Source organism: uncultured Bacteroides sp., from assembly GCF_937912035.1.
In the GTDB taxonomy this organism is placed as follows: Bacteria; Bacteroidota; Bacteroidia; order Bacteroidales; family Bacteroidaceae; genus Phocaeicola.
On the sequence record NZ_CALDPF010000031.1, the window covers coordinates 346,029 to 403,699 of the forward strand.

The window sequence follows — 57,671 nt, forward strand, 5'->3', positions numbered from 1 at the left end:
GATACGGCTTAGGTGAGGAATGGAAGAAGGCGGTGAAGAAGGGAGTGAAGAACAGTTCGCTGTTTAAGGTGGACGTGGTGATATACCCTGAGCTCTCGCTGAAGAACCTTATAATAAACCAGATTTATCAGGTGCTGTTCAACCTCTCTCCTACTGTGGAGATTTCGCTGTGGAAGGGAATGAAGCTGGCGGCACAGCTGGTGATTCCGGTGTATAACGACGGGTATGGAGACAGAGCCGGGAAGGTGCATCCGGGATTTATTACCGCAAGACAGAGCGTGAGGTTACCTTATAATATATGGGGGAACCTGACGGTAGGAACATTCAACAACAGCCGTTATGGAGCGGATCTGGAGCTGAAACATGTGTGTCTGTGGGATGAGAGATTCAGCATTGAAGGAAGAATTGGAATGACAGCGACATACAGGTGGGACGGATTTGAGTGCTCATACGGTACAAAGAGCCGATTCACGTGGAGCATAGGTGGCAGTTTCTACTGGCCGAAATATAATGTGCAGCTGACGGCAAAGGCTGAACAGTATCTGCTGGGGGAAAAGGGGGTGAGAATTGATGCTATAAGGCATTTCAGAAATGCAAGCATCGGTTTCTATGCGATGAAGGCCCAGTGGGCAAAGTCAAATGCCGGATTTAGGGTTCAGGTGCTGCTGCCGCCATACAAGTATAAACGGAGGGGATATATTCCGAGGGTGAACATTTCGAAGAATATGGGTATAGCGTATAACGCGGGAAACGAAAGGTTCTACTATCAGACGTATAAAACCATGCCGGGAGACAATATGATGCAGGCTAATATGTTTAATCCATATTATATAAAATCGCAATTGAGATAATTTATTTGTTTTTTTAATTTTTAATTTCATCATGAAAAAGAATTTTATTTCGAGTAAAGTTGTCATCAGAAGTATGGCATTTACTCTTCTTTTGACAAGCATGACCGGATGTTACAAGGACTCAAGACTGGACGTGAATGGTCCTGACTCCGGTACAGTGACTATCCCGGCTGCTGCATACTCAATTTCGGGAACTGTGACAGACGCAGAAACCGGAGCTGCGATAGAGAATGTTACAGTAACTTCTGACAGGGGTACATTGGAAGGTGGTAACGGAGCCTATAACGTTAAGCTTACAAAAGACGAAGTGGGAGAAGGTACTATCGTAACCCTTAAATTTGAGGCTGAGAACTATACCAGCACAACAAGATCTGTATACGTACAGAAAATCAATGACGGTTCTACTATCGTTTATCCTGTGTCTGTATCTCTTAAGAAAGAGTATGTTACAATCTCCGGTTACGTGACAGACGTAAATAACAAGATGGTTGCAGCAAGAAGAATCAGAGTGAATGATGACACTGTGGAACCTCTGTATAATTCCAGCACTTTCTCTTTCAAACTGGGAAAGAAAAGCGGAGTAAGTGAATATACAGTGGAAGCTATGGTTTTGGACGAAACAGGTAAAAAAGAAATCACTATTTCTGAAACAGTAAAAGCTGATGCTCAGATTATGTCAGTCAATCTTAAGTTCGGCTTCGCAATCAGTGACGACGGACAGGTAGATCCGGGTGACGGTACAACAGGTGTGCTTTCTCCTGAACTGAACGAAAATGGCGTGACTGTAAGTGAAGTAAACACTTCAATGACTGATGGTACTACAGTGACTATACCTCAAGGTACAAAAATTGAGAACCTTAACGGTCAAACAATCGTTGTCTTTAGCCATGCTGACAACAGCGCAAGTGAAGGTACTGACGAAGGTGAAAACAATGTAATATTGAAGACTTATACTGGTCTTCCTGACGGCGTGGTCTTCACTCCTTATCTAGAGGTGAAATTCAACGACAAATATGAAGGACAGCTTGGTAACGACTTCGTACTACAGTATCTGAACGCTACTGACAATACTTGGGCTACTGAAAGCAAAGGTGGTGTAGAATTGAAGGACGGTGCATATTCAATGTTTGTACCTCACTTCTCTACTTTCCGTGCTGCCTTGAACATGAAGTCTGAAGTAAAAATAGATACTGTAAGCGTAACAAAAACGGTTGACGTAAACTATGAAAATGCTGAAGAAAATCCTGTAAACAACTATAAGCTTACATATAAAGAAGGTAAGTCTGGTTCTCAGTATGCAGACAGTGAAGGATTGAAAAATGAAATATCAGCAAACTTCTCTAACGCTAATGCACAGGCTCTTGTACAAAGCAGCATAGATGCAATTTATCCTGCAGCCAGCAAGGGATATCAGGACGCAGAATATACAGGTTATGTAAATATTCCGGCATGGACTAAGTTGATTAATTATGATGTTACTACTGCTACTGAAAGAAGATCTTATACAGTTGAAGTAAACGGCAAGAAGATTTCGTTCGTAGTGGAAACTATCATTTCTGTTACAATCACTGTAGACGATGACAATATGACTAGCATCGGTCATGGTCATGGACATGGTGATGGTAATAATAATGAAGGTGGTGGTATAGTAACCGGTGAATAATTATAGCAGACATAGAGCAATAAAAAAATGGGCTGTAACGGCATTAATGGTATTATCGCCATTAATGCTTAAGGCCCAGCTTACATACGGTGTCACGGGGCTATTGCATGCTCCCTCGGGGGAAATGCAGGAAGACAAGACTGTGATGCTTGGAGCATTTTTCCTGAACAAGGAACTTACTCCGCCTCATTGGTACTATAATACGTACAGTTACTTTATGAATGTGACCATAATGCCGTGGATGGAGGTAACATATATGTGTACGCTGCACACTGCGGAATCTATGGGACTTGACAAATATGGCTACTCTGGATTTACAAACCAGGACAGAAACTTTGCGGCCAGATTCAGAATAGCAAAGGAAGGACAATGGTGGAAACACATGCCGGCTGTGGCTGTGGGTATTCAGGATCCATTCGCTTTCTCAAGCCGTAAAGTAAACGCTGAATCGGGTAACGGATATCTGAGCAGAATGTTTATAGCGGCTACAAAGCATGTGAAAATAGGAAGGGAAGAAATAGGTATTCATCTCTCCTATCTGTATAACACACGCAGGGACTATGATATGAACGGGATTGCAGGTGGCATTACTTACAGTCCGTCGTTTCATCCGCAACTGACACTGATAGCGGACTATGACACAAGGGATGTGGCCGTAGGAGCTTCTTACCTGCTGTTCAACCATATACACGCTATGTTCGAACTGCAAAGGATGAAGTATTTCTCGGGAGGCATAACGTTCAAATTTGTATTGTAACGAATGTATAAAATTTAAATCAACTGATAAAATGAAAAATAAAAGTGTAATTCTGACTGCAATACTGGCTGGTGCCTTATTGCAGGCTAACGCACAGGAAAAGGAACACAAGAATGTCTTCGTAAGTGTGGGAGCAGGTATACAGGGTAACTTCAACCCGGACTCTGACTTCGGAAAGACTATCACTCCGCTGATAAACGTTTCAGTAGGTAAGCTGTTCACTCCTGTGTGGGGAGTTAGAGGTCAGGTGTACGGCTGGAGCTCGAGAATGAAGACCAGCTATCCGTTCCCCGTAACCGCTGAAGAGGTAGTGAGAAAAGAAAACTACTTCGGACTGAACTTCGACGGTATGCTGAACCTGACTAACCTGTTCGGAGGTTATAAGGCTGACCGCAAATGGGAAGTGAACTTCTTTGCCGGTCCGTCTATCAACTTAGGAAAGAACTATGGAGGATGGAACGTAGCATACAAGACTACTGAGACTTCAGACGCTCAGGGAACTACTGTGGTAACAGAAATTGATACTGAAAAGACTGTTCCTGCCGACAGACGCATGAGATGCAATATCGGCGCTAGCCTTGGTCTTGGCGCAAAATATAACATCAACAAGGAATGGGCTATCGACATGGAAGTGCGCGGACAGGTTACTCCTTCTATCCTGGGTGCATACAGCAGCGCAAACAATGACGGATATATGTATCTGAACCTTGGCGCTACTTATACTTTCGGAGGCAAGGGATTCAAGACTGCGAAACTGACTCAGCAGGAAATGGACGAGATAAATGCCAAGATAAACGAATACAAACAGAAACTTGACACTGCTGAACAGCAGATCAGCCAGCTGAAAGCTAACGAGCAGGCTCTGAAATCGGAAGTGAAGACTGAAGTGAAAGAAGTGGAAGTGGCAGGACCTCGCTCTATATTCTTCCTGATTGGAAGCAGCAAGGTGGATGACTATGGCAACGTAAACATCAAACAGGCTGCGGAAATTATCAAGAAGAACCCTAACAAGACTTACAGAGTGGTTGGTTATGCGGACAAGGCTACAGGTTCGAAGAGAATTAATGCCAAACTGGCCAAGAAGAGAGCTGAAGAGGTTCGCGACATCCTGGTTAAAGAGGGTGTAAATGCTGACCAGCTGCAGATAGTTTCTATTCCTGACGGTGAAAACATGTTCGGAAGCAACAAGCTGAACCGTGTGGTTATTATCGAGTAAAAAAAGGTTTGTATAGACAACATACATTTATATGTAATTTCCAGAATTAAAGGCGGAGCAAATAACTGCTCCGCCTTTTTTGTTGGCTGTTTTCAAAATTATAGTTAATTTTGTGCGATATAAGTAATATTGACATTAACATCTAAAACTGTTTATTTATGAAAAAGAATATCGCTGTGGCTGGAACGGGCTATGTGGGCCTGTCGATAGCAACATTGCTGGCACAGCATCACAGGGTGATGGCTGTGGACGTGATTCCGGAAAAGGTGGAAAAGATAAACAAACGCATTTCTCCTATCCAGGACGACTATATAGAGATGTATCTGGCGGAAAAGGAACTGGACCTGACGGCGACACTGGACGGCAGGACGGCATACAGCGAAGCGGACTTCGTGGTGATAGCGGCTCCCACAAACTATGACCCGGTGAAGAACTATTTCGACACGAGCCATGTGGAGGAGGTGATTGACCTGGTAAGGGAGGTGAACCCGGAGGCGGTGATGGTGATAAAGAGTACAATCCCTGTGGGATACTGCGAGGGACTGTACCGCAAATATGGAAAGGGGCTGAAGCTGCTGTTCTCGCCTGAGTTCCTGAGGGAGAGCAAGGCGCTGTATGACAACCTCTACCCTAGCCGAATAATCGTGGGATGTCCGAAGGATACGGTGTGTGACCATGCGGAGGAACTGAGAAAAGACGCTGAGACTTTTGCGGGACTGCTGCATGAGGGAGCGCTGAAAGAAGATATAGATACCCTGTATATGGGACTGACGGAGGCAGAGGCGGTGAAGCTGTTTGCAAACACGTATCTGGCACTGAGGGTGAGCTACTTCAACGAGCTGGACACTTACGCTGAGATGAAGGGACTGAACACTGTGGACATAATAAACGGCATAAGCCTGGATCCGAGAATTGGAAACCACTATAACAATCCGTCGTTCGGATACGGGGGATACTGTCTGCCGAAGGATACCAAGCAGCTGCTGGCAAACTATGCGGATGTGCCGGAGAACCTGATTAACGCGATAGTGGAATCGAACCGCACAAGAAAGGACTTCATAGCGGACCAGGTATTGAAGAAAGCGGGGTATTACGACTATTATAACCGTGGAGACTACAGCCCGGAGAACGAGAAGGAATGCGTAATTGGTGTGTACAGGCTTACAATGAAATCGAACAGCGACAACTTCAGACAGAGCTCAATACAGGGGGTGATGAAGCGTATAAAGGCGAAGGGCGCAACGGTGATTATTTACGAACCTACACTGGAGGACGGAACAACTTTCTTCGGATCGAAGGTGGTGAACTGTCTGGAAGACTTCAAAAAACAGGCAAACGCCATTATCGCGAACAGATACGACAGCTGTCTGGACGATGTGAAGGATAAGGTATACACCAGGGACGTGTTCAGAAGAGACTGATTATATGGGCATAACGGATGCTTTCTTTGCGCTGCTGAGATCCGGTCTGGAAGGCACGGACGCGGAAAAGGACCTGCTGCGGGGACTTACAGCCGAACAGTGGTACGGCATATACAGAATGGCGGAGAGCCAGGCGCTGCTGGGTATTGTGTTCGACGGAATATCCTCGACCGACAGGGAGATGCGTCCGCCAAGGGAACTGATTCTGAGGTGGATGGAAAAGGTTGTGGGGATAGAGAAGATGAATGGAAGACTGAACAGCATGGTGGAGCGTCTGAACAGTGTGTATGCATCGGCCGGTATGAAACCTGTACTGCTTAAGGGACAGGGTGTGGCTGAGCTGTACAGGATTCCGGCGCACAGACAGTGTGGGGATATAGACATCTACCTCGGTAAGGCAGGACAGAAAACGGGCAACAGGATTCTGGAAGGAATCGGGGCTGAGAAAAAGGAGGAAGAATCGGAGAAACACGCTTCTTTCCTACTGGACGGGGTGATGATAGAGAATCACCGCATTATGTGCACCATGGATAATCCGCTACATAACAGAAGGTTACAGAAAATGGTGGAAACATGGTATCCGGATGGAGCTGTGAACAACGGGAGAATGGCTGTACCGCCGCCTACGTTCAATGCGATGTATGTCTTTATTCATGCTTTCACTCATTTCATGAATGGAGGTATAGGTTTGAGACAGCTGTGCGACTGGTACTGCATACTGAAAAACTGCAACAGGGATATAGACGGCGAGAAACTTACGGCTGACCTGAAAAGACTGGGACTGATGAAGGCGGCAAGGGCATTCGGGTATGTAATAGTAAACAAACTGGGACTTCCCGCGGAATTTATGCCTTTCGACACGAGAGGAAGCGAAAAGGATGGGGAGATGGTGCTGAAAGAGGTTCTGGCTTCTGGAAACTTCGGCAGATATGACACACGAATACCCGGGCGTCCGAAGGGGTACTGGAAAGGTAAATGGTTTTCTTATAGTAAAGGTATGGAACGTACTAAACGTTTCTTCAGGCTTGCTCCGACTGAGGTGATGTGGTACCCATATCATCTTATCAGTAATTTTATAAGAAGTATAGTAGGATTAAAAAGAATATAAGGATAAATATCTGACAAATATATATTAAAGAGAAGATTTATGAATGAGAAAAGAAATGTAGCATTGATTACAGGTATTACCGGACAGGACGGTTCGTACCTGGCGGAATTTCTGTTGGAAAAAGGATATGATGTTCACGGCACGATAAGACGCTCGTCGGTGGACTTCAGAGAAAGAATAGCACACCTGGAAGGAAAACCTAACTTCCACCTGCACTATGCGGACATGAGTGACTCGATGTCGCTGGTGAAACTGGTGGGAAAGGTACAGCCTACTGAGATATATAACCTGGCTGCACAAAGCCATGTGCAGGTGTCGTTCGACGCGCCTGAGTTTACTGCCGACGTGGATGCCGTGGGTGTGCTGAGAATACTTGAAGCTGTGCGTACAAATCATCTGGAGAATACATGCCGTATATATCAGGCTTCGACTTCGGAACTGTACGGTAAGGTGGAGGAAGTGCCTCAGAACGAGAATACACCGTTCCACCCCTACTCGCCTTATGCTGTGGCAAAACTGTACGGATTCTGGATAGTGAAGGAATATCGTGAGGCTTACAATATGTTCTGCTGCTCGGGTATTCTGTTCAATCACGAATCGGAACGAAGAGGTGAGACTTTCGTGACAAGAAAGATTACTCTGGCCGCGGCACGTATAGCTCAGGGCAAACAGGAGAAACTGTATCTGGGTAATCTGGACTCGCTGCGCGACTGGGGGTATGCGAAGGACTATGTGGAATGTATGTGGCTGATACTGCAGAACGACAAACCGGAAGACTTCGTTATCGCTACGGGTGTACAGCACAGTGTGCGCGAATTCTGCTATTATGCGTTCAAACGTGCGGGTATAGAACTGGAATTCAAGGGTGAAGGTATCAATGAAAAGGGATACGACAAGGCTACAGGCAAGTGTCTGGTGGAAGTGAGCGAGGATTTCTATCGCCCGACAGACGTAGTGAACCTATGGGGTGACCCAACAAAGGCTAAGGCGAAGCTGGGATGGAATCCGACGAAGACAAGCTTCGAGGAACTGGTGAACATTATGGTGGACGCCGACATGGCGAAAGTGGCTGTGGAAAGACATAGCGAGGTGGTGAGAACCAATCTGGCCGAGTATCTGGAAAAAGGAATAGTGAAGTAACATGGAAAAGAATGCAAAAATATATGTAGCAGGACATCGCGGACTGGTGGGGTCGGCTATCTGGAACAATCTGTTACAGAGGGGATATACGAACCTGGTGGGCAGGACTCACAAGGAACTGGACCTGCTGGACGGTGTGGCTGTAAAGAAATTCTTCGATGAGGAAAAACCGGATGCGGTGATTCTGGCTGCAGCCCATGTGGGTGGTATAATGGCCAACTCTATATACAGGGCTGACTTTATTTACAACAATCTGCAGATACAGCAGAACGTGATAGGCGAAAGTTTCCGTCACGGAGTGAAGAAGCTGCTGTTTCTGGGAAGTACATGTATCTACCCGAGGGATGCGGAACAGCCTATGAAGGAGGAGGTGCTCCTCACCTCGCCTCTTGAGTATACAAACGAACCGTATGCCATAGCCAAGATTGCGGGGCTGAAAATGTGTGAAAGCTTCAACCTGCAGTATGGCACTAACTATATAGCGGTGATGCCGACTAACCTGTACGGACCGAACGACAACTTTGATCTGGAAAGAAGTCATGTGCTGCCGGCCATGATAAGAAAGATTCATCTGGCCAAGTGTCTGATGAACGGCGACATGGAGGCTGTAAGGGCCGATCTGGACAAACGCCCGGTGGAAGGTGTGGACGGAAAGGCTGAGGAAGCGGATATCAGGGCTATTCTGGCTAAATACGGCATTCATGATGACCATGTTATGCTGTGGGGCACGGGAAAACCTATGAGAGAGTTCCTGTGGAGCGAGGAAATGGCTGACGCAAGTGTTCATGTGCTGCTGAACGTGGACTTCAAGGATACGTACAAGGAAGGTGACAAGGACATCAGAAACTGCCATATCAACGTGGGTACGGGAAAGGAACTGAGCATTCACGATGTGGCTATGCTGATAAAAAAGGAAATCGGTTTCGAAGGTGAAATAAGATGGGACGCAACGAAGCCGGACGGTACCATGCGCAAGCTGACGGATGTGACAAAGCTGCATAACCTGGGCTGGCACCACAAGGTGGAAATTGACGAAGGGGTGCACAGAATGTACCAATGGTATACAGGAAAATAAATATACTGTACAGAAATACGGGAAAGGGCGGACACTGCAATGGATGTGGTGGCCGCCCTTAATGTTTTAGAAACTGATTATACATATATTTACAATAAGATGTGATTTAACAGTGAAAAAGAATAGGTTTATTGATGTTTTTTATATATTTGTGCGGTTATAGGAATGAATAATAATATTTTTTGTGTATTCATAGTTTATTTATGTAAACAGAAAGATATGATAACGAAACCTTGAAATGAAAATAACATTAAATTCACATGTAAAAACATGATTGACATATTTGGGGAGTAGAGTGGCGTGGCATAATTAATTTAATTGCACAATTTTACGATTATACAAGTATTAGTATCAATATTATACTACCTTCGTACAGTTTAATAATATTCAATAAATTATGTATTCTAGAATGAAAAAAATTAAACGTTTAGGATTTACAGCGTTATTTGCATTGCCAATACTATGGGTGGCTTGTGAGGATATCGTTCCCGGGGACGACCTGAATGCTCCGGTTATTCTGGAGGGAAGCAGCAGCAATGCTACAAGAACTACGGTTACACTGACCGGGAATTTTCAAGGGATAAACAGTAAGGTTAAGGAAATGGGTGTGGTGTATTCAACATCAAGCGGTTTCCCTGAAGACAAGTCTAAAACGAAGACGGTGGAAAAGGGAACGGGTAATAGTGTTTCCGTTACACTGGAAAATCTGACTCCTAACGAACAGTATTATTACTACTGGTACGTTTCGTCGGGAAAAACCGAAGTGAGAGGTGTTACGGAAATGTTTAAAACAGCATCGACTTCGGCACCTGTATTCAGAGAATCTGTGGTGGACTCGCTGGATGAAAACGTGATAAGGGTGAAAACCTCTATTCAGGAAGTGGGTAACAACTGCCTGCTGGAATGCGGTCTGGAATACAGAAAGAAAATAGAGGGTGCGAAATTCATTCCTGTGGAATGTGAAGCATTGCCTACAAACGATACTCTGGGATACTCGGTAATGATTACAGAGCTGGAAGCCGACACCGAGTATGAAATAAGACCGTATGCAAAAAGCGCGGACTCGGAGGAAGCCGCAAACGGTACTATGGAAGGATACGGGGAAATAATCACTTCGAGGACACTGGACAAGGTATCGCCGGTGGTACAGACAAAAGAAGTGCTCAATGTGGGTATCTCGGCCGCTACACTGGTGGGAGTAATTGAAAGTATACCGGTGGAAGGCAGTGAAGTGACAGAAAAAGGATTCTGTATGAGCAGGGAAAGCAATAACCCTACGGTATATGACTCTACTCTGGTAGTAACAGACGCTACGGAGCTGAAGAAAGACTATCTGTATCAGCTGACAAATCTGGAATATAACACTACATATTACGTAAGAGCATACGCAAAGAATACGGTAAACGGATCGGAACGTGTGGGATACGGAAGCACAATGCAGTTCACTACTTCACAGATGGTGGCACCGGAAGTGGAATTCGGATACTGGGATGAGACTAACCAGATGAGACATACGGTAGAGATGACTTCATCATCCGCAAAATGTTATGCTACACTTAACAATCTGGAAACCAGTGTTCTGAAAGAAAGAGGATTCATCTGGAGTGAGGATAACCGTAACATCGAGCTGGAAGAGGCAAGGGAAAAAAAGCAGGTAGTGACTGCGGAGGGTACGAATTCCATATATTCTGCAACCATTGAGGGTCTGACTCCGAACAAGTATTATTATATAAGGGCATACGCGATTTATCAATCGGGAGATATCACTAATATAGGATACTCAAGTTATGAGTATGTAAACACTTCTTATAAAAAGGATTTTGAATTCAAGGATGTGACTATTGATACAGAAGCCGCTACAGCGATATCAATACCTGTCAAGACTGGTATAAATAAGATGGGTGACGGAGAAATTACGGAATACGGATTTATATGGCACTCAAACTATGACGGTACGCTGGAGAACTGTATAGGATACCAGGCTATAGAAAGTGAGGATGTAAGCGAATTCAGTTATGTGATAGAAAATCTGTCGCCAAATACAAGTTATTATGTGAAAGGATACGCGAAAGTGAAGTTCCAGGATAATGAATATGTATATTATTCGGGTTCGAAGAATCACTATACCAGGTCAATAGCAACTCCACGATTCTATGATATTGTGGTAGACCATGACAGCGTCACTACATCGGTTATACCGGTATCGGTGGTAGTGGAAGATTTCGGCGATGGAGAAGTTAAAGAAGCAGGATTCATATGGGGCGAAAACAGCGAGGTGAAACTGGAAGACTGCAAGGGAAAACAGATAAATGAAGGTACAGACTACAAGAACCTGAAGGCCAAATTCACAAATCTGGAATTTGACAAGAACCACTACATAAAGGCGTATATGACTATGGAATACAACGGAGAGACAAATACCTATTATTCCGGTTCGAGAAATGTATGGACAAAAAATATTCCGTCAATAGGATTCTATCATGTGGAGACTCAATCATCGTACGGATGGATTGCGGTGAAAACGGGTGTGGATATACCTGAAGGTATGACGGTGAAGGAAAAAGGGTTCTTATGGACGAACAGTGACACTGACTATCCTACAATAGACAAACATGACGGGAAGAGTGTGGTGACTGACGGAACGTTGACTCAATTTACAGACACAATCAGGAATCTGAAACCTAACAGCTCATACTCGATTACATCATATCTGAAAGTAGAGTATGACGGAAGGGAAGTAATAAAGACAGGAAACATCAGCACAACCAGCACATGGAACATAAATTCTCCTTCGTTCGAACAGTTTACGCAAGTAAGCTCTACAATGAATTCGGTGACTGTGAAGGGTAAAATAACAGCATCGGATATGGGTACGATTAAGGAAAAAGGATTTATATGGAAGATAGACGACAGCAATGTAAATCTGGAGAACTGCGACGGAAGAGTGAAGATGGATGCAGGACTGGAAGAAATACAGACCACTATAGAAAACCTGACGCCGAGAATTAATTATTATGTGAAAATGTACACTATATCGGACTATGAAGGAGAGGAATTCGTTCACTACGGCGGATACATGTATTGCAGAACTTCGGATCTGATGTTTGAGGTGAAAGAATCGGACGTGAGAAATACAACTGCTGATATAAAGGTATACGTGACACCTGATGTCTTGCCTAAGGAATATGAAGAAATAGGATATTTCTATACAGATAACAGAGACCAAAGTTTCGAGGAGGTAACCAACAAGGTTAAGGTTACACTGACGGATACCAATGAATTCACTATGTCGCTGAGCAACCTTAAAGAACTTACCACTTACTACTGGGGTATGTACATAAAACAGAACGGCGTGTACTATGACTACAGGAAATATGAATTCAAGACCAAGAGAAAACCTGATATGGGTGATATAGAATCGCCGGGTATTACTAATTAAACGTGAGATATGAAAAAGATTTGTTATTTACATATAGCGGCTCTGGCAGCTGTAATGGGCTGTCTGAGTAGCGGATGCCAGGACGAGTTTACGGCAGAATACGATATGGCGGAAACAGACGGGAAAGGAGAAAATGACGGATCGCGTACGCAACTGACAGAGAAAATCCTGACAGGCATAACTGCCGGAAACCTCTCTACCCTACTGACAGACGATGAGAAAGCAACTGTACAGAGACTGGTGCTGGACGGGGAACTGTGCGGAGCTGACATTCTGTTTATCAAAACCGGAATGCCGGCACTGGTGGAACTGGATATGGCCAAAGTGACTTTCAAGGTAATGGGTACGGACAGTGACTATTATGCAACAGACACAAACGGAAATTTCACTCATAAACTGGAAACGGAAAATGTGATAGGAAACAGGATGTTCTATGAAAATATAAACCTTAAGAAGATAGTGATACCGGATTGTGTGACAGAGATTATGAATGAAGCCTTCTACAGATGTGAAAATCTTAATGAGGTGGTGCTGCCGTATAAGTTAAAGAAAATCGGTACCTATGCTTTCTGCCGGTGTACTAACCTGAAAAATGTGGAATTTAATCCTTACCTGAAGGAAATAGACAGATATGCCTTCGACACAAGCGGACTGAAATCGGTGCATATACCGAAAAACGTCCAGTTTGTATGGTACTATGCTTTCAGCACTATTGACAGTCTGGAGTCGGTGGTGATTGACAACGGAAACGCAATGACCGGAGAGTATATCTTCTACAACTGCAAAAATCTGAAAAGAGTACAGCTGGATGACGAAATGGAAACCATTCCTAAATACTTCATGCAGAGCTGTAAGAGCCTGGAGGAGATAACTTTGCCAGCCAAACTAAAAACAATTGAAAGCGAAGCCTTCACGAATACATCGCTGAGAAAGATTACGATTCCGAAAGAGGTAATAAATGTGAGACAGAATGCTTTCAGCTCGAATGACAGCCTGAGGGAGGTGATATTCATGTCGGAAAAAACTGATCTGGAGAGTGGTGTCTTTTCTCAATGCAGAACATTGGAAAAAATCAATCTGCCTAATATTGATGAGATTCCAAACTATATGTTCAGGTGGTGTTATAAACTGAAGAATATTACTATACCCGAAACTGTGAAAAGAATCGGTCTATATGCATTTGAGAATACCGCTTTAACGGAATTCACAATTAATCCGGCTGTAACTACTCTAGAGGAAGGCTGTCTGGCAAATACCGACCTGAGAACTCTGACAGTGCCGGAGACTGTGACTTCTGTAGGAAGAAACATACTTGACAGGTGTAGCGATCTGGAGAATGTATACTGGAACTCGGGATGTGACGTAACAACATCATTAGGATATAACAATGCTTTCCTGTTTCTGAACTCAAAAAACGGATCGACAGTAAAGTGGGAAAGATATATAAAAAACGTGGTGATAGACGGAATGGCCGAAAAGGTGGAATGCAGTAACGATGCTTCCTTCAGATCTTTCGGATGTCCGCAAGACATAACAGTAAAGAAAGTTGAATTTACGAAATATTTCTCTGGCAGGACTTCTGTGAACAGTAGGGGTAACTGGTATACAATCAGTCTGCCTTTCAAACCTACAAAGATTATGACTGAAGACGGAAGAATACTGGCTCCATTCGGAAGCAGTATGGAAACGGAGGATACAAAACCTTTCTGGCTGAGAACCGCATCGGAAGAGGGATTTGTGAACGCAACGGATATAGAAGCCTATACACCGTATATTATATGTATGCCAAATGACCCTGATTATTATCTGCCGGAGTACAATATAAGCGGAGATGTGACATTCATAGGTGAAAACATTACAATGAAAGCTACTCCGGAGGTGATACAGGGTATTGAAGGTCCGGGATATAAATTTTATCCGGCTTTGGAATATATTGCTCCAACCGAAAACATTTTCACTGTCGGAACTTGGGGAAGTGATAACTTTATAAATAATTATGAAGTGAGACCTTTTGGCGCATATATGGTGGTGGAAAATCAAGGCAATGGAGAAACAGAGGCTGTTGACATGACCAGTGCAGGAAAAGCAAGCAGAACCGCTATGATGTATGAGAAAAAGCCGGGGGTTCCGCATATCAGCGATATGAAATAATTGTTTGTGACACTAATACAGAATGTTTATTATGAAGTATAATACAAAATATCCGGTTTGGGGCATAATGATGCTTGCCTGTTGTATGGCAGCATGTACTGAAAGCCAGGAACTGGCTTATGGGGAACAGGAACAGAACAACCAGAACGGCTCGAGAACGGAACTGGTGGAGAAGACTGTGACACTGACAGACACTGAAGGACTGGAAAGTCAGATAGGCTCTGAAAGAATTGAACTCCAGAAACTGACAGTGAATGGAGAGATGGATGCTTTCGACATTGAATTCCTGAAGAATGAACTGCCGCTACTGACTATATTGGATCTGAAAGGGGCGACACTGGAAAACAATACCATTCCGGAGTCATTTTTCAGTGACAACAATATGCTGGAAGAGGTGACTGTGCCTGACAATCTGGTGACTATTGACGCTAATGCTTTCAAGAATTGTAAGGCACTGAGAAAGGTGGTAATGAATGAAGGACTTACTACCATTAACAGCTATGCTTTCATGGACTGCATAAATCTTAAAGAGGTGAATCTGCCTGAGAGCCTGGTGACACTGGGAAGCGAATGTTTCTCTAGGGCTGGACTTGACAGCATAACACTGGGAAATTCAATAAAGACAATAGGCAGTTATGTTTTTTCTGAATCAGAACTGGTTTATGTGGATTTCAAATGCAATAATGTACAATCGTTTGGATACAAAATTTTCAGAGACTGTGAAAAACTGGACAGCATAACACTACATGAAGGAATGAGAACCATTCCGACCGAGTTTCTTTACAACTGTACGAAACTAAAAGGAATAAAGATCCCAAGTACAGTCACAGAGATAGGGAACAGAGCTTTTTACAATACCGGCATAAAAGAAGTAACTATCAACACCGGGATAACCATAATAAGACCGAGCGTTTTCGGTGAATGCAAAAACCTGAAAAAAGCGGTTATCAACTCAGTGCCGGAAACGTGGGAGAATTATATATTCAGCGGTTGCACCGCACTGGAGGATGTGACACTGAACAATGGTATTACGGTAATTCCTTATAGTACTTTCTATGGATGCAAAAATCTGAAATCAATTGACTTGCCGGACAATATCAAAAAGATTGGAGTAAATGCTTTTAATGGTTCAGGACTGAAAAGTATCGACCTGAAAAATGTACAGGAACTGGGAGAAGATTCTTTCTGTGATACTGACTTAAAAAATGTAACCGTACCAGAAAGCCTTACGCTGATAGGAAGCAACGTGTTTTCAGCTTGCGACAGTCTGGAATATGTGGTTTGGAAATCGGGAGCAAATATTCCAAGACTGTATTACAGCAACAGTAGATCTACCCTACTCTTTGTTGATACACAAAACGGAGTGACACCCGCTATTGACGATGAGATGAAAGGCAGGGCCATTATAGACAATCATATCGACTCGCTGTATATCGATATATCAAATAACAGCTCAGGAAATGTATTTAACTGTCCCAGACAGATTACATACAAGAAAATAGTGTTCAGAAAGGACTTCAGCAGGGCTTACAACGAAATTACAGAACCCGGGAAGGCGACCTGCTGGAAAACTATAACTCTGCCAGTAGTGCCGACAAAAATAGTAACTGTGGAAACAGAAGCAAAAGTGCTGGCTCCTTTCAATACTGATATGGCGACCGACTATTGCCCGTTCTGGCTGAGAAGACTTACGGCAAACGGATTTGAAAATACTGTGAACTTTGAGGCTTACAAGCCGTTTATAATCAGTATGCCATATAACCCGAATATGTATCTGCCGGAATATAACGTAGACTCGTATGTGGACTTCATTGCGGAAAACGGAACTTTGGAACCTACTCCTGTAACTACTGTACCGGACGAGGGAGCGGGACTCAGATTCCATGCCAACTATACAAAACTAAATCCGGACGGACTGAAATATGTGCTTAACGCCGAAGATCAGTTTGAAGGATATTATGGAAGTAGTTTCATAAGATCTTTATACGATGTCTATCCGTTCGAAGCTTATATCACAACAAGTGGTAATGCAGGAACAAACGAACTGAGAATGGACGATATATTCGGTAAAGGCTCTAAACCGGCTTCCAGAACCGCTAAAACAAGAAACAATACCGGTAAACCGCAAATAGATGATTTATAATAACTTTTATTCCAATAAGATTATGAAATACAGATTTTTACTGATAATGATAATGGCTGTGTGCGCGCTGGGAATGGTTAGGGCACAAGAGGTGAAAATTGTGAACTTCCAGAGACTGGACAGAGACCTGCTGGCAAGAACACAACAGAGAAATGACTTGAACGGAACTCCTTGTGCTGTACTGAGAGTGTCGGTGCCAAACGCCAGAGAATATTCTTTCCAGGGAAATATCATAGGCGACGTGATATACAAAATGGGAGAAGCAATAGTATATATGACCGAGGGGTCGAGAAACATTACTATCAGCAGTGACAAATTCGGATCGATGAAGTATGAATTCGATTCGCAGCTGGAAAAACAGGTGGTGTATAAACTGACTATGAAACTTATACAGAATGATGCCAACAAGACGAGAACGCTGTTGATGCCGGTGGCAGGTATCGGAGCGCCAATGTCGTATGGTGCAATGATAGGTGTAGTGAAGAAATGGGGTGTTTATGCCAAAGTGAAAACTAACCTGGGCAGTAATGATTACGAACTGGATTCTTCGTCGGCAGGTCTGGATGAGGAAGGCAACAGTGTATGGTTCGGTTCGGGTACGGAAAGCTACAGAATGTCGTTCACCGGTGGTCTGATGTTCAGAATGATTCTTCCACTCTATCTGTATGTGGGTGGCGGATACGGATACAAGACACTGAAATGGAGAACTGCAGATGACAAATGGGCAAGAATAACAGACAAATCGTTTGCCGGAGCTGAAGCTGAACTGGGACTTATATGGAGAATAAAGAATGTGGCTCTCAGTGCAGGCGCACAAAGCGTGAACTTCAAGCATTTTGAAGGTACTGTGGGTCTTGGTATCATGTTCTGATTAAATAAACTACTGATATGAACAGAAAGTTCTATAGATATCTGCTGACAACATGTGTGGTTGCAATTACACTTTGCAACCATGTATGGGGTCAGGAGACTATGAGGTTCAACAATAAAAGGCTGGAAGCAATTGTAACTGCACTGGACGACGCGAATGCCAGAAGGGATGTGGACAGACTGAAAAAGAAGGTCTACGTGAGCAGAGACAACAACGGTATGGTGAATGCCGCAGGAATACAGCTGTTTGACAAGAAGGTGCTGAACGGAATGGACGCACAGAACAGAATAATGTGTGAGTTCGTGGAAAGGTATCTGCTGGAACTGCTGGTGACAAGAATGCCGGGAACTTGCATGAAACTGCAGGAAGACAGAGTGAAGATTTTCCCCGGTGCCGACAATGATGAGAGACAGAGGAACCTGATTGTGGAAGCATTGAACAAATGTGACGACAATACGGGAATGAACATTGAGACCGTAAAGAATAATGGAAAGGTGACCATAAACAACAGTCAAGGTAAGGAATTGCTGGGACTGGAATTCACTATGGGATATGAACTGATGACGGGAATGACGAAGATTGAGGCGGAAAACGCGCTTTATGACAATCTGATGTATTTCTGCGCCAACAACAATAATGGAAACAGCACGAAGGTGGATGATAAGGCTCTGGAGAAATATAAGGGCAACATCATGAAAACCGCTGACAACAGGCTGGAAGATAAGGATTTGTTCGGGATGAAATACTACAGACGAAACGGAAAGACGCTGAAGCCTCTGTATGACAATATGTATCCGGTAGAATCGGCCTTTACGCTGATGAACGGTGCGTATAACGAAAATGACGTGATAGCCGAGGTTACTGTAAATATGTATGGTAACAGGAAAAAAGAATTCGAAATTCCTGTGAGGTTTCTGACAGACTTCTTCAAATACAACGGATGCGAACTTTATACGGGTATAAAGAAAGTGGACGAAGGAATGATAGAAGGGGCAATGGTGGCCAGCAACAGGATTATGAACTATAATCATATTGTTGAGTTTGAAATGAGCAGAAGTATCTTCCACAACAGGAAGAACAGACTGAAAGTGACTCTTTACGGATATGTTCCTATGCACAACGTTAAACTGTTATAATGGATATAGATATGAAAAGAAAAGATTTATTGTTTTGGATGATTGTGGGAGGATGCTTCTTCCCTACTCTGGCTTCGGCTCAAGATTCGGACGATGAGGAAGCCAGGAAAAAAGCGGAAATCAATGAAATAAAACTGAGCGAAAATACTATCTATGCTGATGTTGTAGAAATGGTGACTGACGATAATGAAGCTGTATCGCTGGCACAACAGAAGTCTATGAACATGCTGCAGATGCATGTGATAGAAATGTTCGCCAAAAGAATGAAAATGCCACCGGAAGATGTGCAGGAGATCTGGGATGTGATAGACGACAAATGCCAGAACATCGTGGTGAAGAAAGGTGACCTGTTCAGGGTGTTCACATATATAGTAAAGGATGCCGTAGGTCTGGGTAGAAAAAAACCTAAGAAGGGGGAAGTGGAGAAATATCTTACTCCAACGGAAGAAAAGGACCTGGCAGACGCACAGAAGACTCTTGCTGACATGGAGAAGGAAGTGAAACAGGAAGAAGATTCGATGAAAATGGTGGCAGAGGTTATTCCGCCTGCTGTGGTAGAACCTGTAGCAGCGATTCCGCCTGCTGAGGTGCCTGCTGAAACACCGGTTAAAGAAACTCCGATTAAAGAAGCTCCGGTTAAAGAAGCGGTAACAGCTGAGGTACCTGTAGAGAAGGTAGAGGCTGAAAAAGTGGAAGAGGCTCCTAAAACAGTGACTGTACCGGTTATTTCCGAGACTCCGAAACCGGTAGTGGCTGAAACTCCAAAGCCGGTAGTAACCGAGACACCTAAACCGGTGGTAGCAGAGACTCCAAAACCGGCAGTAACCGAAACTCCGAAACCGGTAGAAGCGCCTGCAGTGGCTGAAACCCAGAGCGTGCCTGAACTGGCAAGGATGCTTATGACACAAGGGGACATGAAATCACTCCTGCAATATCTTAAGGCTGAAAAAGATAAGCATACGCTGATGTACGGCAATATCAAGAATATGATATATAAGGACAAGTGTTATGTCGTGATTGTGAACAAATATACACAAAAGATTGAAACTGTACTGGGTAAGGGATTAGACGAGAGAATGAACTACAAGACTATGAAGACTGACGACCTGGACAATTATACAGGAAGTGGATTTTCTGCCGTTCTTGTGCAAGAGTATTAATATGATTTTTTAGAAAAACATTTTATTTATTATATGAAAAGTATGAGGAATTTTATGAAATTTTTTTGGGTGGTAATGATTGTATTGGGAATGGCTGCTGATTTTGTGAATGCCCAATATGTTACCAGATTTCACATCACAGACATGGATAATGAAACACTGAAAACAAAGGTGAACCAGAATATTACTAACCTGCTTACTACTTTCAACAGCCTGCAAGGCAGTGGAGCAGAACTTAACTTTCATGGTGTAGACATAACTCCGGAAGCTCTTAACAACGTGATAACATTATGGAAGGACTGTGCTTTCAGATGTGCGGAAACTGATGTGATAGAAAGATGTCTGAGTACATCGGACAATAACTATCAGGTGAGAAATATTCCTATCATCATGGTGCCTAAAGACTCGACTGACGTAATAGAAGACAAACTGAGAGAGGGAGTTGTGACTTTCGACAACAATGGTGTAATAACTGATTTCCACTTCGCTATTGACGTGAACATGTACTCGAATATACTGAAGAACGCCAAGGGTGTGGAAGACTTCGTACAGAGACAGCTTATACTGGAATATGTGGAAAGATTCAGAAACTCGTATAACCTGAAAGACATTAACTTCCTGCAACAGATATTCAGCGACGACGCTCTTATCATCACTGGTAAGGTGATTACAACAAAGAAATCGGATGTGAATATGGGAGGACTGGACAACAAAAAGATTATCTATTCAAAACAGTCGAAAAAAGAATATCTGACTAAACTGGAAAGAATATTCAAGCTGAACAAAAGAATTAATGTCACTTTTGACGAAATAAAGGTGGTGAGACATCCTGCAAAAGCTGATTTCTACGGTGTGACACTGAAACAGGGATACTCGTCGGATTATTATCACGACGAAGGTTATCTGTTCCTGCTTTGGGACTTCACAAACAAAGAAGCACCTCAGATTCATGTGAGAACATGGCAGCCGGACAAGATTGACGAAAATACTAAATTGCCGGAAGATGAGATTTTCGAAATCAATGACTTTGATATCTGATCTTGTCGACATGGATTAACTTATTACTGACAATTAATATATAGGCGGACATCGGAAAAATGCGGTGTACGCCTATTGTTTTATAATATTGTAACTTCATAACCGCAAAACAACAAAATATTAAATATTAATTCACAGTTCAAAGGATTTTAGTTGTAAATATGTCGGAATAATTGGGATATTTATATATCTTTGCATTAAAAGATTAATATTCTGATGTTAATATTTGTATATATGTAAAAACGCAATATTGATAGACTAATTTATCTGTTTATAATATTTAAATGAGAAGTATGAAAAAAAATCTAAAGTATCATGCAGTCGTAGGGGCATGTGCACTAGGACTGGTTGGGTTGAATTCTTGTCTGAGGGTTGATGACACTTACGATCTGGACAAGGATATAGACATGACTATTACTGTGGGGGGAGATCTGACTATTCCGGGAAGTAATACTGAGAAAATAAAACTGGCAGATCTGCTGGATATTGAAGAAGAAGGAGTTATACAACCTGACGAAAATGGAGACTATCATCTGTTGCAAAACGGCGAACAGACTGAAACTGACGTAATGGTTCCGAAAGTATTAGTGGATCTGAGTGGAGAATCATCGTTCTCGAAAGTTGAACAGACTATAACCATTCCGGCTAACCCTAGTGGTAGTGAAATGCCGGAACAAACAGTTGTTTTCGACAAGAATATCAATATCAACGTGAATCAGGGAGATATTACGTCGGATATCAAAAGTATAAATGACGCCGTGACAACTTGTTATAAAACCTATATGGTATTCTCGATGAACAGTAATATAGCCAATGCAACAATTGAACACGGTTATAAGATTGAATTCCCAGAATATATCACAGTAGAGTCAATGGACTATAACTGGAAGGTTAGCGAGGACGGACATGCGCTGGTGCTGGACAATGAAGCTGGAATGGAATTTACAGACGAGACGAAAGTGCAGTTCCAGATTGTAAGCATCAAATTTAATAATACTGACGCGGTCTTTACATATAATGACAACCAGAAAGACAAGAACTCAATATATCTGGGGGGAAACATAAAACTGAACGGTTCAATCACTGCCACCGCAAACAGTATTAGTGGAGGTAAGGTGACTATATCTGCCTTTGTGGAATCAAGGAGTATGAATATTGAATCGGTTACAGCGATAGTAAATCCTACTGTAAATATTACAGTGGACCCTATCACACTGAATGACATGCCCGAATTCCTGACTGACAATGAAGTGGTGATAGACCTGACCGACCCTAGAATATATATTACTCTGACCAACCCTAGTCCGGTTTCGGTTGACATGAGTGCTGATTTAATTTCATATAAAGGAAATAAAGTTGAGGAGGTTACTATTCCTAAGTTCAATATTCCGGCAAACAAACCTAAGGGATATACAATTTGTATAAACCAGATAGATGGAGTAACTGAAAATGGTGTGGACCAGTTTGTCACTGTACCGGGTTTAAGCGATATAATCAAATATATTCCGGAAAGAATAGAGATGAAGAACATTAATACTGAAGTAGTGGAAGAAAATGTAAAAGTAAATCTAGGAGAAAATTATATTATCACTACTAATTATAAGGTGGATACACCGCTGATGTTCGGCAATGAAACTAAAATCATATACGATGAGGTAATGGACGGTTGGAACTCTGACCTGGAAGACGTGGAGTTCAAGAGAGTGAAAGCTGCAATGGAAGTGACTAACGCAATCCCACTGGGAATAGAACTTACTGCCGTGGCTATTGACAAGTACGGAAATAAGCTTGAAAACGTAGATGTAGACCTGGATGTGAAAATCTTACCGGGCACAATTGACACTCCGTCAAAGAAAAATGTAGAATTCACTATGACAACCAAAGACGGCAGCATTAAAGGATTGGACGGTATAGACATAGCAGTGAAAGCCAACTCAAGTGAAAACGCAAGCAACGAAACGCTGAACGAAAAGCAGTACATGCAGTTTGATAAGATAAAACTGAGCCTTGAGGGTGGTATAACAATGGATTTGAACTAATAAACGGACAAACAAAATGAAGAATATAGCTAAATATATGATGGGGGCTGCAATGATATGTGCAGCTACAGGAGCTTCGGCACAGGCTCTTAACTCGGGATATTTTCTGGATGGATATCTGTTCAAACATCAGTTGAACCCGGCTCTGGAAAGTGACAAGTCGTATTTCAGTATCCCGGCACTGGGTAATATAAATATCGGAGCTATGGGTAACGTGGGAATGGCAAATTTCCTCTACCCTATGGGTAACGACAAACTGACTACTTTCATGAACAGCAGTGTGAGTGCCAATGAGTTTCTGGACGGACTGAAGAATGTTAACAAAATGTCGATGAACGTGAACATGTCTATTCTGTCCATGGGATTCAGGGGTTGGGGAGGCTTCAACACTTTGGATATTGGACTGAGATCAAGTACCTCAATATATTTACCTAAGGATCTCTTAGAGTTTATGAAAGTGGGACAGACAGGTCCTAACACCGTGTACGATCTGGGAAGTATGGGCGCGACATCGAGAAACTACCTGGAACTTGCATTTGGACACTCAAGACAAATTGACGACAAACTGAGAGTGGGCGCAAAATTCAAATTACTTTTTGGAGGTATGTATGCCAATTTTAACTTCAGCGATACTAAAATCACACTTAGTGAAGATAAGTGGGAAGTATTGGCGAACGGAGAGATGAACGTTGCAATGGCTGGTCTGAACGTTCCGACTAAAGAGGAAAGTGGCGCTGAATATGACAAGGGAGAAGGTACACTGGTGGATTTTGACAATATGGAAATAGATAATCCGGGACTTTGCGGATTCGGTATGGCTTTAGACCTGGGAGCTACTTATAAAGTAATGGATAATCTGACTGTTTCAGCAGCAATCAAAGATCTGGGATTTATGAGCTGGAACAATAATACGTATGCTTCTACTAACAATGAGCCTTGGAAATTTGAAGGTTTCAAAGATATTTCGATGGATGAGGATAGCGAAAACTCGTTGGATAACCAGCTGGATGATTTGGGTGACGATTTTGAAAACTTTGCAAACCTGCATAGAAAAAGTACCGGAGGAAGACTGGCAAGGGCGTTGGCCGCAACACTTAACATCGGAGCCGAATATCAGTTGCCTATGTACGACAAGCTGTCGTTCGGATTCCTTTCTTCTACAAGAATAAACGGCAAGTATTCGTGGAGTGAAGGACGTTTCTCTGCTAATGTGTCTCCACTGAGCTGGTTTGAAGCCGGCATCAACTATGGTATAACTTCGTACGGAAGTACCATGGGATGGATAGTGAACTTCCACCCGAGAGTGTTGAGCCTGTTTGTAGGTATGGATTACCTTGTGGGAAAAGTGAGCAAACAGTATATTCCGCTCAATAACATGAACATGAGCTTGAGTTTGGGTCTGAACGTGACTTTTTAATTAAAAAAACAATAAAAAAATTGCTCCTCAAATTTGGGGAGCAATTTTTTTGCATATACATATTCACTAAAAGCGTATTTGTTTTGTTGTTCTCTGTTTTTGGATTATTTTTGTGACATTAAAGAATTTCTGATATTCTGAAGATTTTTGTATTACCATGAATAAGAAGGAAAAAGACATTGCCCTATTCATAGCGTTCTGTATTGAAGAATATGCAGCAGACAAAGGAATGAGCGGTGAGGAGGTTCTCGATATGTTCACGAAGTATGGAGTGACTGATTATCTCAATAAATGCTTTGAACCGCTTCACACTCAAGGTCGCCAATGGCTGATAGATGAGATAGACGAGTTTATAGCAATTAGAAAGAACAAGGAAGGATGAAGATATATCACGGCAGTTTAGAGATAGTAGAGTATCCTATTATACTCCAGCCTAACCGTAAACTAGATTATGGTGAGGGCTTTTATACCACCACTTCGGAAAAACAATCCAAAGAATGGGTGGAAAGACGTATGATTGAAAAGCACTCTGAATGTGGCTATGTGAATATATATGAGTTTGATGAAACGAAATTGTCGGAACTAAAAAGCCTTATTTTCACCGAACCAAGTAAGGAGTGGGCTGAGTTCGTCATGGCAAACAGGACAAGGAAAGGTTTTACTCACGATTATGACATCGTGTATGGACCGGTAGCCAATGACAAGGTTTATCTTCAGTTTGGTCTATATGAAGCAGGAGCTATAAGCGTTGAAACGCTAATCCGTGAACTTAAGACATACAAGCTTGTAGACCAGTATCTTTTCCATACGGAGAAAGCACTGAGAACCTTGAATTTTATTGAAGCAATTAGAATAAGTTAACGATATGTTCCAGATTGATCAAAGTAATCTTCACTTGCTGCTGCCAGGAAAAATAAGCTGGCTGGTGGAATACCTGCATGATGACTATGGCTTCACGCTGCAGGAATGCCTGAACCGTATTTATCGTTCGAATCTCTATAAGAAACTGTCGACGGAAACTACTAAATATTGGCATTTGGGCCCTGTAGATTTATATGAAGAGCTGAAAAGTGAGCTGCGGATTTAACGTGACTTTCTAAAAGGAATGACAACTGAATATAAAAAAAACTCCCCAAACCGGGGAGTTTTTTTATTCTACATATAGTACCAGTCCCTTGAGGTATTCGCCTTCGGGATGATAGATATTGACAGGATGATCGGCAGGCTGAGTGAGCTGGTGCATGATGCGTACACTGCGACCACTCTGTGCTGCAGCGGTGAAGACTGCATTACGGAAATCCTGCTTGCTAACTACCTGTGAGCAGGAGAACGTAAAGAGGATACCGCCCGGACGGATTTTCTCGAATGCCTTGGCATTGAGCTTGGTATATCCGCGAAGGGCATTGCGAAGGGCTCCACGATGCTTGGCAAATGCAGGCGGGTCGAGAATGATAAGGTCGTACTCCCCTCCCATTCTGTCGAGATACTTGAAGGCGTCTTCGGCAAAGGCTTCATGACGCTTGTCGCCCGGAAAATTAAGCTCTACATTGGCACGGGTGAGGTCGATAGCTTTGGCCGAGCTGTCTACAGAATGGACAAGACGGGCTCCTCCACGCATGGCATAGAATGAGAATCCACCGGTGTAGCAGAACATATTAAGGACGTTGCGGCCTAGGGAGTAATGTTCGAGGAGAGCACGGTTGTCGCGCTGGTCGACAAAGAACCCTGTCTTCTGACCTTTGAGCCAGTCGACATGGAAGAGAAGTCCGTTCTCCATGGCAACATTTTCTGTGCTGCCGCCAAGAAGGAATCCGTTTTCGGTGGACTCGAGGTCGGCTTTGAAAGGAAGAGTTGTCTCACTCTTATAATAAATGTTCTGTACAGTATCGCCCATGACTTCCTTTAATGCTGACGCTATCTCATGACGATAGACATGCATTCCGGCAGAATGGGCCTGCATGACGGCTGTATGGTCGTAGAGGTCGATGATGAGACCTGGAAGATTATCGCCTTCGCCATGTACGAGACGGCAGGCGTTGTTCTTCTCGGTGTTGATAAGACGGAGTGCCTGGCGGAGATTGCGGGCTACGGTGAGACGGCGTACCCAGAACTCATGATTGATCTCTTCTTTTTTGAATGTAAGCACGCGTACGGCTATACTGCCTATCTGATAGTGTCCGGCTGCAATGTACTGTTTGTCGGATGTGTAAACTTCCACTACTTCTCCTTCTTCAGGATTACCTTCTACACGGGCTATTGCTCCGGAGAATACCCATGGATGGAAACGTAGAAGTGATTCTTCTTTTTTAGGTTTGAGATATACTTTGTTCATGTTATTCAATTAAGAAGTAAGAATTAAAAGTTAAAAACTAAAAACAGATGACATCATTCACCTATTATTAATTATTGATTGTTCATTCAGCTTCTGGTAGATTCTGAGTGTGGCCCAGGCATCGGTGGCAGCATATAGTTGCTGTGCCTCGGTGAGCACATCAGCTTCCCAGTTGGAGAGGCGCTGACTTTTGGATATCTTTTTACCGAAAAGGATAGCGTATATCTTCTGCAGGCTCTTCTCGGCTATTCCAAAGTGTGAGACAAAATCCTGAAGTTCAATCCAGTTGCCAACACGAGGGTCCTTGTTATTGGCACGACGGAGCATATTGAAATCGTCGCGCAGGGAAAGACCTATCTTGAGGACATCGTTCTGAAGAAACTCTTCAAGGAAATCGGGTATGCCGATACGGTTGAGCCTGAACAGGAAACAGGTGTCGGGAGTAGATATCTGAAGCAATGCCACGCTGTTGACCTTACCCTTGCGGAATGAAGGACGTGTCTCCGTGTCCACACCTACCACGCTGCATGTATTGAGATAGGACACTGCCTTGCGCGCTTCGTCTACTGTAAATATAATAATGATACGCCCGGGAAAGTGGTCCTTCTCCATTTCGGAAATTACTTTCTTATCGATTGTTGATTGATATTCTGTCATGTTTTTGTGTTGTGGTTACTGTTCGGACTCTTCGCCATGATACTTGACATTGTGGAGGGCACGCATGACATTGACAAGGGTACGTCCCCAATAGGAAGCAAACTGCTCACGACAACGCCATAGCGCATCGTTCATTGTCCTGTCAAGTCCGAGACTGTAGACACATACAAAGTCCTTGAGAGGCTGATATATATCGGCCAGGCCCTCGGAAATGTTCTGCTTGATAGGGGTATCGCTGAATGCCATATCATCAAGGAAGACCTCAAGATAGTCGTCGTCAGGACCCAACTGAACGGCTATCAGGCTACGAAGATGTTCGTAATCGGTCTCTGTGACGAATGTCTCAGGCTCGATGTCGTCGAGAGGTTCGCAATCGGGAAGCAAAGATGCTTTCAGATAAAGCAGCGGCAGAAGCTTGAGACTGCGGTCGACAAACTCATCGGGCTGCATTTCGGGAGTACGTTCCAAAAAACCGCAGAATTCGGCGGCTACGGTAACGAACTCGACTGTGTTCGCATCGAAAATTGGTTGATTTGATGATTTCATTTGATAAAAAATTGTATGATAATCTTAATTATTATAGTGCAAAGGTAGAAATTTTTTCTGTTTTATCCGTTTTTGGACATCAATTTAGTGTGGGATTTGCGTTAATCTTTATATATTTGCATGATAAAAACTCTGTAGTGATAACAATTTTACAAATGATATGGCAACTAAAAAAGAGGACAAGAATAAGAAAAAGATTGACGGAAAACCGGAAAAAATAAAAGCAGCTCTGAATGGAGAAACAGGACATTTTATTGGAGGACTGATATGCCTTATGTTCGGGGTGTATATGTTTCTGGCATTTACTTCCTTCCTTTCGGCAGGTGGAGCTGACCAGAGTGCAATGGGAGTAAACTCGGTGGGAGAAACAGAAGTGGTACAGAACCATACTGGACCGGCCGGAGCCAGACTGGCTGAATTCCTGATAAACGGATGCTTCGGAATTCCGGCATATCTAATTGTAGTAGTGCTGCTTATAGCCGGAACAAAACTTATGAAGGCATACGATTTTACGGTGTGGAAATGGTTTCTGGGATGTATGGCTGTGATGTACTGGCTGTCGGTGACACTGGGATTCGCATTCGGTGAAATAAACTCGTTCATACAGCCGGGAGGTATGCACGGATACAATGTGGCGATGTGGATTGAATCGTACATAGGTGTGCCAGGATTGATTCTGCTGCTGTTGTTCTGCGGAATAATAATAGGAATAGCTATTAGAAGACAGACTATGGAGGTGGTGAGAAAAGTACTGCATCCGAGCCTGGGAAAACAAAAAGAGAACAATGATGAAACCGATTTAGCTGAAAATGTAAAAGAACAGCAACCTGTGACTGTGGAAGAAGAGGTTGAGCCTAAGGAAGATAAGGCTGACGATGAAACAGTGAATGATGAAACAGATACTGATTCTGAAACTCAGGAAGATGAAAAGAACGGGAAAAGGAAATGGAGCGACAAACTTATGCCCAGTGGAATACTGGGACGAATGTTCGGAAAAAGACATAAGGATGAAGAAGCTGTAGAAGAGACTGATAAAACTGACGTGAAGGCTAATGAAGCGACTGAAGATGATATCAAGGATAATAGAGCAAGTGAGGAAGAAACTGATGAAAAAAATTATGATAATGATGACGTTAAAGCTGATACATACGCCGAAGAGGTTTACAGCGATGATGTGAACTATACGGACAACAGCATAGAACTTCCGATAGACGATTATCCTGAAACAGCCAGAAGAATAATTGACGCCGAGAATTTGTCACATCCTAAGGAAGATGAAAAGGACGAGGAGCCGGCATTCGAAATAGAAGAGAACAAAGAGGAGGAGACAGTGAGAGGTGACTTGAGTGTTCCTTATAACCCAAGACTGGATCTGGAACTGTATAAGTTCCCTACCCTGGATTTACTGAAGACATATCCTGACGAAGGTCCGAGCATCGACATGGAGGAGCAGAATGCCAACAAGAACAGAATCATTCAGGTGTTGAGAAGTTTCGGCATTGAGATTTCATCGATAAAGGCTAATGTTGGTCCTACGGTGACGCTGTATGAGATTACTCCGGCTGAGGGAGTGAGAATATCGAAAATCAGAAATCTGGAGGATGACATAGCACTGAGTCTTTCGGCACTGGGAATACGTATAATTGCCCCTATTCCGGGAAAAGGTACGATAGGTATAGAAGTGCCTAACGCAAGTCCGAAAATCGTTCCTATGAGCTCTGTGCTGGCCAGCAAGAAGTTCCAGGAGAGTACTTACGAGCTGCCTATAGCGCTGGGTAAGACTATCACGAACGAGGTGTTCATGGTGGACTTGGCAAAGGCTCCGCACATGCTGGTGGCTGGTGCTACGGGTCAGGGTAAGTCTGTGGGACTGAACGCTATTGTGACATCACTGCTGTATAAGAAACATCCTAGTGAGTTGAAATTCGTGATTATTGACCCTAAGAAGGTGGAATTTGCAATATATGCACCGATTGAGAAGCATTTCCTGGCCAAGCTGCCAGATGCGGAGGATGCGATAATCACTGACGTGACAAAGGTGGTGCAGACACTGAACTCGCTGTGTGTGGAAATGGATACCAGATATGACCTGCTGAAGAAGGCGGGATGCAGAAACATAAAGGAATATAACGCGAAGTTCATCAACCGACAGCTGAATCCGGCAAACGGACATAAGTTCATGCCTTACATCGTGATAATAATTGACGAGTTCGGTGACCTGATAATGACTGCGGGAAAAGAAGTGGAACTTCCTATATGCCGTATAGCTCAGTTGGCGCGTGCCGTAGGAATACATGCGATAATTGCGACTCAGAGACCGACAACGAACATCATTACCGGTACCATTAAGGCAAACTTCCCTGCCCGTGTGGCTTTCAGAGTGGCTTCGATGATGGACTCTAGAACTATTCTTGACAGACCGGGAGCACAACAGCTTATAGGTAAGGGTGATATGCTTTATCTGCAGGGTAATGATCCGGTACGTGTGCAGTGTGCATTTGTGGATACTCCGGAAGTGGAAAAAATTTCGGAATACATAAGCAAACAGCAAGGCTACCCTACCGCTTTCGAGCTGCCTGAATATGTGGACGAAAATGCAGAACCTAGCGGAGCTGCGGATGTGGACATGAACAGACTTGACCCTATGTTTGAGGAAGCTGCAAGACTGATTATTTATCATCAGCAGGGTTCTACTTCGCTTATACAGAGGAAGCTGTCGCTGGGATATAACAGGGCCGGACGTATCATGGACCAGCTGGAGAGAGCGGGTATCGTTGGTCAGGCCAACGGAAGCAAGGCAAGAGATGTACTATGTTTAGATGAGAATGACTTGCAGATGAGACTTAGTCAGTTGAGAGGTAATAACTAAGGACTAAAAAAATATTAGAATATGAGTTACAGGAATATCGGTTTGGGACACTTCGTCAATCCTTTTACGGACTTGGGTGCAAGGTATAAATTATCGACTGTATACGGTATTTTCCTGATGAATTTCAAAGAGCCTGGACTTGATGAAAAATTCCGCACGGATACTGTAATTGCCGACCGTGAAAACGGGAAGGTAATCAATACACACTTCAGACAGATTTATCTGCAGTTTCCGTATTTCACTAAGGAACTGGGAGAGTGTGAAACTTTATATGACAAACTTATTTATACTCTTAAAAATATGCAACATTGGAACAGAATGCCTGAAGCACTGAAAGAACAGGTATTTAACAGACTGAATGAGACTGAAATTGAAGAATTATAAGTTCTCCGGTCATGAGCCAACATTATTCATTATCAAATAACCAAACATGAGACACAAAATACTACTATTACTAATGATAATACTGCCAGTACAGGCTTTTACCCAGAAGGATGTTAGGGCAAGAGAGGTACTGGAAGGGATGACTGCCGTTTATAAGAAAGCTGAAGGTACGGAAATACTGTTTGGAGGCACAATGGAAGGGACATTGGCTCTGAAGGGCGAAATGTTTGTTCTGGACTGTGCGGGAATTAAAAGCTGGTTTGACGGCAAGACATTATGGAGCTATGTGAAGGACAGCGGAGAGGTGAATGTATCGACTCCTACCCCGGAAGAGGTACAGGCAATAAACCCATACAAAATGCTGGGGATGTACAGAAACGGATTCGACTATAAGTATACAGGGACAAAGAACAGAAACGGCAGGATCTGTAAAGAGGTTATACTGACTCCGGAAACCGAACAGGATATAAAAAGTATCACTGTGGGTGTGGACACCAGAATGGAACCCGTTTATATTGACATAGACAGTAACGGCGAGACACAAAGAATAGAAATAAAGAAATATACTGTCAGGAAGCTTGGGGACGAATTCTTCAGATTCAATCCGAAGGATTATCCGGGACTGGAAGTGATAGACTTGAGATAAACAATCAATTTTATTTTATCATAACAAAAGAACTGAACATTATGGCTACAGAACACGTGAAATGCCTGATCATCGGATCGGGACCGGCAGGATATACTGCCGCAATATATACAGGAAGAGCGAACCTCAATCCTGTACTTTATGAAGGACTCCAGCCTGGAGGACAATTGACAACTACAACTGAAGTGGAAAACTTTCCGGGTTATCCGGAAGGTGTAACAGGTCCGGTACTTATGGACGATCTGAGAAAGCAGGCTGAGAAATTCGGCGCTGAAATCAGAAACGGTATCGTGACAAAGGCTGATCTGAGCAAGGCTCCATATACTTTCGAGGTGGACGGAGAAAAAGAAATTACAGCCGATGCGGTAATCATCTCGACAGGTGCTACTGCAAAGTATCTGGGACTGGAAGATGAAAAGAAATATGCAGGTATGGGCGTGAGCGCATGTGCCACTTGCGACGGTTTCTTCTACAGAAAGAAGAAGGTTGCTGTAGTGGGCGGCGGTGATACAGCCTGCGAGGAAGCCCTCTATCTGGCAAGTCTGGCAAGTGAGGTGTATCTGGTGGTGAGAAAACCGTTCCTCAGAGCATCGCAGATTATGCAGGAAAGAGTGATGAATCATCCTAAGATTAAGGTGTTGTTCGAACACAATGCAGTGGGACTGTATGGCGACAACGGCGTGGAAGGTATGCACGTGGTGAAGAGAATGGGCGAAGCTGACGAGGAAAGATATGACGTGGCTATCGACGGTTTCTTCCTTGCAATAGGCCATAAGCCGAACTCTGACATCTTCAAGCCATGGGTGAAGACTGACGAGGTGGGCTATATCATCACTGAAGGCAATACACCATGTACTGGAGTTCCGGGTGTGTTTGCAGCTGGTGACGTGGCTGACCCTCATTACCGTCAGGCTATTACAGCTGCAGGAAGCGGATGTAAGGCTGCTATTGAGGCGGAGAGATATTTGAATAAATGAAGAATTAATAATTAAAAATTAAAAACGAGTGCATGTCATCAATTTTAATTTTTAATTTACCTCCAGTTCTAAATTATTAATTGTCAATTATTAATTACAAACATGAATTTATGGAAACGTTCTGCCGCCATGATAATATTCATAGGCGGTATGGCATCAGGCTTCGCACAGCAGATGCCGCCTATACCTACCGATCCGAATGTACGTATAGGAAAACTGGAAAACGGGCTTACTTATTACATCAGACACAACGAGCTGCCTGAGAACCAAGCCGATTTCTACATTGCACAGAAAGTAGGTTCTATTCTTGAAGAGGATAATCAGAGAGGACTGGCACACTTCCTGGAACACATGTGTTTCAACGGTACGACAAACTATCCGGGAAACCTGCTGAGAGAGTATCTTGAGACTATCGGTGTGAAATTCGGAGCTAACCTGAATGCATATACATCAATAGACGAGACTGTGTATAACATCTCGAATGTTCCTGTGGCAAGAGAAACAGTGATTGACTCATGTCTGCTGATACTGCACGACTGGGCCAACGACCTGACTCTGGATCATGAGGAAATAGACAAGGAACGTAAGGTGATACACGAAGAATGGAGAACCAGAACAGGTGCCATGATGCGTATGTACGAAAAGGTGTTCCCTATAATGTTCAAGGACAGCAAGTATGCTTACCGTCTGCCTATCGGTACAATGGAAGTGGTGGATAACTTCCCTTATCAGGCTCTGAAAGACTATTATGAAAAATGGTACAGACCGGACCAGCAGGGTATCATAGTAGTGGGCGACGTGGACGTGAACAAGGTGGAAGAGAAAATCAAGAAGATGTTCTCCCCTATCGAGATGCCTGCAAACGCTGCTGAAAGAGTATATTTCCCTGTACCTGACAATGACGAACCGCTGATTGCCGTGGCTAAGGACAAGGAACAGCAGGTGCCTATCATATATCTGTTCTACAAGCATGAGGTTGTGCCTGATGAAATGAAGAACAATATGGGATATCTGGCAATGAACTATATGACTTCGATGATAAGCAATATGCTGAATGCACGTCTGTCAGAGCTTACTCAGAAGCCACAGCCTCCATTCATCCAGGCTTTTGCAGATGACGGTATCTATCTGCTGGCAAAGACCAAGGGTGCCTTCATGGGACTGGCTGTAGCCAAGGAGGACGGTATCATGACTTCTACAGAAGCGTTGATGACTGAAATAGAAAGAGTGAGACAGTTCGGATTTACTGCAAGCGAATATGCAAGAGCAAAGGCTGACTATCTGAGAAGTCTGGAATCGGCTTACAACGAAAGGGAGAAGATGAGAAACTCACAGTATGTAAACGAATATGTGAGACACTTCATCGACAACGAACCTATCCCTGGCATAGAGAACGAATATGCGATAATGAACCAGATTGTGCCTAACATTCCTGTAGAGGCAATCAACCAGGTGGTAAAACAGATTATCGGAGAAAAGAACATCGTGCTGAGTGTGTTCTGCCCTGAGAAGGAAGGTATGAAATACCCTACAGAAGCTGAGCTGAAGGGAGTCATCGACAAGGTTAAGGCTGCAAAACTTGAAGCATACGTGGACAAGGTTTCAAACGAACCTCTGATGAAGGAACTTCCTGCAGGAGGAAAGGTTGTGAAATCGGAAGCAGGACCGTTCGACAGCAAGATCCTGACTCTGAGCAACGGTGTGAAGGTGGTGCTGAAGAAGACTGACTTCAAGGCTGACGAAGTGAGAATGCAGGCTTTCAGTACTGGTGGTACTTCAATGTTCGACGACAAGGATGTAATTCAGTTCAAACTGATCAACCAGGTGGTAAGCTTGGGAGGACTAGGTAACTTCAGTGCAGTGGATCTGGACAAGGTACTTGCTGGAAAGATGGCTTCGGCATCGGCATACGTAAACAGCCTGACTGAGGGTATAAGCGGTTCTTGCTCGCCTAAGGATATGGAAACAATGCTGCAGCTTACTTATCTGAGATTTACAGCTCCAAGAATGGATAAGGATGCTTTCGCATCGTTTATCAACAGAAACAAGGCTGCTCTGGCTAATGCTGAAGCTGACCCTAATACTGCGTTCAGCGACTCAATCAGTGTGGCTCTGTATAACAGACATCCTAGAGCTATAAGCGTGAAGGCTGAGACTCTTGACAAGATTGACTACAACAAGGTGATGGAACTGTATAAAGACAGATTTGCTGACGCAAGCGACTTCACTTTCATCATGGTGGGTAACATTGACGAGGCTACAGCTACTCCGCTGATAGAGAAATATCTGGGCAGTCTGCCTTCGACAAAACGTAACGAGAAATTCCGCGACGTGAACCCTGACATCAGAAAGGGACTGTATGAAAACAACTTCACAAGAGAAATGGAGACAGCCAAATCGTCAGTTCTTATGGTGGCAAGCGGAAAATGCAAGTATGACCAGAAGAATGTGGTGCTGATGAGCATGATGGGACAACTGCTGAACATTCTATATACACAGACTGTGAGAGAGGAAGCAGGAGGTACATACGGTGTGTCATGCAGCGGCTCTGTAAGCAAATATCCTGAAGCTGAAGGTGTGTTCCAGATATATTTCGACACTGATCCACAGCGCAGACCTCAGATGGTGGAACTGATAAACAAGGGTATCAGCGACTTCATCGCACAGGGTCCTAAGACTGAAGACCTGAACAAGGTGAAAGAATATATGCTTAAGACATATCAGCAGAACCAGAAGGAAAACTCTTACTGGATGGGAATACTGAACACCATGTTGTGGGAAGGTGTGGACATGAACAAAGGATATGAAAACACCGTGAACGGAATTTCAATTGATGACCTGAAGAAATTCGCAAAAGACTTCTTCGGACAGAAGAACATGATTGAAGTGAGCATGAACTCGCCGGTGAAATAAATACGAGTTTATAGGATTTAGATATTGGAGACGGTATACTGCGAAACGTGGTATATCGTCTCCTTTTTTTAAGTATAACAATACCATTCATTGTAAGAATAATGTTAAATAGTAACTAAATAGTGCAAACAGAGAACTTGCAGTAATGAACTATTAATTACATTTGTATTATGATGATAAATAAAATATAATGACAACAGGTTCTTTTCATATAATAATAAAATGGGCGGTTACGTGTCTGGCAACAATCGTTATGTCATCATGCGGAACCCATAGAATGAGTTATGACTTCAGAGACTTGGCTGTGGCAGCTATAAGACTGGATATGGACATAGAGATGAAAGATAATCATAAACTGTATCTGGAAGCTGCAGACTGGATAGGAACACCCTACAGATATGGTGGAACTAACAAGAAAGGAGTTGACTGCTCAGGATTGACATCAGCTATATACAAGAATGTATATAGAAAAAGACTTAGCCGAAACTCCGATGAACAGAGGAAGAAAGACTGCAGAAAGGTGACCAAAAGGAATCTAAAGGAAGGTGACCTGGTGTTTTTTCACAATGGCAAGAGGAAGAGAACAGCATCGCACGTAGGCATTTATCTGAAAAATGGAAAATTCATACATGCATCAACAAGTGTTGGAGTGGTAGTGAGCAGCCTGAATGAAAGATATTATGACAAGCACTGGCTGCAAGGAGGAAGAGTGAAATAAAATGAAAGATGAATATGCTTAATGACTATATACAGAATAGGGTATTTTTGATAGTCGGAATAATAATGATTGCAAACAATACATTGGCCCAGCATCTGAAGACAGACTTCCAGAAAGATTACAAGAAGCAAAACAATAAAGATAGTGAACTGAAGCTGAATGAAGAAGCAATTAAGCTGATAAAGTTTGACTTCATGCCGGAAATGGAGAGCGAAGTAAGCAAGCCAATGGAGGCTCCGCTGGAAAAATCATGGATGAAATTCAAGGCAGATCTTGATGTGCCGATAAGTCTGACGGACACTACGAAAGTGAGGAGACCCAAAGGTTACATAAGAATGTTACCCTACTCTATCTGGACAAAGTTCGGAGAAGACCCAGTGTATGACGTAATGGTATTCGGGAAGAAACAGAAGGATTATGAGATATCGTGGACAATCAATCCTTTCGGTGATTATGATGAGAATTTCGGACTCAGTATTGCTCCCTCAGCAGGAAGCATAAGTGACGGAATGAGGATAAGGGGAGCCGGAATAGCGATAGGAGGACTGGATATAATGGGATTTATATATGATAATCTGACTGCAAGAGGAAGAATGCTTAAACACAACAGGAAACATGCAAATGCGTGGAAAATATATCAGAATTATCAGCCTACACTGAGTGACAGCCTGAAGTTTCCTACATTTTATAATGGCATGACCTCTCCGATATTCGATTACAGCAAAACCGGAAGCGGAAGCACTGCAATTACAGAAGAATTCCCTGAAATGACAGATTCGATGAGAGCAGAGATAGAGAAAGTAATATCTATAAAAAAGGATTCTCTGAGAAACGAATATCTGGAAAAAGCAAATGAGGAAGCTGATAAAGACAGAAAACCGGACAAAGTGAAGAGAAGTTTCAGATGGGATGTAAGGAAAGCACGAGACGCACGCAAACGCAGAGATAAGGAGGAAGAACTCAAAGCAAAAGAGGAGAAGATGCTAAATGAACTGTCGGGAAGCATGGACAGTTTGTATATCTATATGAGAAAAAAAGAGCAGAGGGATGCACAGAAGAGGGCTGAACAGGAAAAGATAAGAAAAATGAGATTCGGAGAGGAATGATAAATTAATAAAATGAGAAAAGTGCCGGCAGGAATGAGACTTAGCTTGTCCTGCCGGCACTTTTAACTATCTAAAGAAAATCACTTCTTGAAAATGAAATACACAGCCAATATCAGACAGCAAAACGCCGCAAGATGATTCCATTTGAGTTCCATTTTGAATGCTATAACGGAGAAAACAGTGAAAACAACAAGTGTGATGACCTCCTGAATGACCTTAAGTTGCATAATGTCGAATGGTCCACCACTTTCACGAAATCCAAGACGGTTGGCAGGAACCTGAAGACAGTACTCAAAAAATGCTATAGCCCAGCTAAAAGCTATTACACCAATCAGAGGCAAAGATTCAAACCAGCTGTATTCACGCATTTTAAGATGACCATACCATGCGAATGTCATAAAAATATTTGACAAGACAAGCAGCAATACTGAAAAAATTCCTTGTGATAACATATTATTGTTTTTAAATTGTTGGTTATTTATTTTGTTGAAATACAATTATTCTTTTTTTGAGGAAGGAACAACTATCGGCAACATGTCTGTCTGTATATTATTCATGCTGCTCCACAAACTGTATCTGGCCTCCGGATTCATTTCTTCAAGCCGTCGCAACACTTCCTTCATATCTGAGCGATGAGAATCTTTCTCGTATGGACAGTTCTTTATTTGTTTTCGATAGCCACGAATACGAGCCATATCCATAAGATCTGACTCATGAAGAAGGCACATCGGACGAATAATAGTCATATCGAACTTACGCATAACCAAAGCTGGAGGCATAGTGCTTATGGCTCCCTGAAAGGTCATATTCATAAGCAGAGTCTCTAGTATATCATCCATGTGATGACCTAAAGCTATTTTATTACATCCGTACTCCTTTGCCACAGTGAACAGTGCCTTACGACGGTTCCAGGAACAGAGGAAACAAGGAGACTTGCGAGTATCGGTGGAGGGATCGAACGATGTGGCATAAGTATAGAAAGGAACTCCCAAAGAGCGTGCGAAGGACTCCAGATAAGCGGTGTCGGACTTATACTCGATATTTGACATTTCAACATGGACGGCAATGACTGAGAACCGTGGTTTGTATATACGCGAACGAAGAGCAAGAAGTTCGAGTAATGCCATAGAATCCTTACCTCCGGACAACCCTACAAGAATCTTGTCGCCGTCATCAATAAGACCATAATCGACTATCCCCTTAAGGAAACGTTTGTTGATACGATATATTATTTTGTCTTCTTCTGTCTGTTTAGCCATAATAATTATTAAATGCGCGTGCAAAAGTACAAGAAAAGAATGATTTATGGAAGAAAATGAAAAATTGAATGTTTGAAAAACAGTTATTATGAAGTTTTTTTGTATTTTTGATAACTAAAACTATTTAAAGAGACATAAGATTATTCGGAATATGACAAGACTTAAAATAAAAATAGCTGCAGTGGCTCTGTCAATGATTACAACAGGAGTTGGAGCTCAGACTCTGAGTCAGGCACAGAGATGGTTTACGCAAGGAGAATTCGAAAAAGCCAAGCCAGTGTTCAAGAAACTGGTAAAACAATCTCCATCGAACGCAAGCTATAATTTCTGGTATGGAGCCTGCTGCTATGAAACAGGCGAGATGCTGGAAGGACTACCCTATCTTGAAAAAAGTGCTTCAAGAAAGGTTATAAACGCATATCTGTATGTGAGCAAGGCTTATTATGACATGTACAGGTACGAAGATGCAATAGAAAATCTGGAACAACATATATACTGGCTGGAAAAAAAGAATAGAGACACTTCTGCTGCTGAAGAATTGATGACTAAATACAGGAAAGGAGAAAGACTGATAAGAAGTGTAGAAGATATAACTGTAGTGGACAGTTTCGTTGTAGATAAACAAAACTTTCTTGAAGCATACAAATTGGGAGGTCAGGCAGGTACATTAGGAATAACAACAGACAGTGTTGGCGGAGAGGATATATGTATAGAATTCATTAATGAGATGGGTGACAAAAAACTACTCTCGGTCAGAGACGAAAATGGAAATAAAAAATTATATTCCAGTGTAAAACTAATTGACAAATGGAGCAAACCTCAAAGACTGAAAGGAATAAATGATGATATGACTGAGTTGAACTATCCTTTTCTGGATTCGGACGGAACGACACTATATTTCTCTGCTAAGGGAGAGGAAAGTCTTGGGGGGTATGATATATATGTGACGAGAGCTGACTCAGAAGAGAATTCATATTTCAAACCTGACAATCTGGGATATCCATTCAACTCGGCATATAACGACTACATGTATGCCATAGACGACTATAACAACCTAGGTTGGTTTGCTTCGGACAGATATCAACCTGAAGGGAAAGTCTGTGTGTATGTATTTATACCAAATGATTCGAAAATTACATACGATTATGACGCTTTAGGAGCAGAAAAAATGATATCGCTAGCTAAACTAGACAATATTGCCATAACACAAGCCGATAAGGAAGCGGTGGTAAGAGCAAAGCAAAGGCTGGCTAAAGTAACATATTCTGGCAGCAACAAAAAGGAGCAAAAAACTGATTTTGAGTTTATTGTAAATGACAACAGAACGTACACTTCGTTAAATGACTTCAGAAACAAAGAAGCAAAAAAACTCTTTCAAGAGATGAATAAAATGAAAAAAGACTTGAAGGAACTTGAGAATGAACTGGATGGACTGAGAAAAAAATATTCAACATCAGGAAATGATATGAAAAAATCAATTGCTCCAGGAATAATCGACAAAGAGCAAAGAGTTGAAAGCCTGAGAAAAGAAATTGAAACAATGACTAGAAGAATAAGGAATCTTGAACTAAAATAGAAACTTATGAAAGAATATTTCGCACCTTCGGAACTGATTATTAATGAAGACGGATCTGTATTTCATTTGCATCTGAAGCCTGAGCAATTGGCTGACAAGGTTATATTGGTGGGAGATCCGGGAAGAGTGGCCCTAGTTGCATCGCATTTTGACAGTAGAGAATGTGAAGTGGAAAGCCGGGAATTCAAAAGTATAACAGGTACTTATAAGAACAAAAGAATTACAGTTATTTCAACCGGTATAGGGTGCGATAATATTGACATTGTGATGAACGAGATAGATGCTCTGGCAAATATTGATTTCAGAACCAGATACGAAAAAGAAAATTTGAAATCGCTGGAGATAGTAAGAATTGGTACATGTGGAGGACTTCAGCCATATACTCCGGTAGGAACTTTCATCTGTTCGGAAATATCTGTGGGATTTGACGGACTCCTAAACTTTTACGGAGGAAGGAATGCTGTATGTGATCTGCAATTGGAAAAAGCGCTTCTGAATCATTTGGGATGGTCCGGAAATATATGTGCACCTGCTCCATATGTAATACATGCTAATGAGGACTTAGTGGAACGTATAGCACAGAAGGATATGGTAAGGGGCATCACAGTGGCATGTGGAGGATTTTTCGGACCTCAGGGAAGGAAACTGCGTATTCCTCTGGCTGATCCTCATCAGAACGAAAAAATAGAGACTTTTGAGTATAGAAGCTGGAGAATAACAAACTTCGAAATGGAAAGTTCAGCACTGGCTGGATTGGCAAAGCTTTTGGGACATAAAGCTACAACTGTTTGCATGGTAATAGCAAACCGTGTAGCCAAGGAAGCAAACACAGGATATAAGAACCAAATAGATGATTTAATTAAACTAGTACTGGAAAGAATATAATGGAAGAGAGTTTCAAACAAACAGACAATAAAAGCAAAAAGGAAAAATACATATATTTCCTGGAACAATACTCACGATTAATAGAGGACGAAAAAAACATAGTCAGTGTGCTGGCAAATACTACTGCTGCACTGAAAGAGGCATTCGGTTTCTTTTGGATAGGTTTCTATCTGGTAGAAGAAGGAATACTGCATTTGGGACCATTTCAGGGAAATGTAGCATGTTATCGTATTAAAAAAGGAAGAGGCGTGTGTGGAACAGCATGGGCAGAGTCCAGGACACAGGTAGTGCCGGACGTTGACCACTTTCCGGGTCACATAGCATGCAGCTCGCTTTCGCGCTCGGAAATAGTAGTACCTATGATAAGCAACGGAAACGTTGTAGGAGTATTGGACATAGACAGTGATGAACTGAATACTTTCGACGATACAGACCGTATATATCTGGAAAAACTCGTTGAAATGATAGTAAAAAATTTATACTGATTCAAGAGTAATGAACATTCTTTATACAGACGATACAATATGTGCCATAGCTACGGCACAAGGAGGAGCCATTGGAACAATCAGAGTTTCTGGAAAAGAAGCTATATGTATTACAGACAAGATATTCACCCCTGCGAGTGGTTCTACCCTATCCGAACGCAAGCCATATACACTTACCTTCGGACACATCAATGGAGAAAACGGTGAGATAGTGGATGAGGTATTGGTAAGCCTTTTCCGTGGACCACATTCATACACCGGTGAAGATTCTACGGAAATTTCATGTCATGGTTCATCGTACATATTGCAACAGGTGATGCAACTGTTGATAAAGAACGGTTGTCGTGCAGCAGGTCCAGGAGAATTCACACAGAGGGCATTTTTGAACGGCAAGATGGATTTAAGTCAGGCAGAAGCTGTAGCAGACCTAATAGCATCTACATCAGTAGCATCACATCGTATGGCAATGAATCAGATGCGAGGAGGATTCAGCCGTGAATTGTCACAGTTAAGAGAAAAACTATTACATCTCACTTCTCTTATGGAATTGGAACTTGATTTCAGTGACCATGAGGAATTGGAATTTGCTGACCGTAGTGAACTTTCACAAATCGCATCACAAGTAGAAGAAGTCATAAACGGTCTTGTACAGTCATTCAGTGTTGGAAACGCAATAAAGAATGGTATTCCTGTAGCAATAATCGGCGAAACAAATGCAGGTAAATCTACCCTGCTCAATGCCTTGCTAAACGAAGAACGTGCCATAGTGAGCGACATCCATGGCACCACCCGTGATGTTATAGAAGACACAATGAACATAAAAGGAATTCTATTCCGATTTATAGACACCGCCGGAATCCGCGATACATCTGATACAATAGAAAGCATAGGTATAGAACGTAGTTTCCAGAAACTTGATCAGGCATCAATAGTTCTTTGGGTGATAGATAGTACTGAAATTGAAATGCAGATAAATGCATTGAAGGACAAAATAATTCCAAGATGTGAAGGAAAGAAGCTCATCTTAGTGATGAATAAATGCGATGTTACTTCAGTTTCTGAAACTATTTCTGACATCAAAACATATTTACGAGACAACAACAATGTAGAGACTATATACATTTCCGCAAAAAAACAAAATGGAATAACAGAATTACAAGAACTTTTAGTCAGAGCTGCTGCACTGCCTGAAGTGACACAAAATGATGTTGTAGTAAGTAATGTCCGTCACTACGAAGCACTATCACATGCTCTTGAGGCTATTAACCGCGTAATTGACGGTATTGAAATGCAACTGTCCGGTGATCTGGTAAGTCAAGATTTAAGGGAATGTCTATTCCATTTAGCGGAAATCGTAGGCGGAGAAATTACAAATGATGAGGTGCTGGGTAATATATTCAGGAATTTTTGCATCGGCAAGTAACTATCTGATTATCAATGAGTTAAATTGATTACAATCGATTGATATGGCGCTCTTTACGGGGCGCCTTTTTTGTTGCTCTACTGTCAATATTAGTCATTTATAAGCTTTGCACATCATCTTTTTGTACCGTTTTTGTACCACGAAGCAAAATTCCGGCATTTTACGCTGGACAGATTGTGGAGAAAGTTGACTATGGTTTACTAAGATTTACGATAGTTGACACATAACGGGAGAAATAAACATTTAAAATTTGAGTAATATGCCAGCAAGTAACACTAAAATTAAAAAGATTTGCGAATGGTGTGGAACACGATTCGAAGCACAAAAAATAAGTACAAAGTACTGCTCTCACAGGTGTGCAAATTTAGCTTACAAAAAAAGAGAAAGAGAGAAAAACATTAAGGCTACTGAAGAGAATACTCAAAATAGGATTGAGGAACTACCTATCATCACAATTAAGGATAAAGAGTTTCTATCTTTCTCAGAGGTTGGAATTCTTTTAGGTATTACCAGACAAGCAGTCTATAAGATGGTCTATAAAGGATACCTTCAAGCTTCAAAAATTAGCAGTAGATTATCTTTCGTCAAACGCTCTGATATAGATGAGATGTTAAAACGTCATCCTTATGAATTTAGAATGCCCAAGGACACTCTACCTATCAAAGAATTTTATACTACAGCCGAAATAATGAAAAAATTCAATGTAAGTGAATCATGGATTTTTGTTATGTCTAAGAAGAATAAAATTCCAAAGACATTCAACCGTGGTAAGACTTACTGGAGTAAAAAGCATGTTGATGCTTATTTTTCCTCGAAGGCTCCAGATGCAGACATTACAGAATGGTACAGTGTGCAAGAAGTTCAGGACAAATTTCAAATGAGCCTTAACGCTATATACTCTTTTGTTTATAAAAATGCCATTCCGAAAAAGAAAGTTGGTATTACCGTATATTATTCAAAAAAGCACTTCGATATAGCTAAGGGAATACGTCAGGCTGAAGAACCCAAATACTACACAGTTCAAGAGGCTATGGAAAAATTCAAAATAACAAGAGACCAGCTATACCATTATACCAAGTATCATCAAATTCCCAAGATTAAGAAGGGAAAGTATACTCTTATATCCAAAGCTGAGCTCGATAATTTGTTCGAAGATCCTATCATTGAATAATCCTGGTATAAGTTATTTTCCGGTGTGAGTATTCACCAAGAAAACACCAGTTTAATTTGTACCGATAATAATAATTTATCAACCAAAAACATTAATCTTATGGCACTTACATGTACTAACGTAACATTGAGACAAAGAGTTATCAGTAACGGCAGAATTTCTCTCTATTTGGACTATTATCCGGCTATTCGCAATCCGTACACAATGAAAATGAGTCGCAGGGAATATCTTGGCATTTATATCTATGCCCGTCCTAAAAATGAGATTGAACGTGATTTCAACAATGAAATGCTGAGTAAGGCTGAAGCCATTCGTTGTATCAGAGTACAAGCAATCGTCAATGAAGAATTTGGATTTCTTGACAAGCACAAAATGAAAGCTGACTTCCTTGCCTATTTTCGTGAAAAAGCAAAACTGAAGTATCACAAATGGGACTGCGTATGCCAGCATTTTGAGAAGTTTGTAAACGGCTATTGTACTTTCGGTGATGTAACGGTAGAACTTTGCCAAAAGTTTAGGCAGTATCTACTGAACTGTAAACAGATCCGTCATCCTAATATCAGCGTTTCGAGGAATTCGGCAGCTGGCTATTTTTCGACTTTCCGTGCATTACTGAAGATAGCTTATCAAGAGAAGATGCTACGTGAAAATCTGAATGACTTCATAGACAAGATTGAATGGAAAGAAGTCAAAAAGCAATATCTTACATTGGCAGAAGTCAAGAAACTGGCCGCTACACCATGCAAGATTCCTGTACTGAAACAAGCTTCATTATTCTCCTGTATGACCGGTCTTCGTATCAGCGATATTTTACAGCTTACATGGGATAATATTGAAGTCGGTCCTGACAATGGCTATTACATCAGAATTTGTACAGAAAAGACAGAGACGGAAGCCACTCTCCCCATCAGTAACGAAGCATTGGAACTATGTGGTATTTCTGGTTCAGGCCGAGTATTTAAAGGACTGACCAGAGCTATGACGAATCAACCTCTCAAGCAATGGATTTCGGAAGCCGGAATCAAAAAACACATAACCTTCCACTGCTTCCGTCATTCGTACGCCGTCATACAAATCTCTTTAGGCACAGACATTTACACAGTATCAAAAATGCTTACTCACAAAAATGTTTCGACCACACAGATTTATGCTGATTTGGTCAATTCGAAAAAACGAGAGACAGCGAATAAAATTTCGTTAAAATAATATAACTCTTATCTTATCTATAACAGGTTATATCTGATAAATCTATCGGATATGACCTGTTTTTATGTTTGCTTTATCTGACAGAATCGTTATCTTTGAAGAAAATTGAGTCTTTAAATGCATAACTACAGCTATGATAAAAATATATGGAATGGAAACTTGTCCGGATTGTACGTATGTAGAAGAGCAAGTAAAAGGTAATAACCAATATGAGGTCATCAATATTGGTCAACACGTAAGAGATTTGAAAGCATTCTTGAGATTACGGGATCATCATCCAGCCTTTAATGAAGCCAAAAGTGTTGGAGCCGTTGGAATTCCTTGCTTTGTATTGGAAGACGGTACGGTTACTTTGAATCCAGAAGATGCCGGATTACGTTCACGTCCTATCAATGAAGGAGCAACATGTAATATTGACGGAAGCGGTTGTTGATTATGGTACATAAAATTCTTTTCCTTCATGGTTTCTTTGCATCAGGTACATGTATCCCAGCTCTTGCCTTGAAAGAATATTTCAGCGGTAAGGCAACAGTCTTGAGTCCAGACTTACCCCTGCATCCACAGGAAGCTATCGACTTTATCCAAAGATTGTGCAACCAAGAACAACCTGATATATTGGTAGGAAACAGTAATGGCTCGTTTTTGGCACAGATAGTAGCATCTAAAAACAATATCCCTGCTTTACTCGGAAATCCTCATTTCGAAATGACACGCTTCCTGATGGAACGTATTGGTCCGCATGAATACAAATCACCACGAGCTAACGGGAATCAGCAGCTTGTCATTAACCAAACATTGATTGATGAATTCGCAGAACTTCAACAGCATCAATGGGACAATTGTCAGGTAGCTAACCAAGAAAATATATTGGGGATATTTGGTGAGAATGACCATCTGGCACACTTTGAGCCTTTATTTTTAATGCATTATAAATATTCATACCACTTTCCTGGCGGTCATACTCCAACAGCTGAAGAAGTACAAAAATATTATGCCCCACTGGCGGAACGATTATTGGAATTATAGCATAACTTATCATATAATATAGAAAGAATACCACTTTTGTTTATTATATGATAAGTTATAAATTCATGTCTTATATTCAATCCCATAAATTAATCCGCCCCTATTCCATCTGAACACTTCTTACTTTCCAATAATAATCAAACTATTTATGACAATTAGTGACCTTTGATGAAGTCTGATGTCACTCTTGTCATTTTCTGATAATACATAATCAGTAAACATTACCTTTGCTTACGAACAGTTAAACATATGGCTTATGTATTTGAAGAAATTTGAATATTTTATTTTAGATTCTAGTGTAGCTGGAACATTACTTCTTATAGCACTTGCTATACGCATTGAAGCAGTCAATGCAGGCTTTGATCAATTCAGCTCAAATATTATTTTTATATCGGTCTTTATAATATCTACAGGATTATATATATCAATGCAAATTGCATTATACGAGATAATTATATATTTATGTCATCATAGCAAATCTTTGTCTATCCATGAACATCTTAATGAATCTGTGATTGCACCAGAACAAACATTTATGGAATATGAAAAACTCCGTTCGAATACTATTACAGAACAGAAACGTACGAACGATAAAAAACTTGAGTTAGTACATACGTACATTCATCAAACGATGGCTGCTTATACAAGCCAAGAAAATCTTCAGCGTTTATGTATGTATATTTCGGACTTCTTTCAGGATAAAACTTCTACCAGTATTATTCCTATAAAAATAGATTCAAAATTGAAAGCTATAGATGTTATGCATTTGGGCTGGAACATAGGTAAAGCATTAGGTAAACGACGTTCATATACAGCAGAATTCATAAAAAAGGTATTTGCTGATACCATGAAAGAAAATGAAGTCAACACGATAATCAAAAAGATGTCTCACTCAGAAACAGAGTGCATAATTAAATTAAATCCACATATAATTCAATAAATCAGACTTTATATTCATAAATACTACATGAACAAGTATCAATCCCCAAAAGCAAAAACAGATTGTATGACAAAAGAACCTATCACATTCGACAAACTTCCGCAGGCTGTAAGCTATTTAACAGAACAAGTAGAGAAAATTTATCAATTAGTTGAAACCTTACAAGCACTGAAACCGGATAATCAGCATCAACTAATTGACATAGATAAGGCTAGCATACTTATCCAAAAATCAAAACCGACAATCTATAGACTTGCTCGTACAGGTCTCATCCCAGCCTATAAACGTGGTAAGAAATTATATTTCTATGAGGACGAACTCTTTAAATGGATAGAGGCTGGCAAAAAACAAAGCCAACCTCTATCATATCAGGAACAATCCGCACAAATACTTCGTGGGATGAAACGTAAACCTAAGAGTGGAATTAATATCTAAATTTTGTCCTTTTTAATATAGCAGGATATTATCGATTCAAATAGTATTTTTAAGTAAAGCTATAACACTATTCATCAGATGCTTATCTTTAATATGAACTGATATAAACTAAAATCTAGAACCTATTCTATTATTTATAATCATCAATGCTGTAATTTTACCCTTAGCATTATCCACTTAGCAACATGTAATTTTTCAAAATAATGCGCTACATGGTTTATTAATTCTATGAAATGAAATTTATCTTCTATACCTATTACTAGTATGAAATTTAAAAGTTAATCAAATTAATCTCTCATATCTATTTCCATATATCATGATTTCTTGTTTGAAAAGATAAAGATTCTTTATAATAGTTTCCTTATGCCTATTTTTATATGGAGAAAGAATCATCTTTTGAATTTCTTTAATTGTAAGCACTTTTATTAAAGAAACCATTTCTTCAACAGTATAGTTGTTCTGAATAGAAATATAAATACTTATTTTTAGGACTTTAGATATAATTCCTTTATATATAGCAATAGCTTTTAACGGAATATTTTTCCCAACAATAAAATCAGTTGGAATATCACCAAACCCAATAAAAGTTATTACACCTTTATTAATCGCATTTCGGGCAAGACTTTTTGTATCATTTCTATTTGAAAGACAAGAAATACTAAAAAAAATTCTTCCTTCGAATCTAGAAATATTATTTGAGTGAATAAAATATTCATTACGATAATATTCAGAATTCTCATGTATAGCGTCTTGAGAAATAAAATCTTGTGATTGTTTATTACAAGAACCAAATAAGCAATCACTTCTTCCATGTCCCATGAACAAAATAAGTTTAGCATTACTCTCTATTGCTTTTCTTATGCAAGCCTCATGATCCTCATTTGAGTACCTTATTTTATAGCAATGCCACTGTTCTTTAAGCATTCTACAAAGATATGTGTTTATTCTATTTAAGAACTTAGTAGACTCTTGTTTATCAGTAGGATATATACAAAAAATTTTCACCATATAATTAATTTCTAATTTAAATCATTAATAGATGACAAATAAGATATAATCTGTTCTATTAAATCTTTCTTAAACTCTATGCTATCAAGTGTATTTGATTGAAGACATAAGGCGATTTCCTCAAATTTTTTTCCTCTATATTTAGGAAACAAATAATTAAATGTATCTTCTTTTCGCAAGAAAAACCACTTAACTAATTCATCTTCAAAGTTAAACTCCTTTTCTTTTTTAATATGTTTAATAAGTTCTTGTTCATAATCATTATCACGTTTCCGAAAATCTATATTACAGTTAATCAGCGATTTAAGATTTTCTTTTTGTTTTTCAAAATCACCAGTGTTTATAATATCTTCAATAACATTTTCAATTTGTGCAGAATATAGAATTACCTGTTTTTTATAATTAGGGTTTATTGATTTTATTATTTTAACAATCTGGAATCCATCTATAATACCTGCAATCAGATTATAATCACAAACAATAGAATCAAGTTGATTGAAATACGGTAAAGCAAGTAAATCATCCTTAAAAGACTCAATATCAAATAAAATCTCCCCATTTTCTCTCCTTTGATAATTAATAGGGTTAAATTCTTTATATACTAATTCAACCCCATCATTTCTTAAAGTAGCTTTTATATTTTGCAGGACTGCACTTTGAGATTGTTCATCTATTAATATTAAATATTTTGAAATCATCTAAAAATAATTTTAAAGTTCATACCATTACCTACTTCAGATTTATCTATCATTATTTGAGCATTCATTTTTGAGAGAGACTCTGAAACTAGATATAACCCAAAACCAGTACCATTTTTTTTGGCAGTTTCTCTAAATTTAAAAATATCATTAGGGTTAGTTTTATATTTAGAAGATAATCCTTCCCCATCATCATATACATTTAAAATCAAAGAGTTACCATCCAATTTAGTCTTAAACCATATATTCTTAGCACCCCATTTTTCTGAATTATCTACAAAATTATCTATCATTAACGCTAAGTCAAGTTTACTTCCAATTATATAAAATATGCGAACATCATTAATTGAATGGACTTTTATTTTATACTTACTATTTTTAGAATATCCTGATATAAAATCCGGAAGATTAATCTTTTGTGCATCGGCTTTATCTAAATCACTTTCAAGAATTAAGTCTGTGGCTTTTAATGATTTATTTGCAAAATGTAAAATCTCATATAAAGACACTATAATTGACTCCTTTAATGAATCACCTAGCATTTCTTCAGATAATTTATTGATAATAAGTGAAATATTTTCTTTTATTTTTAGATTGTTATTTTTTACATGATGAATTAAGGCATCTGTCTCTGGAGTTGATTGTTTTTTATAAAATTCAACCTTCAACTTTTCCAATCGGATTTCTTTCTCTTTTTCTTTCGTTATTTCTTCTTTCTCCTTTTCTGCATTAATACGTTTCTTCACTTCATCTGCAGCTTTCTTTTCTGCTTGAAGTTTTTCTGCTTGAAGTTTTTCCAACTCTTGTAGATGCTTTTCATTTGTTTCTTTTTCATGTTCTAACTGAAGTTTTAAATCTTCTATAATTTGTGTTTGTTTGGCTATTGTATCTTTATAATACTGAAGTTCTGCAATAGCCTTAGCTGTCGCTTCATTAGTAGAATATTTTGAAAAATCAGCTATTTGTTTCTCTAAATCTTTATTTTCAATAGCTTTTCTTTGTAAAATTCGATTTAATGAATCTACATCTATTTTCTTTTTTTCAAAATCAGAAATTAGTTGTTCAAATTCACGCTCAGCATTCGCTTTCTCTTCCTCAATTTTATCAAGAATTAAATTCTCATTAATATACAATTCAATAACATCTCCAGCTTTAGCACCAATAATAGAATGAATACTAGAATAAATACGTCTTCGTTTTATAACCTCATCTTCACGAAAAATTAATTCATTCTCTTTTAACTGTCCTGAAATAATTTTTCTTTCAATTTCTCTTATCTTATCTTTATCTTCTTCTGGAATACTATCCCAATTTAAACCATCAACAACATACTTTTCTAACCTCTTGAAAGATTTATAAAAATAACCATCCTTATTAGTTAATTTCGAAAAACTTTCATTTCTAACTAGCCCTTCTCTACTTGATATTATTTGAAACGAATTCTCTGAGTCTAGAATCTCTATTCGTCCGACAATATCTCTTGAACTAAGAAATCTAGCATAACCTTGTGCCCTTCTTTGTTCCAAATTTAGCCAATCATCGCCTTCTTCACCATATGGAGGAATACGAAAACCATTTAAAAACAAATATATTGATCCATATTCTACAGGTCTAACACCTGTTTGTTTTGTAAAAAAAGCCTTAGAGTATGGATTTAAATAGTATAAATAGCACTTGGCATTTTTAATTTCCGGATAAAATTCATTTTTTTCTTTGATCCAAAAAATAATTTTACCTTTATCCTTTAGTGTTGATAAAATAATTTTACCATTTTCAATTATTTCACTCTCAATACTTGTTGTTTTAAAATCCAGTCTTTCAAAAATAGTATTGTCTATTTTTCCAATAAATTTTTGAAATTCGTCTTTATTATTATTTTCTGTTACAAATTCTGGAGCATTTAAATAGATGCCAAAATCGTTTTTTTCAAATGCCTGATTAGGATTAATCAGCTTTTCAAGATACTTCTTTAAATTTACAAGTTTTTCAGTATTCCAATCTACAATAATCCCTCTATCATTCTTAATTTCATAAACCCATTTGCTACGTAATTTTATTATTTCTAAAATGACTCCTTGGGTAAACGGTTTAATTTTTCTTTTAACTAAATCTTCTGTATCTAATTCTTTATAATCCAGAACAACACTTTGTATTTCTCGATTCTCATCTTCAACTTCAAACGCCTTCCAATCAATTTTCAGCTGTATGTAAGAATTTTCACTATATTTTTTAGCATATAGATTCAAAAATTCCCCCAATCTATCGCAGGAAAAACGACCAACACCTTTTGCACCTGCCATCATTCGATTATGCTGACGAGCATTTTGTTTTTTTTCAGAATAGGCAATATTTAGCCACTTATTCTTTATATCGTCCAAATTCATTCCCAAACCATCATCTTTGATAATTAGGCGCGAAGTTTTTTCAGAGTATGAATCAATGAACTTATCATCATTTTCTTTCAAATTAAAAAATGAAATATCTACACGCTTAGCATCAGCATCAAATGAATTTTTTACCAATTCAAGAATAGCAATATTATCATCATTAATAAGATCTTTACCAATAATACTTTTGAGTTGTATATTTGTTTTAAAATGTAAATCCATATCTATATCAATTCTTTTAAAATAATTCCGACTTGTTCTCCAAATAATGGTGGAATAGCATTACCTATTTGCGTATATCGAGGAGCTTCTTGCGTTCGTCTTTTTCCACCAGTTGTATATTTTCCTTGAAAAATATACCAATCAGGAAAGGATTGTATTCTTGCATATTCTCTTACTGTCAAAATTCTAGGTTCTGAATAATGGATATAATCGTCTGGAAGAGTTGTTATAGTTGGACTTTTTTTATGTTCATCTAACGGTATGACCGTATGCTTTTTTATATTAAACCGTTCTCTTGTATGCGAATCTATATCTTTATTCTTTTTGCATGTATTTAAAATTATTTGAAATTTATTTGATATATCTGGGCGATGTTTAGGAAAACGGTGGCTATCAGGGATACATTGATTTACTCCAACTCTCATTAATTGCTGATATGAACTTTTTATTGGAGAATACACCCCTGATTTAAATGACTTTGTATCAGGGGAATCTACTTCTCCATTTTCTCTTAATAAATCTGAAATAGCATCTCCTAACGTAGTTTCAATAGTTATATTTTTTTCAGCTAAAAAAGAATAGCGATTATTTTTTAGTAGACTGAAAAATTGTGAAACGATCCCTTTTGATACATTTGGTATATCTTTTCTTATTCCAACCAATATAAATCGTGTTCTTTTCTGAGGAACACCATATTCCCCAAAATTAACAAGTTCACCTTTTACAAAATATCCAGCTCTATTTAATGCACGCTCAACATAAGAAGAATACTTTTTACCATCGTCCTTATTTTTTTTAAACTCTAATGTAAATCCTTTTACATTCTCAAAGAAGATGATTTTAGGTTGTATTATTTTAATAAATCTAATATAAGATTTTATCAACATATTACGTTGATCATTTTCCTTTCTTCTTCCAGCCATAGAAAAACCTTGACATGGCGGTCCACCAACAACAAGATCTACTTTTCGTTGTAAGGTTAATAATTGCTCTTTATAATCTTTCAAGACCACATTTATGTCATGAGAAGTTTTTGGGAGCCAATCAGGCCACAAAAAGTGATTCATTTTTTTTATCAGATTATATTCAAGAGTTTTGAAAGCATCTGTATTCTTTTCAACAGCAAACAGGCCCTGCCATCCAGCATTGTGAAGTCCCAAGGATAATCCACCGCAACCTGCAAAAATATCAATATATATAGGATTCTTCATTATAGCTCAATTAATTTAAGATGTCCACAAACTTTCTGTAGTATTTCTGCGGGAGAGACACCAATAGCTAATGCTATTAAATAAATTTCATCTGCCTTTAATTTCGCAGTTTCTTTTCTACTTAATTCACTTAATCTAGATTTACTAATGCCTGTTTTACGAGATACATCTGCTTTATTAATTGACCTTTCTAAAAAAAACTTTCCTAATATAGTCATATTACTTCATATTAATTATAGACAAAGATAGATAAAAGTATAGAGAATCAATACAAAAATCTAGAATTTCTAAACAAAAAACATTTCATTATCTTCTTTCAATTATCCCAAAGAAACTCCTTTCAGAAAAGTAATTCTTAATACTTTATAAGTAGAGTCCTGCTTCTATTTTCATTTCTTACAGCAAATATCGCCCTTTGCCACTGACTATGCAAGGCGGCCCTATCGGGCTGGTTGGTTGGAAAAAAATCATCCTCGCTTCGCTCCGGTATTTTTTTCCGCCAAGCCTTGCACTGTTCATTGGCAAAGAACAGCCGGGCCAGTAAGAAATTGAAATACTGGCTCCACGGAGCCGGTCATGTCTAATTTAAATAAAAGAATATGACTGAAGAAGTTGGAAAGAAGGTATGTGAAGGTACAGTAGCAGACCTCATGAAGGACGAGACCGGAAAACAGACGGTTATCACGTTGACAAGAAAGAATGCTTACCGAGTGAAGAAGATCAGAGAACAAGGGACGGATGACGAATCCGTCCTTTTTCATTTCCGTAAACGCTGTACGGGAATGGGCTCCTATGTACACACCATCGAAACGGCAGACGGGGAAACAGAACTGCATCCCAATGAATTTGAAAAATGGGAAGCTGTGGAATTTCTGTATCCCGGCTATCTGGAAGACCTGCTTGATGCTGCATACAACGCATACAGATGGAGTTCCTTCGAACCTGAAGCAAGGGCGGAAACAGACATCATGCAATATGAAAAACAACTTGTAGAGGATCTGAAACAGATTCCGGAAGAAAAGCAGAACGAGTATGTCAGTGCATACCATAGTAAGTTCTCCGCCCTGTTGGGTAGTCTCTCACGATGTGCCAGTCCGATGGTGACAGGACCTGCCAAGTTCAACTGCCAACGCAACAACAAGGCACTAGACGCATACCAGAACAGATTTGATGAATTTCACGACTGGCGCAACCGCTTCAAGTCTGCCATGGAAAGAATGAAAGAGGCTGCCAAACCGGAAGAACAGAAGCAGGAAGAGGTATGGAACCGCCTGAAGCGTGACATTGCAAGCAGCGCACGGACTATTCATGATATTGATACCGGTAAAGCAAGAGGATACAGCCGTGCCTTGTTTGTCAGCAGTATCCTTAATAAGGTAAGCACCTATGCGGGAAAAGGAGAAGTGGAAATCGTACAGAAAGCAGTGGACTTCATTACAGACTTCAATGCGCAATGCAAGAAACCGGTTATCACTTCGCGGAACCGTTTCTTCCAACTGCCGGAAATGGCACGCCAGGCCAGACTGAAACTTCAGGAAATCAGAGAACGGGAAAACCGTGAACTGAAATTTGAAGGCGGAATGCTGGTATGGAACTATGAGGTAGACCGCCTTCAAATCCTGTTTGACAGTATTCCGGATGACCAGAGGCGCAAGGAACTGAAATCATACGGTTTCAAATGGTCGCCGAGATACCAGGCATGGCAACGGCAACTTACACAGAATGCCGTATATGCAGTCAAAAGAGTGTTGAACCTGCAAAACCTATAAGACATGAAAGACCGATTGAAATATGTAATCGATTCCCGCTACTTCGACGGAACATGCCTGACAAGTATGAGTGACGGATTCCACAATGACTATGGTGGGGAAACAATCGAAGAACTGCGCATACGGGAAAACAATCCCTATCTGAAAGCCGTAACACCTTCTGAGATGGATAAGAAACTGCGGCTATACCATCAGTCCCTGTCCGAACCGTTCAAGGAAATCACCGAAGAAGACTACTATGACTTGCTGGATGTACTGCCACCCTTGCGCATGAGACAAAACTCGTTCTTTGTGGGAGAACCGTATTACGGAAATATGTACTCTTTCTGCTTCACCTGTCAAGGAAGATATTTCAAGGGCCTACGCTTCGTACTTACTCCACAATCCGAACTGGACAGTCAGATAGACCGTCACATGGAAATCATCAACCGGAAAGCCGTGATCTCAAAAGAGGAAACAGGCAAAACGGTCACAACCGGAACCAGACTCATTCCCTATTATTTTTCACTGGACGGAAAACAGCCCGTATTCATCTGCAACCTTGTCATCCAATCAGATTCCAGACAAGCAAGGACGGACATGGCGAATACCCTGAAAAGTCTTCGCCGGAACCATTATCAGTTCTATAAAGGGAAAAGACATTACGAAACTCCGGACGAACTGATAGACCATATATCAGGAAAGAAGTTCACCCTTGTTTCCGACGGACATTTCTTTCAATATCCTCCCGGCAGGGAATCCGCAACTTTCATCGGACACATCAAGGAGACATCAGAGGAATTTCTTTTCCGGATCTATGACCGTGAATATTTCCTGTATCTCCTTAAAAGACTGAGGACCGTGAAAAAGGAGTCCGCACAGGAACAAATAAATATCAAATCATAACATTCGGGGGAATGCGGTAGAATAACTGCCGTATTCCCTCATAAAAACAATACAAGTATGAACAAATCAAACACTCTATACTGGAAAACAGCCACAGATCCGGCTGAACGCATTGAGTTCAGACTCGTCCTGAACAGTTATATCGACAATGACAATCTGTATGTAGGACTTGAATCCCAGTCTAAGGAGAATCCGAAATGCTGGGAATCCTACACGGACATCACCGTCAACCTCAATTCCCTTCCCCCGTTCCATGCCTATGTGGACAACCGGGACTGCAACAGACATGTACATGATTTCCTGACCAGTAACAGAATAGCGGAACCTGCCGGATTTGAATATCAGGGATTCAGAATGTTCCGCTTCAATCCTGACAGGTTGAAGGCACTCGCACCCGAACAGTTCAAGACAATCAGCGCCAAACTGCCACCACAAGATGACATGATAAAGGACATCATCTATCAGGAAAGACGTTTCCCTTTGAGAACTGTTCAAGACATTCACGGAATATATCTTGTTTCAAGCAAAGAACTGGAAGAATCTCTGATCGAAGGAGTACGGAACCTGGATGCTGCGGCATATGAACTGCTGAATGGCATCTGCCTGTTCTGCTCCACACAGGAACTGCGCTATCTTACGGATGCAGAACTGATAGAAACAATCTACGCACAATAAAAAGGAGGAACAAATATGAAAACCGGAGACATTGTATTTCTGAGACGTCCCTATAAGGGATACCGTACCGTCGAACTGATGGAAAGACTGGAATGCCGCTGGCTGGTCAGGATTGTCGAGAGCGGTCTTGAACTGGAGGTATATGAAGATGAACTTATATCAGAATTTTAATACGGATAAAGTGTTATGGAAAAATATCTGTTTGCATTCCATTCAGAAATAATCGGCTATACCTCTCCTCATATCGGCGAGGTCAGAAAAGCCATACACAGAAAAGTGGAAAAGGAAAAGTCTGCCGCCATAAAGAATGATATTGAGCTGCACATGTACAAGGTGCATGACGGCATACCGGTTCTCCTTAACACCTGCTACCTGTATGATGAAAAAGGATGTATGGTACACGGAAGTATCAAAGGAACCAAGGATTATCTGCTTGAGACATGGAGATACCATATAAACAGACATTCCAAAGGTTTCAGTTCCACAAGAATCAAGCCCTGTACGACAAGCAGGGCTTTTTCGTTTGTATAACTCTTAAAATCAGGAATCATGAACCAGACATTACAACTTACAAACTATATTCCACAGTATGTAAGCCTCTACTACGTGGACTACCGGGATGATCTTGATGAGCATG

52 protein-coding genes and 1 pseudogene (2 of these 53 cut by a window edge) are annotated in these 57,671 nt (G+C 40.7%); 43 read left to right on the forward strand and 10 right to left on the reverse strand.

Annotation, left to right across the window (positions count from 1 at the left end; genetic code table 11):
- The 20 genes from Q0486_RS07110 to Q0486_RS07205 all read left to right on the forward strand — a co-directional run.
- On the forward strand, nucleotides 1–851 hold the 3' portion of the coding sequence (locus tag Q0486_RS07110) for a hypothetical protein (protein WP_299231825.1). The gene continues 289 nt to the left of window position 1, outside the view; only the last 851 of its 1,140 coding nucleotides appear in the window; its start codon lies off the left edge, out of view; its stop codon occupies nucleotides 849–851.
- 31 nt (nucleotides 852–882) lie between these two features.
- Entirely contained in the window at nucleotides 883–2,514 is a 1,632-nt protein-coding gene (locus tag Q0486_RS07115; protein ID WP_299231560.1) for a DUF3869 domain-containing protein, read from the forward strand.
- 46 nt (nucleotides 2,515–2,560) lie between these two features.
- A complete protein-coding gene (locus Q0486_RS07120) occupies nucleotides 2,561–3,271 on the forward strand; it encodes a YjbH domain-containing protein (protein WP_299231827.1) in 711 nt (236 codons plus the stop codon).
- A gap of 31 nt (nucleotides 3,272–3,302) precedes the next feature.
- The gene (locus tag Q0486_RS07125; RefSeq protein WP_299231562.1) at nucleotides 3,303–4,487 is read left to right on the forward strand and encodes an OmpA family protein; all 1,185 of its coding nucleotides are present in this window, start codon (nucleotides 3,303–3,305) and stop codon (nucleotides 4,485–4,487) included.
- A gap of 158 nt (nucleotides 4,488–4,645) precedes the next feature.
- Nucleotides 4,646–5,908, forward strand: coding sequence for a nucleotide sugar dehydrogenase (locus tag Q0486_RS07130; RefSeq protein ID WP_299231564.1), 1,263 nt, complete (start codon nucleotides 4,646–4,648; stop codon nucleotides 5,906–5,908).
- Between the two features lie 4 nt (nucleotides 5,909–5,912).
- The gene (locus Q0486_RS07135) at nucleotides 5,913–7,016 is read left to right on the forward strand and encodes a nucleotidyltransferase family protein (protein WP_299231566.1); all 1,104 of its coding nucleotides are present in this window, start codon (nucleotides 5,913–5,915) and stop codon (nucleotides 7,014–7,016) included.
- 39 nt (nucleotides 7,017–7,055) lie between these two features.
- On the forward strand, nucleotides 7,056–8,156 hold the full coding sequence (gene gmd, locus Q0486_RS07140) for a GDP-mannose 4,6-dehydratase (RefSeq protein ID WP_299231568.1): 1,101 nt from the start codon (nucleotides 7,056–7,058) through the stop codon (nucleotides 8,154–8,156).
- A gap of 1 nt (nucleotide 8,157) precedes the next feature.
- Complete coding sequence (locus tag Q0486_RS07145) at nucleotides 8,158–9,231, forward strand: GDP-L-fucose synthase (RefSeq protein WP_299231570.1); 1,074 nt, start codon at nucleotides 8,158–8,160, stop codon at nucleotides 9,229–9,231.
- 409 nt (nucleotides 9,232–9,640) lie between these two features.
- Complete coding sequence (locus tag Q0486_RS07150; RefSeq protein ID WP_299231572.1) at nucleotides 9,641–12,670, forward strand: hypothetical protein; 3,030 nt, start codon at nucleotides 9,641–9,643, stop codon at nucleotides 12,668–12,670.
- A 9-nt stretch (nucleotides 12,671–12,679) separates the two neighbouring features.
- Nucleotides 12,680–14,821 (forward strand): leucine-rich repeat domain-containing protein, encoded by a 2,142-nt coding sequence (locus tag Q0486_RS07155; RefSeq protein ID WP_299231574.1) that lies wholly within the window; start codon nucleotides 12,680–12,682, stop codon nucleotides 14,819–14,821.
- 31 nt (nucleotides 14,822–14,852) lie between these two features.
- Complete coding sequence (locus tag Q0486_RS07160) at nucleotides 14,853–16,964, forward strand: leucine-rich repeat domain-containing protein (RefSeq protein ID WP_299231576.1); 2,112 nt, start codon at nucleotides 14,853–14,855, stop codon at nucleotides 16,962–16,964.
- Nucleotides 16,965–16,986: 22 nt separating this feature from the next.
- Nucleotides 16,987–17,835: a hypothetical protein gene (locus tag Q0486_RS07165; RefSeq protein WP_299231577.1), complete on the forward strand. Its 849-nt coding sequence runs from the start codon at nucleotides 16,987–16,989 to the stop codon at nucleotides 17,833–17,835.
- Between the two features lie 17 nt (nucleotides 17,836–17,852).
- Nucleotides 17,853–18,971 (forward strand): hypothetical protein, encoded by a 1,119-nt coding sequence (locus tag Q0486_RS07170; protein WP_299231578.1) that lies wholly within the window; start codon nucleotides 17,853–17,855, stop codon nucleotides 18,969–18,971.
- Between the two features lie 11 nt (nucleotides 18,972–18,982).
- The gene (locus tag Q0486_RS07175) at nucleotides 18,983–20,131 is read left to right on the forward strand and encodes a hypothetical protein (RefSeq protein WP_299231580.1); all 1,149 of its coding nucleotides are present in this window, start codon (nucleotides 18,983–18,985) and stop codon (nucleotides 20,129–20,131) included.
- Nucleotides 20,132–20,185: 54 nt separating this feature from the next.
- Complete coding sequence (locus tag Q0486_RS07180) at nucleotides 20,186–21,169, forward strand: nuclear transport factor 2 family protein (protein ID WP_299231582.1); 984 nt, start codon at nucleotides 20,186–20,188, stop codon at nucleotides 21,167–21,169.
- Between the two features lie 293 nt (nucleotides 21,170–21,462).
- A complete protein-coding gene (locus tag Q0486_RS07185; protein WP_299231584.1) occupies nucleotides 21,463–23,208 on the forward strand; it encodes a hypothetical protein in 1,746 nt (581 codons plus the stop codon).
- Between the two features lie 16 nt (nucleotides 23,209–23,224).
- On the forward strand, nucleotides 23,225–24,625 hold the full coding sequence (locus Q0486_RS07190; protein ID WP_299231586.1) for a DUF5723 family protein: 1,401 nt from the start codon (nucleotides 23,225–23,227) through the stop codon (nucleotides 24,623–24,625).
- A gap of 157 nt (nucleotides 24,626–24,782) precedes the next feature.
- Entirely contained in the window at nucleotides 24,783–25,007 is a 225-nt protein-coding gene (locus Q0486_RS07195) for a DUF3791 domain-containing protein (RefSeq protein WP_299231588.1), read from the forward strand.
- The gene (locus tag Q0486_RS07200) at nucleotides 25,004–25,486 is read left to right on the forward strand and encodes a DUF3990 domain-containing protein (RefSeq protein WP_299231590.1); all 483 of its coding nucleotides are present in this window, start codon (nucleotides 25,004–25,006) and stop codon (nucleotides 25,484–25,486) included. The genes Q0486_RS07195 and Q0486_RS07200 overlap by 4 nt, the downstream gene beginning before the upstream one ends.
- Before the next feature lie 64 nt (nucleotides 25,487–25,550).
- Complete coding sequence (locus tag Q0486_RS07205; protein WP_299231592.1) at nucleotides 25,551–25,712, forward strand: hypothetical protein; 162 nt, start codon at nucleotides 25,551–25,553, stop codon at nucleotides 25,710–25,712.
- A 63-nt stretch (nucleotides 25,713–25,775) separates the two neighbouring features.
- On the opposite strand, the gene Q0486_RS07210 is transcribed toward Q0486_RS07205, so the two are convergent.
- The 3 genes from Q0486_RS07210 to Q0486_RS07220 are packed head-to-tail and all read right to left on the reverse strand — an operon-like array spanning nucleotide 25,776 to nucleotide 28,160.
- Nucleotides 25,776–26,957: a class I SAM-dependent rRNA methyltransferase gene (locus Q0486_RS07210; protein ID WP_299231594.1), complete on the reverse strand. Its 1,182-nt coding sequence runs from the start codon at nucleotides 26,955–26,957 to the stop codon at nucleotides 25,776–25,778.
- Between the two features lie 57 nt (nucleotides 26,958–27,014).
- Nucleotides 27,015–27,614 (reverse strand): 3'-5' exonuclease, encoded by a 600-nt coding sequence (locus Q0486_RS07215; protein ID WP_299231596.1) that lies wholly within the window; start codon nucleotides 27,612–27,614, stop codon nucleotides 27,015–27,017.
- Between the two features lie 15 nt (nucleotides 27,615–27,629).
- Nucleotides 27,630–28,160 carry a DUF5063 domain-containing protein gene (locus Q0486_RS07220; RefSeq protein WP_299231598.1) on the reverse strand — a complete coding sequence of 177 codons (531 nt, stop codon included), beginning with the start codon at nucleotides 28,158–28,160 and terminating at the stop codon, nucleotides 27,630–27,632.
- Between the two features lie 160 nt (nucleotides 28,161–28,320).
- On the opposite strand from Q0486_RS07220, the gene Q0486_RS07225 reads away from it, so the two are divergent.
- The 7 genes and pseudogenes from Q0486_RS07225 (at nucleotide 28,321) to Q0486_RS07255 (ending at nucleotide 37,773) form a co-directional block, all read left to right on the forward strand.
- The gene (locus tag Q0486_RS07225) at nucleotides 28,321–31,029 is read left to right on the forward strand and encodes a DNA translocase FtsK (RefSeq protein ID WP_299231600.1); all 2,709 of its coding nucleotides are present in this window, start codon (nucleotides 28,321–28,323) and stop codon (nucleotides 31,027–31,029) included.
- A gap of 75 nt (nucleotides 31,030–31,104) precedes the next feature.
- Nucleotides 31,105–31,386: pseudogene (locus Q0486_RS07230) on the forward strand (PD-(D/E)XK nuclease family transposase); the annotation flags it as partial.
- 73 nt (nucleotides 31,387–31,459) lie between these two features.
- The gene (locus tag Q0486_RS07235; RefSeq protein ID WP_299231602.1) at nucleotides 31,460–32,059 is read left to right on the forward strand and encodes a LolA-like putative outer membrane lipoprotein chaperone; all 600 of its coding nucleotides are present in this window, start codon (nucleotides 31,460–31,462) and stop codon (nucleotides 32,057–32,059) included.
- Nucleotides 32,060–32,100: 41 nt separating this feature from the next.
- Nucleotides 32,101–33,036 (forward strand): thioredoxin-disulfide reductase, encoded by a 936-nt coding sequence (gene trxB / locus Q0486_RS07240; RefSeq protein ID WP_154042656.1) that lies wholly within the window; start codon nucleotides 32,101–32,103, stop codon nucleotides 33,034–33,036.
- A 102-nt stretch (nucleotides 33,037–33,138) separates the two neighbouring features.
- Complete coding sequence (locus tag Q0486_RS07245; protein ID WP_299231609.1) at nucleotides 33,139–35,949, forward strand: M16 family metallopeptidase; 2,811 nt, start codon at nucleotides 33,139–33,141, stop codon at nucleotides 35,947–35,949.
- Between the two features lie 253 nt (nucleotides 35,950–36,202).
- Nucleotides 36,203–36,667, forward strand: coding sequence for a C40 family peptidase (locus Q0486_RS07250; RefSeq protein WP_299231828.1), 465 nt, complete (start codon nucleotides 36,203–36,205; stop codon nucleotides 36,665–36,667).
- Nucleotides 36,668–36,675: 8 nt separating this feature from the next.
- Nucleotides 36,676–37,773 carry a hypothetical protein gene (locus Q0486_RS07255; RefSeq protein WP_299231611.1) on the forward strand — a complete coding sequence of 366 codons (1,098 nt, stop codon included), beginning with the start codon at nucleotides 36,676–36,678 and terminating at the stop codon, nucleotides 37,771–37,773.
- An 80-nt stretch (nucleotides 37,774–37,853) separates the two neighbouring features.
- Here the strand turns inward: Q0486_RS07255 and Q0486_RS07260 are convergent, their stop codons facing one another.
- The gene (locus Q0486_RS07260; RefSeq protein WP_299231613.1) at nucleotides 37,854–38,225 is read right to left on the reverse strand and encodes a DMT family protein; all 372 of its coding nucleotides are present in this window, start codon (nucleotides 38,223–38,225) and stop codon (nucleotides 37,854–37,856) included.
- A 45-nt stretch (nucleotides 38,226–38,270) separates the two neighbouring features.
- Nucleotides 38,271–39,032 (reverse strand): ATP-binding protein, encoded by a 762-nt coding sequence (locus Q0486_RS07265; protein WP_299231617.1) that lies wholly within the window; start codon nucleotides 39,030–39,032, stop codon nucleotides 38,271–38,273.
- 151 nt (nucleotides 39,033–39,183) lie between these two features.
- Here Q0486_RS07265 and Q0486_RS07270 point away from each other — a divergent pair, with 151 nt between their 5' ends.
- The 10 genes from Q0486_RS07270 to Q0486_RS07315 all read left to right on the forward strand — a co-directional run bounded on the left by Q0486_RS07270 (nucleotide 39,184) and on the right by Q0486_RS07315 (nucleotide 48,179).
- Complete coding sequence (locus Q0486_RS07270; protein WP_299231619.1) at nucleotides 39,184–40,608, forward strand: CDC27 family protein; 1,425 nt, start codon at nucleotides 39,184–39,186, stop codon at nucleotides 40,606–40,608.
- 6 nt (nucleotides 40,609–40,614) lie between these two features.
- A complete protein-coding gene (locus Q0486_RS07275; protein ID WP_299231620.1) occupies nucleotides 40,615–41,493 on the forward strand; it encodes a nucleoside phosphorylase in 879 nt (292 codons plus the stop codon).
- Nucleotides 41,493–41,978 carry a GAF domain-containing protein gene (locus Q0486_RS07280; RefSeq protein ID WP_299231622.1) on the forward strand — a complete coding sequence of 162 codons (486 nt, stop codon included), beginning with the start codon at nucleotides 41,493–41,495 and terminating at the stop codon, nucleotides 41,976–41,978. The genes Q0486_RS07275 and Q0486_RS07280 overlap by 1 nt, the downstream gene beginning before the upstream one ends.
- A gap of 10 nt (nucleotides 41,979–41,988) precedes the next feature.
- The gene (gene mnmE / locus Q0486_RS07285) at nucleotides 41,989–43,401 is read left to right on the forward strand and encodes a tRNA uridine-5-carboxymethylaminomethyl(34) synthesis GTPase MnmE (RefSeq protein ID WP_299231624.1); all 1,413 of its coding nucleotides are present in this window, start codon (nucleotides 41,989–41,991) and stop codon (nucleotides 43,399–43,401) included.
- Between the two features lie 259 nt (nucleotides 43,402–43,660).
- Nucleotides 43,661–44,572 (forward strand): helix-turn-helix domain-containing protein, encoded by a 912-nt coding sequence (locus Q0486_RS07290; RefSeq protein ID WP_117887530.1) that lies wholly within the window; start codon nucleotides 43,661–43,663, stop codon nucleotides 44,570–44,572.
- Nucleotides 44,573–44,671: 99 nt separating this feature from the next.
- Nucleotides 44,672–45,778: a site-specific integrase gene (locus Q0486_RS07295; RefSeq protein WP_299231627.1), complete on the forward strand. Its 1,107-nt coding sequence runs from the start codon at nucleotides 44,672–44,674 to the stop codon at nucleotides 45,776–45,778.
- A gap of 133 nt (nucleotides 45,779–45,911) precedes the next feature.
- Complete coding sequence (locus Q0486_RS07300) at nucleotides 45,912–46,211, forward strand: glutaredoxin-related protein (RefSeq protein WP_299231629.1); 300 nt, start codon at nucleotides 45,912–45,914, stop codon at nucleotides 46,209–46,211.
- Between the two features lie 2 nt (nucleotides 46,212–46,213).
- On the forward strand, nucleotides 46,214–46,804 hold the full coding sequence (locus Q0486_RS07305) for a YqiA/YcfP family alpha/beta fold hydrolase (RefSeq protein WP_299231631.1): 591 nt from the start codon (nucleotides 46,214–46,216) through the stop codon (nucleotides 46,802–46,804).
- A gap of 256 nt (nucleotides 46,805–47,060) precedes the next feature.
- Nucleotides 47,061–47,744: a hypothetical protein gene (locus Q0486_RS07310; RefSeq protein WP_299231633.1), complete on the forward strand. Its 684-nt coding sequence runs from the start codon at nucleotides 47,061–47,063 to the stop codon at nucleotides 47,742–47,744.
- A 66-nt stretch (nucleotides 47,745–47,810) separates the two neighbouring features.
- Entirely contained in the window at nucleotides 47,811–48,179 is a 369-nt protein-coding gene (locus Q0486_RS07315) for a helix-turn-helix domain-containing protein (RefSeq protein WP_299231635.1), read from the forward strand.
- Nucleotides 48,180–48,461: 282 nt separating this feature from the next.
- Here the strand turns inward: Q0486_RS07315 and Q0486_RS07320 are convergent, their stop codons facing one another.
- The 5 genes from Q0486_RS07320 to Q0486_RS07340 form a co-directional block, all read right to left on the reverse strand.
- Complete coding sequence (locus Q0486_RS07320; RefSeq protein WP_299231637.1) at nucleotides 48,462–49,103, reverse strand: hypothetical protein; 642 nt, start codon at nucleotides 49,101–49,103, stop codon at nucleotides 48,462–48,464.
- 95 nt (nucleotides 49,104–49,198) lie between these two features.
- Nucleotides 49,199–49,885, reverse strand: coding sequence for a hypothetical protein (locus tag Q0486_RS07325; RefSeq protein WP_299231639.1), 687 nt, complete (start codon nucleotides 49,883–49,885; stop codon nucleotides 49,199–49,201).
- Nucleotides 49,882–52,494: an ATP-binding protein gene (locus tag Q0486_RS07330; RefSeq protein WP_299231640.1), complete on the reverse strand. Its 2,613-nt coding sequence runs from the start codon at nucleotides 52,492–52,494 to the stop codon at nucleotides 49,882–49,884. Before Q0486_RS07330 ends, Q0486_RS07325 begins: the two co-directional genes overlap by 4 nt.
- Before the next feature lie 2 nt (nucleotides 52,495–52,496).
- Nucleotides 52,497–53,705 carry a DNA cytosine methyltransferase gene (locus Q0486_RS07335; protein ID WP_299231642.1) on the reverse strand — a complete coding sequence of 403 codons (1,209 nt, stop codon included), beginning with the start codon at nucleotides 53,703–53,705 and terminating at the stop codon, nucleotides 52,497–52,499.
- Complete coding sequence (locus Q0486_RS07340; protein WP_299231644.1) at nucleotides 53,705–53,923, reverse strand: helix-turn-helix transcriptional regulator; 219 nt, start codon at nucleotides 53,921–53,923, stop codon at nucleotides 53,705–53,707. Before Q0486_RS07340 ends, Q0486_RS07335 begins: the two co-directional genes overlap by 1 nt.
- A 381-nt stretch (nucleotides 53,924–54,304) precedes the next feature.
- Here Q0486_RS07340 and Q0486_RS07345 point away from each other — a divergent pair, with 381 nt between their 5' ends.
- The 6 genes in view from Q0486_RS07345 to Q0486_RS07370 are tightly spaced (at most 57 nt apart) and all read left to right on the forward strand, a layout consistent with a single transcriptional unit that may run on beyond the window.
- On the forward strand, nucleotides 54,305–55,474 hold the full coding sequence (locus tag Q0486_RS07345; protein WP_299231646.1) for a hypothetical protein: 1,170 nt from the start codon (nucleotides 54,305–54,307) through the stop codon (nucleotides 55,472–55,474).
- Nucleotides 55,475–55,477: 3 nt separating this feature from the next.
- Nucleotides 55,478–56,359, forward strand: coding sequence for a hypothetical protein (locus Q0486_RS07350; protein ID WP_299231648.1), 882 nt, complete (start codon nucleotides 55,478–55,480; stop codon nucleotides 56,357–56,359).
- Nucleotides 56,360–56,416: 57 nt separating this feature from the next.
- A complete protein-coding gene (locus Q0486_RS07355; RefSeq protein WP_299231650.1) occupies nucleotides 56,417–57,034 on the forward strand; it encodes a DUF4313 domain-containing protein in 618 nt (205 codons plus the stop codon).
- 15 nt (nucleotides 57,035–57,049) lie between these two features.
- Nucleotides 57,050–57,205: a hypothetical protein gene (locus Q0486_RS07360; protein WP_299231651.1), complete on the forward strand. Its 156-nt coding sequence runs from the start codon at nucleotides 57,050–57,052 to the stop codon at nucleotides 57,203–57,205.
- A 15-nt stretch (nucleotides 57,206–57,220) separates the two neighbouring features.
- Nucleotides 57,221–57,565 carry a hypothetical protein gene (locus Q0486_RS07365; RefSeq protein ID WP_299231653.1) on the forward strand — a complete coding sequence of 115 codons (345 nt, stop codon included), beginning with the start codon at nucleotides 57,221–57,223 and terminating at the stop codon, nucleotides 57,563–57,565.
- An 18-nt stretch (nucleotides 57,566–57,583) separates the two neighbouring features.
- A protein-coding gene (locus Q0486_RS07370; protein WP_299231656.1) for a hypothetical protein crosses the window boundary here: on the forward strand, nucleotides 57,584–57,671 show its beginning. 890 nt of this gene lie beyond the right edge of the window; 88 of the gene's 978 nt are visible here — the first part of the coding sequence; the start codon lies at nucleotides 57,584–57,586; its stop codon lies off the right edge, out of view.

Coding starts and splice junctions, on each gene's coding strand:
- Q0486_RS07115 (WP_299231560.1), top strand. CDS start 883: ATGAAAAAGAATTTTATTTCGAGTAAAGTTGTCATCAGAAGTATGGCA.
- Q0486_RS07120 (WP_299231827.1), top strand. CDS start 2,561: ATGGTATTATCGCCATTAATGCTTAAGGCCCAGCTTACATACGGTGTC.
- Q0486_RS07125 (WP_299231562.1), top strand. CDS start 3,303: ATGAAAAATAAAAGTGTAATTCTGACTGCAATACTGGCTGGTGCCTTA.
- Q0486_RS07130 (WP_299231564.1), top strand. CDS start 4,646: ATGAAAAAGAATATCGCTGTGGCTGGAACGGGCTATGTGGGCCTGTCG.
- Q0486_RS07135 (WP_299231566.1), top strand. CDS start 5,913: ATGGGCATAACGGATGCTTTCTTTGCGCTGCTGAGATCCGGTCTGGAA.
- gmd (WP_299231568.1), top strand. CDS start 7,056: ATGAATGAGAAAAGAAATGTAGCATTGATTACAGGTATTACCGGACAG.
- Q0486_RS07145 (WP_299231570.1), top strand. CDS start 8,158: ATGGAAAAGAATGCAAAAATATATGTAGCAGGACATCGCGGACTGGTG.
- Q0486_RS07150 (WP_299231572.1), top strand. CDS start 9,641: ATGAAAAAAATTAAACGTTTAGGATTTACAGCGTTATTTGCATTGCCA.
- Q0486_RS07155 (WP_299231574.1), top strand. CDS start 12,680: ATGAAAAAGATTTGTTATTTACATATAGCGGCTCTGGCAGCTGTAATG.
- Q0486_RS07160 (WP_299231576.1), top strand. CDS start 14,853: ATGAAGTATAATACAAAATATCCGGTTTGGGGCATAATGATGCTTGCC.
- Q0486_RS07165 (WP_299231577.1), top strand. CDS start 16,987: ATGAAATACAGATTTTTACTGATAATGATAATGGCTGTGTGCGCGCTG.
- Q0486_RS07170 (WP_299231578.1), top strand. CDS start 17,853: ATGAACAGAAAGTTCTATAGATATCTGCTGACAACATGTGTGGTTGCA.
- Q0486_RS07175 (WP_299231580.1), top strand. CDS start 18,983: ATGAAAAGAAAAGATTTATTGTTTTGGATGATTGTGGGAGGATGCTTC.
- Q0486_RS07180 (WP_299231582.1), top strand. CDS start 20,186: ATGAAATTTTTTTGGGTGGTAATGATTGTATTGGGAATGGCTGCTGAT.
- Q0486_RS07185 (WP_299231584.1), top strand. CDS start 21,463: ATGAAAAAAAATCTAAAGTATCATGCAGTCGTAGGGGCATGTGCACTA.
- Q0486_RS07190 (WP_299231586.1), top strand. CDS start 23,225: ATGAAGAATATAGCTAAATATATGATGGGGGCTGCAATGATATGTGCA.
- Q0486_RS07195 (WP_299231588.1), top strand. CDS start 24,783: ATGAATAAGAAGGAAAAAGACATTGCCCTATTCATAGCGTTCTGTATT.
- Q0486_RS07200 (WP_299231590.1), top strand. CDS start 25,004: ATGAAGATATATCACGGCAGTTTAGAGATAGTAGAGTATCCTATTATA.
- Q0486_RS07210 (WP_299231594.1), bottom strand. CDS start 26,957: ATGAACAAAGTATATCTCAAACCTAAAAAAGAAGAATCACTTCTACGT.
- Q0486_RS07215 (WP_299231596.1), bottom strand. CDS start 27,614: ATGACAGAATATCAATCAACAATCGATAAGAAAGTAATTTCCGAAATG.
- Q0486_RS07220 (WP_299231598.1), bottom strand. CDS start 28,160: ATGAAATCATCAAATCAACCAATTTTCGATGCGAACACAGTCGAGTTC.
- Q0486_RS07225 (WP_299231600.1), top strand. CDS start 28,321: ATGGCAACTAAAAAAGAGGACAAGAATAAGAAAAAGATTGACGGAAAA.
- Q0486_RS07235 (WP_299231602.1), top strand. CDS start 31,460: ATGAGACACAAAATACTACTATTACTAATGATAATACTGCCAGTACAG.
- trxB (WP_154042656.1), top strand. CDS start 32,101: ATGGCTACAGAACACGTGAAATGCCTGATCATCGGATCGGGACCGGCA.
- Q0486_RS07245 (WP_299231609.1), top strand. CDS start 33,139: ATGAATTTATGGAAACGTTCTGCCGCCATGATAATATTCATAGGCGGT.
- Q0486_RS07250 (WP_299231828.1), top strand. CDS start 36,203: ATGTCATCATGCGGAACCCATAGAATGAGTTATGACTTCAGAGACTTG.
- Q0486_RS07255 (WP_299231611.1), top strand. CDS start 36,676: ATGAATATGCTTAATGACTATATACAGAATAGGGTATTTTTGATAGTC.
- Q0486_RS07260 (WP_299231613.1), bottom strand. CDS start 38,225: ATGTTATCACAAGGAATTTTTTCAGTATTGCTGCTTGTCTTGTCAAAT.
- Q0486_RS07265 (WP_299231617.1), bottom strand. CDS start 39,032: ATGGCTAAACAGACAGAAGAAGACAAAATAATATATCGTATCAACAAA.
- Q0486_RS07270 (WP_299231619.1), top strand. CDS start 39,184: ATGACAAGACTTAAAATAAAAATAGCTGCAGTGGCTCTGTCAATGATT.
- Q0486_RS07275 (WP_299231620.1), top strand. CDS start 40,615: ATGAAAGAATATTTCGCACCTTCGGAACTGATTATTAATGAAGACGGA.
- Q0486_RS07280 (WP_299231622.1), top strand. CDS start 41,493: ATGGAAGAGAGTTTCAAACAAACAGACAATAAAAGCAAAAAGGAAAAA.
- mnmE (WP_299231624.1), top strand. CDS start 41,989: ATGAACATTCTTTATACAGACGATACAATATGTGCCATAGCTACGGCA.
- Q0486_RS07290 (WP_117887530.1), top strand. CDS start 43,661: ATGCCAGCAAGTAACACTAAAATTAAAAAGATTTGCGAATGGTGTGGA.
- Q0486_RS07295 (WP_299231627.1), top strand. CDS start 44,672: ATGGCACTTACATGTACTAACGTAACATTGAGACAAAGAGTTATCAGT.
- Q0486_RS07300 (WP_299231629.1), top strand. CDS start 45,912: ATGATAAAAATATATGGAATGGAAACTTGTCCGGATTGTACGTATGTA.
- Q0486_RS07305 (WP_299231631.1), top strand. CDS start 46,214: ATGGTACATAAAATTCTTTTCCTTCATGGTTTCTTTGCATCAGGTACA.
- Q0486_RS07310 (WP_299231633.1), top strand. CDS start 47,061: ATGTATTTGAAGAAATTTGAATATTTTATTTTAGATTCTAGTGTAGCT.
- Q0486_RS07315 (WP_299231635.1), top strand. CDS start 47,811: ATGACAAAAGAACCTATCACATTCGACAAACTTCCGCAGGCTGTAAGC.
- Q0486_RS07320 (WP_299231637.1), bottom strand. CDS start 49,103: ATGCTTAAAGAACAGTGGCATTGCTATAAAATAAGGTACTCAAATGAG.
- Q0486_RS07325 (WP_299231639.1), bottom strand. CDS start 49,885: ATGATTTCAAAATATTTAATATTAATAGATGAACAATCTCAAAGTGCA.
- Q0486_RS07330 (WP_299231640.1), bottom strand. CDS start 52,494: ATGGATTTACATTTTAAAACAAATATACAACTCAAAAGTATTATTGGT.
- Q0486_RS07335 (WP_299231642.1), bottom strand. CDS start 53,705: ATGAAGAATCCTATATATATTGATATTTTTGCAGGTTGCGGTGGATTA.
- Q0486_RS07340 (WP_299231644.1), bottom strand. CDS start 53,923: ATGACTATATTAGGAAAGTTTTTTTTAGAAAGGTCAATTAATAAAGCA.
- Q0486_RS07345 (WP_299231646.1), top strand. CDS start 54,305: ATGACTGAAGAAGTTGGAAAGAAGGTATGTGAAGGTACAGTAGCAGAC.
- Q0486_RS07350 (WP_299231648.1), top strand. CDS start 55,478: ATGAAAGACCGATTGAAATATGTAATCGATTCCCGCTACTTCGACGGA.
- Q0486_RS07355 (WP_299231650.1), top strand. CDS start 56,417: ATGAACAAATCAAACACTCTATACTGGAAAACAGCCACAGATCCGGCT.
- Q0486_RS07360 (WP_299231651.1), top strand. CDS start 57,050: ATGAAAACCGGAGACATTGTATTTCTGAGACGTCCCTATAAGGGATAC.
- Q0486_RS07365 (WP_299231653.1), top strand. CDS start 57,221: ATGGAAAAATATCTGTTTGCATTCCATTCAGAAATAATCGGCTATACC.